Genomic DNA, 57,671 nt, shown 5'->3' on the forward strand with positions numbered 1-57,671 from the left:
TTGTAATACGGGGGCACTTGCCACAGCCGGTCATGGAACCGCCCTTGGTGTGATTCGAAGTTTGCGTGACGCTGGAAAAAAGGTAGTGGTTTATGCAGATGAAACTAGGCCTTTTCTGCAAGGTTCTCGGCTCACTGCATTCGAAATGATGGAAGAAGGAATCGAATGTTATATCATCACCGATGGAATGTCTGGATGGCTAATGAACCATCGTAAGATTGATGCCGTCCTTGTTGGTTGCGATCGAGTTGCGGCCAACGGAGACACCGCGAACAAAATCGGAACTTACAATTTAGGGATAGTCGCAAAAGAACATGGTGTACCTTTCTACGTATGTGCCACAAAAGATAGTTTTGATTTAAATTTAAAAACGGGAGAAGAAATCCCTATTGAGATGCGTAAAGAATCAGAAGTGACTCAGTTTGATTTTTTAAAAGGATCGGACGGAAAGTATTTATTTCCTGAAGGAAAGACGTCTCCTGTGGGTGCAAGAGCTCTCAACCCCTCCTTTGATGTAACAAAAGCTCACTTAATCAAAAACTTTATCACAGAATTTGGATGTTTCGTACCAGCGGAGATTTCCCTTCGTCTAAAGAATGTATGACGGAAAAAGCAATTTTAGGTAGCGGGTGTTTTTGGTGTACGGAGGCCGTATATCTTAGGATTCCTGGAATTCTATCTGTGAAGTCTGGATACGCAGGTGGATCTACTTCCCATCCAACTTACAAAGAAATTTGTACAGGAACCACTGGTCATGCAGAGGTAATCGAAATTGAATTTGATCCCGAGGTCATTACCTACTCAAAAATTTTAGAAATCTTTTGGGCGTCTCATGATCCCACCACACTCAATAAACAGGGCAATGATGTGGGAACACAGTATCGTTCTGTTATCTTTTATCTGAATGAAAAACAAAAAGATTTAGCAGTGGAATCGAAAAGAAAACATGCTTATCTTTTTCCCGATCCCATTGTAACAGAAATTTCACCGGCTCCAGAGTTTTATCCAGCGGAAGATTACCACCAGAATTATTTTACTCTCAACCCACAAAATCCCTATTGCCATTATGTGATTTTTCCCAAACTAAAAAAAATGGGACTTAAGCTGTAATCGTTGTAAGGTTATTTTCCCTTAAAAGCAGTTAACATTGCTTTTTCTTGGTTAGGAAAGAAGTTCATCACAAATGCAGTTTGGGCTTTGGTAATTTTTTCCACTTGCCTTCTGTATTTTATCACCGCACCGGGATGGGCTGTGTTACGCACTACCACCTTAACATTGTCTTGGTTGTAACGAGCGCCTTTGAGTTCTTCTATTTTAGATTTGAGTAGTTCAACAGTTTTACTTTTTTTCTGGTAAGCATCAAAAATTTCTTTGAACTTTTCTTTTCTCGCATCATCCAATTTACCACGAGACCTTTGCACGACTTCTTTGATTTTTTGAATTTCTGGAACCAGGGCCTCTAGTTCGCGTTCAAACTCGGCAAGTCTAGAACTACCTTCTGTTAAGAGCCTATCATTTCTAAAATGAAATCCTACTTCTACAACAGTGTCCATTTGAGCAGTAGAACCTAGAGAAGATACAGTGATTCCTTGGTAAGAAACAATATCAGATCCAATGATGGAGGAAGATTCCCCCGTTAGGATTACGTTTCCTAAACAAAGAATTTTACTTCCTAAAATAAAATTTTCAACAATACAATCGCCATCGATTTCAAGGTTTCCATTTTCAATGAATTTTGCGCGAAGGTCTCCTTTGATGCGAATGACACCTTTCCCTTTGGCTTTGACTCCACCTTTGACTTCTAAGTCTTCGCCCACAATTACATCGGAAGATTCCACGTTACCATCTAAATATAAAGAACCTTGGCAGTTGACAATTGCACCTTCCTCAATGGTTCCTTTGACTCGAATGGTACCTTCAAAGTTGATGTTTCCCGTTCCAAGTCCAATGTTACTTTCAATATTTAATTCTGGAGATACAGTAAGAGAAGTGTCTGTTGAAAAAACAACTCCGCTAAGGGATGCAAAATATTCTTTGAGTTGTCGCCCAGGTTTTTCTGGATCCTCAACAGTTTTGGGAAGGATGTTTTTACCTAGAGTGAGCCTTGGTCTATCGATCGGATTGGGGTAAATGGGATTTCCTAAAACATCAACACCCTGTTCCCCCGCAATTCCTTCAAAAAGTGTAGCGAGTCTTTCGCCTTCTTTTACGTGAACGTATTTATTTATGTTTCTGTAATCTGCTGATCCGTCATCTTTTAGAACAACACGTTGCGCTCTTGGGAAATAAAATTTAATCCAACCACTTTCCCCTTGTTTGGCGGGATTCCCTTGAGCCACTATAAAATTAAAATCATCTCTTACTTTTGTGGGATCTTTTAATATTTTATCGATTTCGATGGCAGCCTTATCCACCTCTTTCATCAAAATCCGATCCCGATGAATGGTTGCATTGTCTAGAGCTTCATAAATTAGAATATTGCTCATAGAACCACCTAACAACCAAATTGGTTTTGTCACCAAAGTTGCAGTCAGTCGATCCTCGGAGATTTGGATTTTCAGTCCCCGTTCCGGATTGAAGTCCGGTGCATTTTTAACGTCCATTCTGTTAAAAGTATCGGCAGGTTTCTTAGGAGAAACGAGAATTTCTATCGGCGGAGCCAATATAGAAAACTTCCGAAGGTTTGGAGGAGGGCCGGAACTCCAAAGATTTGGGAATGCAGAGGGAGGCTATCCCCATGGGTTAGGGCAGTGGAGGTACGGTGGACATAGGAAATTTCTTTTGTTTGGAAGAGGCGGGCCAGTTTTTCCGATTCTTCCGGCGAAATTACGGAGTCTGTTTTTCCATGGAGTAAGGCCACGGGACCAGCGAGTGTTTCCATTTGATAAAAAGGGGAAAGATTTTCGGGGAGGTTTGGGGGAACAGTATCAAGAACGCGGTTCGCTATTTCCATTCGTAAATTTTCATCAGTTCCCACTTGAAAAAAGAATTCCTTGGCTCTACTTGAGGTCTTCGCAAGTAATGATTCCGCACGGATATCGTTTCCAATCCGTTTCAGTCCATTGTCTAATGCGGCCTCGAAGTATACGGGTTCTAATTCTTCTGCAAGGGTCGGTTCAAAACGATGGAGAAAATTGAAAAGAATGACGTACACTGCGTACGGATCGATAGTATAGTTAGAAAAGACAAAGGGCACTGTGTCTAAAAAATCACAATAGGCACCAATGACCATGGATGATTTGATTTTGTTTTTTGTATTGGATTTGGAAGCGGCAATAAGTCCCATTCCACCTGAAAAGCTGGCAGATAAATATCCTAAATCATATCCATTAAACAGTTGTTTTGCGGAGTAAATTTCCATCATTAAATCCTGGATGTTGGAAATGGTCTTTTCTTCGATTTTTAATCCCTTCACTTCGGGAAGTTCAGGAAGAATGACACTATGGTTGGAGCTGGCAATGTTTTCTGCAAGTTCCAAAATCCGTGGGTCGTCAATCCCCATGGCACTCATTCCATGTTGGATATAAACACCTGGTAATGATTCTGGATTTTTTCCTGTCGGATAAAAATGAAACACTCGCCTTCCTGTCTCGGGCAATCTGAGTTCTTTACGTTCTAAAGATTTTTTTTGTTTAAGTCCTGCATAACCCAAGATGAGTGGAATTGCCAAAACATAAGGTTTCATTGGGATTTAGTTTTTTGGGGTAGGAAATTTTTCCAACAATAAAATCAAATAGAGTCTGCCCATATAGTCTTCTCCTCTTCTGTCTTTGAGATTGAAGATAAGAATGTACTGGCGAAAGTGTTCTAAGGATATGGGAACCAGTTTATGATTTAAATTTTCTGGTGGCAAAATATCAATTTCGTAACGTCCCAGTCTCATCTCTGTAATTAATTTTCCTGCGATCTGGTTTGCAAATTCCATCATGATGGAAGCTGAATGAGAACGGGAAGTGGGATCAATTTGAAATGCCTTTGCAATTTTGGGAAGGAGTTTGAGTTTTGTGTAACCGTCTAAGGCTAGATATACTTTTCCATTGATATCACCAACAAATTCGACAAGTGTACAATTCTCAAAACAAAGTCCTTCATTTTTAGAAGGACCGTAAGCTTCTCGTTCCGCATAAACAAGTAAAGATTTTTGAAAATGCTCTGGTAATACTTGCGAAACAGTCAGGATAAATTTTTCATCAATTAACGGATCCATTTATGCTGCGTGGTAGAGGATACTCTCTTCCAAGGATTTGTATGCGGCTTTGATCCAAATATCAAATTTGATTTCAGGAACGGATTGGTTCGAAAAACCAAGTGCTACTTCCGAAGGATAACCGAGACTATCCAATTCCTCTATGAATTGTTTGAAAAATTCTGAAAAAATATCTAGCCTATCATTGGAAACTAGGGCTGCGTACAGGTTCTCTTCTAGTTGATACAAACCTAAACCAATACTTGCGTTTTGTTTTCCAAGTAGGTTGAGTCCTATTGCAATTTCTGATTGGAAGTTGGTATCAATGAATTTGAATAGAATTAGTGTTACTTTTTCTTTGGATTCAAAAACTGATTTTGCCATTTGATAAAAGTGAGACACATTGAAGAGTTTGGAAATGGGATGTTTTGTTACCTTTGCATATTCTCTTTTTAGCATAATTTTTTCTGAGATGATGGTAGACTTCTCCCAGAAAGATTGGATTTCGGATTCATTCCAAACCTCTTTGGTTGAAAAACATAAAAAACCAAATAAATGTGCATTCATGGTAAGTGGAATGTATAACTTGCGTTTATCGATGGAAATGGCAGGGAGAAGTTCTTTTACTCTTCCTTCTTCATATTCGTCCCATTCTACAGGATTGTCATCGGTTTCCACCATCATCCCGGCTTTTTGCCAATAACATTCCTTAAATTCTTTTCCATCAAAATAGAAATATTGGATGGAAGTGAGTTTCTCAGTTAAAAAAGGAAAGGGGAATTCCTTTACCGTTTCGCAAAACAACGATCGTCCTTCGGCATGGATCTGTTCTCTGGCAAGTAAGATAGGATCTTTTTTCCAGAGGATATCTTTGGGTTTTGGCTCCGCATTGGAAGGTACTGTAGGCAGAGATGTTTCTGTATCAAAGACTACATCTGTATGCAGATCCATTTTTGGTAAACCTTCATTATTTAGATTATGATCCGTTTGATTTTGGGACTCCGGCTTCTGAAAATCCAAACTGTATAAAAACAAAGCGAGTAACAAACAGGAAACGGCGAGGAGAGTAAAACTCACCCAGGAAAAATAGAGTATATACTGAAGGATGACTCCGATGATGAAAAAAAATGTGGGAATTGTATATCGTTTCATAATGACTTAGCCGTTACTCAATATAACGGGTAAAATGGGGATTCGCTGAACTGATTTTCCCTGTCCGCTAGGGGCAAATGAAACTCTATTCCGAATTGGCCGAATACTATTTTACCATCGAAGAAGCAAGCCGCAAGTTTTCGGAAGAAATCCTCTTCCTTCGGGATACATTTAAGCGACATAAAATACATACAGTATTGGACATTGGCTGCGGGACCGGGGAACATATAAAGGAATTACAAGGAATGGGTTTCAAACCCTTGGGTGTAGACGGATCTCCTAGAATGTTGGAGATTGCCAAGGCACGATTTCCTCATTGCCAGTTTGAACTTGGGAAAATGGAGGTTTACGTCGCCAAACAACAGGTAGACTCTGTAATTTGTTTGTACGGAACCTTTAATTATCTCATTAATGATGACTTAGTTCAGAATTTCCTTCGCAATTGTTATAAAAATTTAAAACAAGCTGGGCTTTTGATTTTGGAAATCTGGAACGCAGACCCTATTCACAGAATCAAACGAAAACCCATCACTACCGTGAGTAACGTGAGGCAAGGTGACACTTCCATTCGAAGGAATCGTGGATTTCGTCTAACAAGAGCAGATGATGTCGCCATTGTGGAAGTAAATTATGTTTATAATTTGAATCAAAAAGATTTAAAAGACAAACATACCATGCGTGTGTTTCATTTCCCACAAGTTCAGAATTTCTTAGACGATAATAAATTTGACGTCCTTCATGTTTATAGCAATTACGACGGCGAAAAATATATAAAAACCGGCGCAAGGATGCTTATTGTAGCCAAAAAGAGGTCTTGACTTTCTTTTTTTCGTACGGTATCCCAATCTATCGGGAGTTCGTATGTCCAATCCAAACCATTTCCAAGTCATCGTTATTGGAGGAGGGCCTGGCGGTTATGTCGCAGCCATCCGTGCAGCACAATTAGGTTTGCAAACATGCATAGTTGAGCGTGAAAAACTCGGGGGTGTATGTTTGAACTGGGGTTGTATCCCCACCAAAGCACTGTTAGAAAGTGCACATGTATTGGAACATTTAAAACACGCAGCCTCCTTCGGACTTTCTTGTGATAATATCAAAGCCGACTTCGATGCTGTGATCAAACGCTCTCGCTCTGTTGCCGACCAAATGGCCAAGGGTGTTGAATTTCTGATGAAGAAAAACAAAATCACCGTAGTAAATGGAGAGGCTAGTTTCCAAAATTCCAAAACCATCCAAGTCAAACCGAGTTCCGGGGAATCAAACATATATACTGCCGATTTTTTTATTTTAGCTGTGGGTGCTAAAACCAAAGCGCTCCCTTTTTTGCCATTTGACGGGAAACGTGTGTTATCTGCTAGAGATGCGATGATAGAACCCAAGGTGATCCCCAATCTTGCCATTATTGGGGCAGGTGCCATCGGTGTAGAGTTTGCCGATTTTTATGCGAGTATGGGTTCTAAGGTTTCTATCATTGAATTCCAAGACCATCTTCTTCCCAATGAAGATGTAGAAATTTCAGGAGTATTAGAAAGAAGTTTTAAAAAACGAGGGATAGAACAATATTTGAGTTTTGGTGTAGAGACAGCTACGGTCTCAGATTCAGGAGTGGAGCTTACTTTACAAGATCGTAAATCTGCTAAAAAAGAAAAGTTAAACTTTGATAAGGTGATTGTTGGGGTGGGAATCACACCAAATACTAGTTCCATAGGTCTGGATGAAATCGGTATCAAACTAAAAAACGGATTTGTTGACTTTGTTGGGAACTATCGTTCTACAGTGGATCATATTTATGCCATTGGGGATTGTATTCCCACACCAGCTCTTGCCCATGTAGCCAGTGCCGAAGGAATCCGTGCTGCGGAAGATATTTCTTTTCGATTGGGTAACCCTCATCACCTACAAATTGTTAGATTAAACTATTCCTATATCCCAGGTTGTACGTATTGCCATCCAGAGGTCGCGAGTGTAGGCCTTACAGAAGAAAAAGCAAAAGCTCAAGGGTATGAAGTTTCCATTGGAAAATTTCCATTCACTGCCAGCGGAAGAGCCCAGGCCCAAGGAGACACTACCGGTATGATTAAAATCGTTTCTGATAAAAAACATGGTGAAATCTTAGGAGCACATATCATTGGGAGTGGGGCGACAGAACTGATCGCCGAGCTAACATTAGGTGCCAATATGGAAATTACTGTTCGGGAGCTTGCAAACACCATTCATGCCCATCCTACTTTGTCAGAAGGAATTATGGAAAGTGCAGCGGCGGTTCTTGGGGAAGCGATCAATATATAGAAAGTTATGCGGGGATTGGGTTGTGCAGTGAGCATAAGGTTGAGTAGTCTACCTGTCATATCTTTTAAGTTAATGAGAAAGATAATCCTAAATTCTATTTCGATTTTTACTCTAATTTGGATTTTGAATTGTTCCGAGGAAAGGCTGACTCAAAATCCAAGGATTGGTCCCAGCCAAGAATGTATTGTTTTGGTTCATGGATATCTAAGATCTTCTAATCATTTACGTCATCTTCGGGACTTTCTGATTCAGAAAGGATTTTATGTTGTATCTATTGATTATCCTTCTACAACGCTAAGTATTCAAGAAATTGCTGATTCTTATCTTTCTTCACAGATTTCGGATCATTGCCAGGATAAAAAAATTCATTTTGTTACTCATTCACTTGGAGGGGTGATTGTTAGATATTATCTAAAGACAAATCAGATCAAAAATCTAGGGAGAGTTATAATGTTAGCTCCTCCCAATCAAGGAAGTGAGATTGCAGATCTTCTTTCTCAATTCAAATTTTTGAATTCTTTTTTCGGTCCTATCTTAGCCCAAATCAAAACGGATCCTTCAAGTTTTGTTCATTCCTTAGGGTTACCTAATTTTGAATTTGCAATCATTACTGGAGATTTCACTTTAGATCCTATCTCTTCCTTTATCATTCCAGGAATTGATGATGGCAGAGTTTCTGTTTCTAATACGATATTGGAGAACAGGAAAGATTTCCTTATAGTGGAAAGATCTCACAATTATATTATGGATGCGCCCGAGGTTCAGGACGCAATATTAACATACATACAAATCGGTAGATTCAGGTAGGATAGTTACTCCCTTACCCTTCTTTTATTTCCAAACACTTCCTCATCCAATCCCATGTTTCTTTCGGTCTTTCAAAGGGAAAAAAATGAGTGAACCCAGGGAAGATGGTGACATCAGACTTAGGATTTACTTTTGCCAGAAGGTTCGCATACTTAGGGCTACAAACTTCAAATTTTTCTGGTATGGCAATGTGGTTTTCCGTTTCTATTCCGTAAAAGTTTTTGAAAACATGGAAGTGGGCATGGCCAAAGATCCTTGCTTCTACTCGTGGGTCACAACAAAGTTTGACTTCTAATTCGTGGCCTGTACTTACAAAACAAGAGTTTAAATAGTCTTCAAAGATAGAAGGCTCAAAGTTTGCAAAAGCAGGAAATTTTCGAAATGACCGCCTAACAAGTTCTATAGATTTGAAATGGGTTCTTCTTTTTTTGGCACCTTTTGCGAGTGGGTTTTCTAAAAATTTAGAAAGAAGGATCATCTTCCAACCAAGGATCACTGGATCCATGACTAGAACCTTTTCAAAACGAGAAGGTTCTTTAGCGGCAGCGAGGAGAGAAGAGGCACCTCCCAGTGAATGACCAATGATATTTGTTTTTAGAATGGATTCATGATCGAGGAGTGCTAAGATCTGGTCTCGAAAGACATTCCAGTTATGAAATTGTAAGCTGAACTCAGAACGACCATGTCCTAAAAAATCGGGAGCAATCACTCGGAAGTGTTTTGATAACAATGGAAAATAATAATTGTAACAGCCGGCACTATAGCCATTGGCATGACAGAAAATGAGAACAGGACCCGGAGTTTCCGAATCTAAATATGCACATTCCCAGTTTCTGAACCGAAAGGATTTTTGTTTCATTTTTCTATTTGACCCTTCCCGATTGAGATCGGATTTTGTCTCTATCCCATGCAATTCCAGGTCATCCTCTTCTTCTGTATAGCCGTATTCTTCAATGCATTAGCTAATATTTTAATCAAATCCTCTTCCTTACAAGACCAAACAAAAACTTTGTCAGGTGGTCTTTGGGATACAATCTTTACTGTGTTCAATCCTTACTTCATCGGTGGGCTTGTTAGTTTTGGATTGGCACTGCTTGGATATAGATATGTTTTGGGGAAAGGTTTGAAGCTCTCTCTCGCCTATCCCGTGTTTACTTCTAGCGGATTTATCATAGTCCTGATTGCGTCTTCACTTTTTTTTAAAGAAAGATTAAATTTAACTCAATGGTTAGGGATTGCCTTTATTTTGGTGGGTGTTTGGCTTACCGCCTTGCAAATGTTTGATGTTAAATCGTAAATCTTGAAACCTAAATCTGTTACTATAAAACAAAAAACACTACTTTTTCTATTTACTTTACTTTTCTTTTTTCTTTGTAAAAAAACAGATTCCGTATTAGACAAGGAGTCTGTTTCGCCAGCCATACAGAAACGCCCCAATGTCCTTTGGATTGTCATTGATTCCCTAAGAGGCGATATCATTGGTCGTTATGGTGTGACTCCTAACTTGGAGTTGTTTCAAAAAACGGGGATTAACTTCCAATACCATTTGGTCAATGCAGCATGGACGAGGCCATCCACTCTGGTATTTTTTACAGGGAAATATGCTTCAGCAAATCCAGTTAATTTTTGGGATTATCCTACAACTAAATCAGAAGTGGAAGCATTTTATCGAAGTGAAAAACATCCTCTTCCTAAGTTATTAAAAGACAACTCGTTTGTTACTTATATGGTAGGGAACAATCCATTTTTGACAGATAAGTTTGGACTTGGGGTGAATGTCGGCTTTGATTCGTTATACGACTTTTCTAGTTATAACGAAGATACAAGAAGAATTACTAAAAAAACATTTGAAGTATTGGATGAAATTTCTTCGCAGGAAAAACCTTTTTTTCTTTTTTTAAATTATAACGATCCACACAAACCCTATACTCCACCACCAGGATTTACCAATCGGATTCAAACAAAAGAAATTTTAGATGAAAAGAAAATGAATTATCTCGGGGAAGTGGCCTTTGTGGATGAAGAGTTGGGAAAAGTTTTTGAAGAACTCAAAACCAAAAATCTTTGGGACAATACACTCGTCCTTATCACAGCAGATCATGGGGAAGTGATGCATAGTGCTCATGCGATCTCTCCGTTTACTGGAACAAATACTTATTATGGACATGGTCAGGATTTGTTTTTAGAAAATATCCATGTACCACTCCTGATTAAATTGCCTGGTTCAACTTTAAAACAATCGATATCTTCTATGACAAGGTCTATTGATTTATTTCCAACAGTTCTTGATTATTGTGAACTTCCGATTCCTAAGTCCATTCAGGGAAAATCACTCAAACCTTTAATTGGAAACTTAGAAACCACCAAACGAACATATTACGGTGAAACTAGGTTTACACAAGGGTATGGAGAAGGATCGGAGTTTCTTTTACAAAGGTCTTATCGTTTTCATGAATTAGGAAAATTTTGGCAGGGTTCTGTCGGAAGTGAGTTCTATTTGTATTCTGATTCCAAAAAAGATCCTAACCAAGAAAATCCATTACGTATTTCGAATATTACATCGATTAAGAACATGAAATTAAATCCATCGTTGGAAAAGAAAATCATTAGGTTTTGGAAACAAATTCGTTCTATGGAGCCAAAACTTCCTTTGTATCATCTTTCCATCCAACCAGAATCTAAAGATACAGAAATACAAATTCGAGTACCACAAGGTACCATTCGTATGGCAAATGTTCCCGATGGCCTAGTTTTGGAAGAGAAGGGAAAATTAGTGCAGATTCATACAAAACGAACTGAAGCATTTGAAATTAGTTTTGAAGTGTATCCCGATGTGAGTTTTCCCGAATTCACTGTATTGTTTTCTAAAAAACAAATTCCGAAAACAGAAATCTTTACTGGATATTTTGGTGTGAGTATGGCTTCTTGCAGTTCCAACTGTGATTTGTTATACGAATCTGGACCTCAAAGGCCAATGATCATACCTAAGGCAAAAGTTTATTTTTGGAAAGAAGGTGGGCAAAAAAAATCCTATTCTTCTAAACAAGAGTTGGGAACTGATGCTTTAGAAATTCTAAAGAAACAAGGATATGTGCAATAGTTTCAATCATTGTCTTGGTTTGTGACTGATACAGACGGCAATGTCTCTCCATGAACCCCACTCCCTCCGCCACTAAGAGAACCAAATAAAACCGAATACGCCATATTTCCATCAACAAGGAAATCATCAACTCCCGTAAGGACTACGTTTTGGAAGGTATTCCAATCGCTGGAAGTAAACACCAAACTAGAAACTGAAGATGTTCCTTCGGCAACATTAGAACTAGTAATAGGAATGGTAACATTAGATGCTGGTCGTGCCCGTAACCGAACTTGGAATCTGGACTGACCACCAATTTCCGTAGTCATTAAGTTAGGTGAAGTGACAAGCCCTCCTGAGCTATTGGGAGATGTCCCGCAAGCATTCACAGGATTGGGATCAGTGCAAGGGACGATATCATATATATAATTGATATGATTCCCTGAGATGGATAAAGGAGTGAGTGCGCTGTAAATAGCGGAGGGTGCGAAGCCCGTACCCGTTTCTCCCGATGTGACAACAGAAGATATAGTATAACTCACATCCCCTAGGCTTGCTGTATCAAGTCCTGTTACGGTGACAAGTTGGGCTGATCCAAAATTACTCGGTGTGAAGGTGAGAGGTGCTGTGGGAAAACTCACAATGCCCCCAGGGGATGTGCTGAAGTTCACAGTGACATTGGTTGTGGGTTGTGAATCCAAATGAATATAAAATTCGGAAGAAGCCCCCGATTGGGAAGTAATCACCGTGGCCGGAGTAAATCCTGAACTAGTGACCCCCGCACTATCATTATCATTCAATGTAAGCATTGGATAGTTAGAAGAAGGATAAGGGTTCACTGCATTATAAAATCCGTCAGTGGAAGAAAGGATTCCCACAACAATGGGGCAAGATACATTCCCATCATCGACAGCGTCATCATTCGGAGTCACAGTGATCGTGTTATGTGCTCCAATTGTATTCCAATTGGCACTGGTAATAGTCACAGAACTTGCGGATAGAGAAAATTGTGGAACAGAAGGGCTGGCAACGAGCTCACATGGGAAAGTTGTGGTTACGGAAATGGGAACAGTAACATCATCTGTGGGAGCTTGGCTAAGTAAAATATAGATAGGAAAAGCAGAAGAATTTTCTGCCCGTGTTAGGTTTGTAGGGGTGATTACCGTGACAGGGTTCTCAGAAATACTATAATTAAGAAGGGTGGCAGTATCTCCTGTACTTCCAACAAAGCTAACATACCAGGAAGGTGTGGACCCGGTTTCCGTCCCATTCACTGTCACCGTATAACTTACGTTCCCATCAGTTAATACATCGGAAACTCCTTGGATTTCCACGGGGATGGAAGTGCTCCAGTTCGCATCAGTAAAAAGATATTGTTTTGAGCTGACAGGGGATCCTCCATCATTGATCATCCCTTCCGTGGCATCAGAAGTGGCAACGGTCACTGTGACTTGGTTTCCAGGAAGAGGGCGGCTTCCCAGTCGTAGGCTGTACATTGCGGATTGTCCTGCTTCTGTTGTGAAGTAGGGTTGTCCTGAGTCCAAAGTAAATAAAATACTGGGAGATGGATTATCATCATCAGTGATATTGATTGTGATGTCTGAAGGATTCAAACCTTCATAATCGGTTCCCGATCCTGTAATGGCACCTAACGTTAGCGTATGGGTTCTTGTGTTGATTTCGTTGATAGAATCATTGGTGACCATAACTGTCACTGTTTGTGCTGTAGAGAAGTTGGCGTGAGTGAAGGTAAGACTTGCCGGTGAGAAAGTATATTGAGTGGAATCGGGTAAGTTAAAGGTTTCCCCTGTAATCGGAATGGTGGCAGAACCAGAAGCACAAGCCGCTAAATTACCAGGAGTGTCACACGGAGCCGAATTTAAACGGACAGTGAAGGTTCCGTCACTTCCTCCTTCTGTAAGATTTAACGTAGTCGATGAAATGGTGAAACCAACTGTATCGTTGTCTGTGACTGTCACCACCAAATTCCCGCTAGCTTCTGTGTATCCAGGAAGAGTTCCTGTGGGATAAAGGCCCGCGAAATAAGATCCACTGGCTTGTGGGATATGGATGGTCACTGGAAGATTCCCATCATCAAAGGAATCGGAGACAGAACGAATGCTAACAACTTGCACCACATCCCAACCACTCTCGCTGGTATTGCCAGTATAGTTTGCAGCCTGCCCGTTCGTTGGTGTAAAGGTAAGTGTTCGTGAGGCCGCAACTCCTGCAGTACTATTGAGTAATACCGCTTCTGTTCCATCCGAAGAAGTAATCGGACCAATCGTTACATTGGAGCTCGGTTTTAATGAAAGTCTAATTTCGAAAGTAATGGTAGAACTACCGTTTTCCACCATAGAAGATGCAGATAGGTTTTGGATGCGAACCAAGGGTTCATTACTATCGGTATTGATGGCAGTTACCGCCGCAATGGAGATAGCATTGTATTTGGGATCTGTAGAGGATGAATTTCCAAAAGAAATATTTACATTTTGGTCCCCATCGTCTGATCCATCTAACACGGATGTAATGGTAACGGTTTGAGGTGTGTTCCAGTTCCCTGTAGTAAAGTTTAAAGATGCAGGTGATACGGTTATTTCTGAGGTATTACTGGATGTGATACTTGGAATACTCACCGAGTTTGTCGGCTCCGAATTCAAAACTACGGTAAAGGTTTCTGTGGAAGGGGTTCCGTTTTCATGAACCACAAGGCCACCCACTGGTGTGACAGTAAATCCTGCCGTATCATCATCTGTGACAAGGATCGTTACTTGTGCAGGTGGTGTTACCGAATTGTATATTGGATCTGCGGAGCCACCAGTATTTACGTTTCCAAATTGTAAGGTGACAGTCCTTGTATCTTCATCAATCGAATTGTTGTTCGTTGTGATATTGACAAATTGATCTACGTTCCAATTGGCATTGGTAAATACTAGACTTGTTGTGCTGGCATTAGTGATGGAATGGTTTTCAGTTATGCCTGTGAGTGTCACTGTAAATCCATGAGGCGGTTGGGAAGAAAGATGGATGGCAAAAGAAAGATTACCTCCATTTTCTGATATGGTCAAACTCCCAGGAGTTGTAAGGACAAATCCTGGAACATCATCATCCGTATTGGTAACAGAAGGAAAGACTGGTCCCGCCAAACCATTGTAATCGGTATCGGAAGAGGTCGCCGCACCAGTTACAATTGAGACTGTACTTGACCCATCTACAATATAATCATCTACACCCGTAACAGTAACAATTTTTGGAGTGAACCATTCTCCTGGAGCAAAGGTAAGCGATGCCGGACTTGCCGTACCTTCTGAACTCGGTGTAGCTACAATGGAAGGAATAGTTACCGAATTAGTTGGTAAAGTGTTTAGCACTACGGCAAAGCTAACAGCCCCACCGGCCTCTGTTGTGGTGAGTCCTGATAGATTGACTACAGTAAACCCAGCCACATCATCATCCACATTGGTTCCCGTAATGATAGGAACTGGTTTTCCTAAGTAAGCAGGATCATTGGATACAGTTACATCGGCAGAAATTTGGAATGTACTATCATCCACACTAAAGTCGTCAATACCGGTGACTGTGACAGTTTGGGGCACATCCCAGTTGTTAGGTGTAAATACAAGTTCTACTGTTGCCACAGTGGCTTCGGTGGTATCATTTGAAACAAAGTTTCGAATATAGACATCTTGCATTGGTCTTGTTTGTAAAACATAAGCAATGTTTCCTGTGGCTCCCGTTTCGGAAGTGATTAGGCCAAATGTGGGGCTTGCTGCCACTCCAGAGGATTCATTATCTGTATTGACCACAAGTAATACAGGAAGTCCTTGAGAGGAAAATCGAATGTCGGAAGAGGAGGTGGTACCCAATTGGACTCTGTAGTTTTGATTACCATCGGAGAGTAAATCATCCACTCCCGCCAAACGTACGCTTTGTGGAGCATCCCAATTATCTTCAGTAAACTCAAGATAGGTTGCTGATAGTAAAACACCTTCTGTGGAATCAGAGACAGAAATGGGACCAATTCTCACTGAACTGTTTGGCTCTATGTTCAAACGAACTGTGAATTCTGCTTGTCTTCCATTTTCACTCGTAAATAAAAAATTCGGAGCATCGTAAATGACAGAACCTTGCCCTATTGTCGAAGCAAAGAAAGAACCGAATAACATCTGTAAATTAATTGGTGTTATGGATTGGCAGGATACAGAGAGAATGGAGAAAAAAAGAAAGACGATGGAAATACAAACTCTGAACATGATTTCCTATTGTCCTCTTAAGGCTCCCAGTTAGGGATCTCCCTGTATATATTACGAGAAAAATTACCCTAAATCAGAAAAAAATTTCCAGGAAATGCAATAAAACCAAATGAACAATAACATAAATGAAACTTCCCAAGGACCACTTGCTGGTGTGAAAGTAGTCGACTTATCTTTACTCCTACCAGGCCCACTTTGTTCGCAGCACTTAGCGGACATGGGAGCCGAAGTCATTAAAATTGAAAACCCAAGAGCTTATGATGGTTCTCGCGCGATGTTCAAAGGAAAAACAGGATATCCTGCATTGTTTATGATGTTGAATCGAAACAAAAAAGCGATCACACTGAACTTAAAAAGAGAATCTGCAAAAGAAATTCTCTTTAAACTTCTGGAAGATGCTGACATTTTACTCGAAGGTTTTCGGCCCGATGGAATGGATAAGATGGGAATTGGATATGATGTCTTAAAAGAAAAATTCCCTCGTTTGATTTACTGTGGAATTTCTGGGTATGGAACTTCGGGTAAGTACGTAGACTTCGCGGGACATGATTTAAACTACCTTGCGATCTCGGGAGTTCTGGATCAAACAGGAAAGCCTCCAAGGCCAGCTGGTTTCCAATTGGCCGATGTAGGTGGAGGAACACTTACGGCCCTTTCTGCCATCCTTGCGGCCCTTTACTATCGAGAAAAAACAGGCAAAGGGCAACGGATAGATATCTCTATGACAGATGCTTCTCTCCAATTTCTTTCGTTATACGGTGGAATTTTGTCAGCCTCTGAAACTTCTCCAGAAGCTGGGAATGATATTCTCTCTGGTAAATTACCAAATTATAATGTATATGAAACCAAAGAAGGAAGGTATGTGGCTCTCGGGGCTTTGGAAGATATGTTCTTTCAAACTTTTTTACGAGCTGCAGGAATGGAGAACCTTACCAAAGACCATCCGATGAACGAAGAAAATATTCCTGTCATTAAACAAAAGTTAACTGATTATTTTAAATCCAAAACGTATGCCGATTTACAACCCATCTTTGATAATACAGATGCTTGTCTTTCCCCTATCTTGAATATGAAAGAAGTAGCGCAAGACCCACATATGAAAGATAGAGGGATGGTAATCGAAAGAAACCATCCCAAATACGGCCCTATCCTCCAGTTTGGTTCTCCTTTCCATTTTTCTGAAACTCCTTTTGCCTACAGAAATGATCCGCCGGAACACGGGGAACATACTGAGGAGATTTTGGGCGGTTTGGGCTATCCAAAAGAAAAAATTGCGGAGTTTAAAAAAGACCGGGTGATTTAACCGCTCCTTGCTTTTTTTTCGTAATTTCTTTAATTTGTCCCAGGGGGGAGGTAAACTCTCCCCTAATCATACAATATGAAGTTATTACAAGTTTCTGACCTCCACCTTTCCCAAAGTTCCAAAGATGAAAAAAACTATTCCTTAGCTGTTCTCAGCGAAATTTTTGAAACAGCAGAACAATCAAAATGCGATCGTATTCTATTTTGTGGGGATCTTTTTAATACCTTCCCTGATCTGGAGGGGCTTCGGTCGGAGTTCTTAAAAGTAGTTTCTTCCTATTCAGGTCTTGTGTATTTCCTTCCAGGAAACCATGAAATTCTAGAGAAAAAAGGAAATAGCAACCGTTATGTGGATTATGATTGGTCCTCAAAGGTAAAGGTTCTCGACGAAATACCTTATTCTTTATTTGAGGATAAAGGAATCGAATTTTTATCCATCCCTCACCAAGAAAACTATTCTGGTTTGTTGTTATCTCCTCCACCTCCCAAACAAACCAAACTTCGGATTGGCCTTGCTCATGGAACTGTTCCCGGAATGAGTTTTACAGGTCTTAGTGAGGAAGAAGAGGAAGGCGGGTCGTATCTTGATCCCCACCTCATCCAAAACTTAGGTTTAGATTATCTTGCGATTGGACACCTCCACCGAGCTCGTATGGGAACTGTTGGGAACTGTAGCGTTGGTTATGCGGGTTCCTCTCGTGTTTGGAGAAAAGGAGAGTCCGGGCCCAGGGGTGGAATTTTTATCCATATCGATGGATCTAAAGTTCGGACAGAACCTGTATATTGGAAAGAGGCTGGTGAGTACAGAGAGATTTTAGTTTCTTTGGATACCGAAGGGAAACCAGAAGAGAGTGTCGAAACTTATTTACGAGGAACCAGTCCCAAGGATTGGATTGTGTTTCGTTTTGTGGGATATGTGGACTCGATGACAGAAAAACAAAAATTTCAAGAATCTGTTCTTCGGGATTGGAAATCGAAGTTTCGTATTTTGGAATTTGATCCAGATGAATCCCAAATCGCTGTGATTCAACATTTGTCTGAGAATGAATTTGTGAAACAATTCCTAGACAAAATGAATGAAAGAAAAGCACAAATGGATCCTTCACTTTGGAGACACACAAGGGTCACTGGCATTCGATTGATTTTAGAAGGAAAGAAAAACCGATGAAATTAAAATTAGAAAACTTCGGTATCTTTTCCAAAAAAGAATTTTCTATCGGAAAAGTGACTGTATTTACAGGTCCCAATGAATCAGGAAAAACAACCATCCTGGATGCTTTTGTATCGGCTCTTGTGAAAGTAGTGGGAAGTACAAAGTATGGAGCTTTGCTTAACGCCCGTTATAAGCCAGAACGAATTTCTGATTTAGGAATTACTAAACTTTCGATTTCTCAAAATTTATATTTAAATTCTCTTGTGATCCGCGAAGGGAATATGGATGTGGGTTCCGAAAAGGAACTCGTATCTACCATCGAACAGACAATATTCGATAGTGGATACAATCCTTCTCAGCTGAAAGAACAAGTAGAACAGCTTTCTGCCAAATCGGGAACAAGAAAATCTGCCAAAGAATGGATTTTGGCTTTGTCTGAGTTGGAGTCCGCTAAACAAAGGTTTGACGCCTCGGAATTGTCCTTAAATAAGATTTCTTCTCAATTTGCTGACCTTCCCGTTTGGGAAACCGAACGCCAAAAATTAAAAGAAACTTTGGAATCTACCCTACTAGAGAAATCCAATCAACAAATGGCATTTGGCGAATACAAAGAAACCGAAGAACATAGTGAAGTGGATCGTGTCTACGGCCAATTATTACAATGGGAAACACTGGAAACACAATCGAAACAAGAGGAAAAGATTTTAAAATCTGACTGGGATAAAAAAGGAAAAACCCTCGATGGAGAAATTAAATCTTTAGAACAAAAACTTTCTCTTTCTAAAGAAAGAATACAAACTTTAGATTCAAAATGGGAATTGTCAAAAGGACAAAAGTCGGTTGTGGAACAAAAATCCAAAAAACTAGAATCGTATTTTGATTTTTTTGAAACTTGGAAACAAACGATACGCAGATTCCAAGAAGAATCTCCTGTAATTCAAAAAACAGTTTGGAATCCATTATACAGAAATTTGGCGGGAGGCTCCGGGCTTTTAGGAATTTTTTCTCTTATTTTTTCTTTATTCTCTGACTTTGGTGTATGGGTTTATTTATTACCCGCGATACTTTTTGGTTCATTATTCTATTTTGTTTTTCGTGCCAAGGAGATCCAACTCGAAAGAGATGAACCGAAATGGAATGAAATAATTCGCCGAATCACTTCTGAGATGGAAACCAAAACATTAGGGGAGTGGAAACCGGATTCTCCCAGTATGGAGTCATTATCTCTTACCTTCCAAAGATTTGATAGAGAATACACAAAACAAAAACTTGAATCAGAAAGTATCCTGACAGCGATGGCGAGCCTAGAAGAAGAGGTCACGCGGCTTCGAGCAGAAGATAAAAAAACGAATGAAGTTCTTTCTGAAAAAGAAAAGGAGCTAACGACTATTTGGCGAGAAGCGGGAGTCCATTCTCTTTCAGAACTTTCGGAGTTTTTTGTTCAAATTCGATTGAAACAAGAAAAATTACATACCTTGGTCGAATCTTTAAAATTAGAATCAAAAAAATGGGGAACTAGTGATTTAGGAGAGTTGAAACTCAAACTAAAAGACAAACTTATTGACTTAGAAAAAAAAGGTGTTCCTAAAACCTTTTCCTCTGAAGACAGAGCCACCAAACAAAGATTAGAGAACAATATCCAAGTCCTTTCCGATAAAATTCGCGATTTAGAACGTAACTTAATGGAGTTAGAAAAGAAATTAGATACAGGAAAGGCCGTTCTGGAATCGCAAATGGTTCCTGCACAAAAAAACTGGGAACTAACCAAACGTGATTTGGAAACAAAAGAAAAATGGAAAAACGATTTGGAAAGAAACTTCCAGGCCTTGGAAGTATTGGGGGAAATCTTTTCTGAGATGCAAGTGGAAAGTTCGGACAAAATGTCCTCTCTTGTTAAGTCCTTACAAATACGAATGGATGCGCTTAGAGGTTCTCTTCCCGCAAAACAAATCCAGTGGAATGGGTTTTCGGATAAAATTCAGGTCACAACTGATTCTTCTAAAGAAAGTTTGGTTTTTGACAATCTATCCACAGGAACCAAAGAACAAATTTCTTTTGTATTGCGTTTGGAATATGCGTTTCGGATTGGCAAACAATTTAGCTTACCCTACCTTTTGTTAGATGAACCATTCCGTCATATGGATGTAAGTCGACGAGATTCTGCTTTGGCCTATACATTGCAATGTGTTGCCAGTGCAGAAGAAGATTGGAGAGTTGTGTTTTTTAGTTTTGATGGGGAACTTGTTTCCAAAATCAAAGAATTGGCAGCGGGACTCAACCTCCCCTGCCAAATCCATGAATTGACTAAACCAGTTTCTTAGCTTCCGCAAGAACTGTATCATAATTAGGTTCACTTCCTATTTCTGGTACTAGTTCTGTATAACGAATGATATCGTCTTTATCAACAACGAAAACTGCTCTAGCGGAAAGCCCAGCCAGTGGACCGGCAGCGATATGAGTTCCGTAATTTTTGGAAAAAGAAAAATCTTTGAACTGAGATCCCGTAATCAAATTTTCGGAATCGATTCCTTCTGTAGAACAAAATCGTTTCATCGCAAAAGGTAAGTCACCAGAGATAATGAGAGTAGTGATTCCATTTTCTTTGGCGGCCCTTTCATTAAACTTTTTAGTTTCCAAGGCACAAACGGCTGTATCCAAACTGGGAACGGCTACTAGAATTTTTACTTTACCCGCTAGGTCTTTTAGTGTAAGATCACCTAAATCTTGTTTTGCGACGCGGAAGTCGGGGGCTTTGTCCCCTGGTTTGGGAAGGTTTCCTTCGAGTGGAACGGGATTTCCTTTGAGTGTGACTTGTGCCATTGTTATCTCCTTTGTATTTAGACTAATTCTAGCCTTTCATTGATTGGATTCTTCGGGAAGGATTTTTTCCATCCATTGTAAGGATTCTGCAAGTTCCCCTTTCCCTATGGTTCCGCTTAAAATCTTCACTCGGTCAAGAAGCCAGGTCGGTGAGAGATCCGTGATGTCTCGAAACGCCTCCAATTCTTCTTTGTTTAAAGTTCCATCGAAGGAGGAACAAAGGGCAAAGATAGCAATGGGCCATTTACGTTCCTCTACTTTGAGATTTTGGAAGGAATGGACAAACTCGGCCCAATCATCTAGGTTTTTGAGTTTGTCTCTTTCGGGCAAAAGTCCAATGAGTCCAAAAAGCAAATATTCAAAGTTAGGGTGAAATGTTTTTGTAAAAACAATAGAGAGTGCCACTGCTCTTACAGAAGATTCTATAAATGTATTACTTCTCCCTTTGGATTTGATTTTCAATAACATAGCGTCGGACAACTTTCTTGTAATGATTCGTTTGCGTAGTTCATACAAAATCATATAGGTGGTGACACTGTCCCAAATTCCCGTAACGGGTCCGGAAATGTATTCAATTAAAAACCGAAGTCCCGTCCTACCTAGAAAAACCTTTAACAAAAGTTTTGCGAAAATATTAGAAAGAAAAACTTTGCTTTTATACAAAGTAGTGCGAAAGAATAAAGCCCTTTCATTTAGGTGTTTGTAAGGATCTATTCCATACAAACGGATCCTTGGGTCAGGAATTTCTAAAACCAAACGTGCCATCATTCCCGGAATGGGAGTGATAAGTTCTGGTTCTTCGGCAAGTTCAATGTCTGCATACTTTGCCATCCGAAAGGACAGATAAAATCCCAATCGAAAGAGGAGATAAAATTCAAGGATAGTCGCAAGAGCCAAAAGGAAAACAAATCCTAAAACTGCCGAATAGGAGAGGGAGTCTAGGGGCCAAAACGAAAGCGGGGGAAGGTAAGTGCAAAGATAAACAAAGGTTATGGACGGTAAAAACCCAATCCAAAAAGACCAAAAAAAACCCGAAAGGAGGAGCTTTCTTGAATGGTAGGCGAAACTTTTCCCAGAATCCTCGAGTTTCCCCGAATGGGAGTTGATAGAGATAAGAACGCGGCGACCCCACTGTTCTAGAAAACCTGGTTTGTAACGTTCTGTACTCAATTTTTTTGCAACCGATATCCTGGTTTGGGACTCTCACTCCATGAAACAGGAATTCTCTATGACGACACAAGCTGAAATCAAAACGAAAGCACCTATCGATTGGGTGACTACGATATTTTTACTCACTTCTCCCCTAGTAGGGATTTTCGGAACTCTCTACTTCTATCTTTATGATACCATCCATTTAGGCACTTGGGCCTTATTTGTGTTTTATTTTTTTGCAACGGGAATGGGAATCACTGTTGGGTATCACAGACTTTTCTCTCATAAGGCTTATGAAGCAAAAGCTCCCATCAAACTTTGGTTACTTCTTTTTGGAGCTGCCGCTTTTCAGTCGACTGCTCTTGAATGGAGTGAAGACCACCGTCTTCATCACAGATTTGTAGATACAGATAAAGATCCTTATTCTATCAAAAAAGGATTTTGGTTTGCTCATATTGGTTGGTTGTTTCAAAAAAGAAAGTATGTCCAACAAGGTGTACAAGATTTAGTAAACGATCCTTTGGTACTTTGGCAACATAAACATTTTTATTCCATTTCTATCTTTATGTGTTTTATCCTTCCGGGCCTTATCACTATGTTATGGGGTTCTTTTTTAGAAGGTTTTTTTGTAGCAGGGTTTCTTCGGCTTTTTGTGGTCCACCAGTTCACATTTTTTATCAACAGTGCTTGCCATGTTTGGGGAGAAAGAACTTTTTCCAAAGAACAAACAGCTCGCGACAATTGGATCATCGCCTTTTTTACGTTTGGTGAAGGTTTTCACAACTTCCACCATGAATTTCAGTCCGACTACCGCAATGGAATTCGTTGGTTTGATTATGATCCATCCAAATGGATGATCAGAGGTCTTTCTTTTTTGGGACTTACGTATAACTTAAAAAAAGTTTCTGAGGAAAAAATCTTACAAAAAACTATGTTTTTGAAAGAAAAAGAAACCCTTCATAAGTATGCAAATGTAGGGGAAGAAAAACTCCGTCCTTGGGAAGAACAACTTGCAAGTTTGCGTGAGTCTGCCTTACAAGAATTCCAAAAATGGAAACAAGCAAAACAATCTTCTAGCGAAAGAGAAGCGGGAGTTTTACGAAAGAACTTTGAACAAACCAAAGCCAGTTGGGAAAAACTTCTCGGTAGACCGCTTTTTTCTTAACCTCGAATTTCCCGGAAGATTTCTTTCGGGATACTAGGAACGTCTCCCGGGCCAACTAACGGTAGATATACCATAAATAAAGTTCGCCCAGGGGCAGATTCCACTTCAATCCTTCCTTTGTGTTTTTCGATAATCCCTTTTACAATCCCAAGACCAAGTCCTGTTCCTTCCCCTTGGTCTTTTGTGGTAAAGAAGGGATCCCAAATTTTATCTTTGATTTCTGTTGGAATCCCCGATCCATTGTCTTCAAAACTAATGAGTACATAATCTTCTCCGACTCTTCTGGAGGAGATGGTAAGTTTTGGATGTTCTATTTTTTTCATCGCATGAATGGCATTGGTGATAAGGTTTGTCCACACTTGGTTTAGTTCATCAATATTGCAACGAACCGGTGGAATGGTTCCGTACAGCCTTTCAATTTCCACTCCATGTTTGATTTGGTTTTGCATAATCACAAGAGTGTTTTCTAACCCTTCATGTAAGTCACATACAGCATAAGAAGCCTGCCCCAAATGGGAATAATATTTCAATGCTTTGACAATGCGAACAATATTACGAATGGCATATTTGATGTTCTTGATATTTCTTTGAAGGCTTAAAGTGTTCTTTAACATCTCAAAGGTTTCTTTCCCACCCGATTTCCAAATTCGAATCAGTTCCTCTTGCATATGCAATAGATGGTGATCAATTAAAAACGTGGATAAATCAGAGGCATCGTTTTCTGGAATTCCATCTTGGATGAAACGATATTTGGTTTCTTTTTTTAGTTTGAATTTGTCTTTGGGATCAATTTTTGCCGCCGGATCTTCTTTCACAAAACTAAATAAAATGTCTAGGTAGATCGAACGAAAGTCTGGATTTTGGATGAGGTAGGTGATATCACCCAAGTGAGACAAAACAAAAACTAAGTTTGCATCCAAGTTGTCCGCGGCTCCATTGATGACTGCTGCCGGAGTATTGATTTCATGAGCAATGCCTGCAACCATCACACCAAGCGATGCCATTTTTTCAGACTGCACAAGATGGGCTTGGGTTTCTTCCAATTCTTTGGTTCGTTCTCTTACTTTGGCTTCCAAAGTCTCGGTTAGATTTAACAACTGTTGGTAAATCATAGAATTGGAAAGAGACATGAGAGATACTGATAGAATCTCTAAAATGATTTCAATTTCTTCTATATCGTAAATTTTTCCTTCTTTGTGTTTCCCAAGAAGGATAAAGCCAACAAGGCTTGACTTGATGGAAAGTGTGGCAACTAACTCTGATTTGGTTTCTTTGAAAAAGTCTAATGCTTGTTTGGCTATTTTTTCGTGGCTGGGAGAGGCGAACTGAAGGAAGTTTTCTTTGATATGGATGCCTTCTCGTTCTGACAACCATAACAAAAAAGGATTGAACACCGGAAGGGAGGGTAGTTCAGAAAATTTCTGCTCTCGAGATTCTAGAAACGGTCTAGGACGAAATTGTCCCTCTCTTTCGTCCCAAGTGTAGACTTGTACAAACTCTGCTGGGATCTTTGAGGCGAGAAATTGGCTAATGGTTTCGCTGATTTGGTCGGGGTCATTGAAAGAAATGAGTTCTTCTTTGAATTTTTCTAAGGCAAAAAGGTTTTGAACCAATTCATCTCTTTTTTTAGGTTTTTCTCCGCTTTGAGGTTTCGGTTTTCGGCGTAAAAAGTACAAAAGCGAAATAGTCAAAAGTCCTAAGGCATATCCAAAAAAGGAGAAGGTTTTTGTGGAATCCGCACTGCTTAAGGTATAAGCAAAAACAAACCAGCCAAAAGAGGAAAGGATTATGATTCCAAAAGGAAAGAAAACTTGTGTTTGCATGTCATCTATATAGAATGTAAGAACTAGATTATTTTAATGAAGAATCCACTTGGGTAAAGAACTATTTACAATCGCTCGTATCTTCGGAGCCTATTACGAAATTTATTCAGAAGGAACAAGTTATGCCCGAGCTGTTCTTAAGGGCAAACTCAGGTTAAAGGACTCTGGGGAGCGCCATCCCTTTGTTGTCGGAGACATGGTCTTGGCTGAAAAATCTTCAGGCGAAGAGTGGATTATTTCAGAACGAATGGAACGAAAGAATTACCTAACACGAAAAAGTGACCGCGGCGACAGTCATGTGTTATGTGCTAATTTAGACCAATTGGCCATCCTAGCTTCTTGTAAAGATCCTGAAACAAAACCTGGATTCATCGATCGGTTACTTGCCGCCGCTTACCATACCCAAATTCCCCCTCTTATTATTTTTACAAAAAAAGATCTTATCACCGAAGAAGAAATCGAAGAACGAGAAGTTTATTACCGTGAGTTAGGTTATGAGGTTATGACTGTCTCACTTCTATCAGAAGAATCTATCCGACCTTTATGGGAAAGGATTCGTGGAAAACGAACCTTCCTCTGTGGAAATTCGGGAGTGGGCAAGTCTACACTCATGAATCATCTTCATAAGAAGACAGTGCAACGAACAAACTTGGTGAGTGGATCCACCAAAAAAGGAAAACACACAACCACTAATTCTTTTGCCTTGTTTTTAGAAGAAAATACGGTTCTTATCGATTCCCCAGGAGTCAAAGAGTGGGGCATCTTACATCTGACACCTGTTGAGCTTTGGGAAAGTTTTCCCGAATTAAGAAAGATTAAAGAAACATGTAAGGAAATTTATTGCTGTGAACTGGGTTCTGAATGTTCCATGCGTAAATACCTAAACGAGTCCATGGATGAAACCAGAAAAAAGAGTCTAGAATCCATGATCGAGAGTCTAGAAAACCCTCATAGGGTGACCAGACGAGACCATTGGGCAAAAGCTGTCACAAAAAGACGCTAGGGAAAAGAGTTGCCAAGCCCTCAGTTGTTATCTATGATTAGAATGTTATTTCCGGAGGAAGGAATATGAAACGTGCAATGATCAATCGGTTATCGGCATTGGGATTTGTGGCAATTTTTGCCATATTTTTCGCTGCGTGCCAAAAAGATTCCAAAGAGACTGTAACAAATGTTACAGATAAGTCTCAACAAGAAAGTAACGTCGTTGTTGCCTTTGTAAAAGGTGATGTCGTTGTGATTCGCGAAAGTGGACAAGTGAAGCCTAATTTGGGCGATGTTTTAACTTCCAAAGATACTATCGTTACTGGCCAAAACGGTTCTGTAGAAATTCTTGTTGGTGAAGACGGAGTTCTCAAGTTGAACAAAAATACTTCTCTTAGTGTAAGCCAAGCGTTTGCTGCAAACGACGGTTCTCGTGCAACAGAAGTGAATATGCAATACGGAAAACTGGTGACTGTTCTTCGCAAAGAAAGAAAAACAGAATCTTTCAGTGTAGTCACACCGACTTCCATTGCGGGGGTTCGTGGAACGATCTTCTTAACCAATGTGGAAAATCCATCGGCTAAAGGTGGAAACGTAGCTTGTGGTTCTGGAAACTGCGTAGTAAAATACACGGTCCTTGATGGTGCGGTTGCCATTCGCAAAGCAAACTCAGAAAACGAAATCGTTGTCGACAAACAGAAAACAGCTGAAGTCGGAAATGATACTAAAATTTCTGATAAAATGATCAAACCAATGGACAAACAATCTTTATCAGAGATGAAAGAAATGTTGGCTTTTGAAAATACTAAGATGTTACAGTTTGAGTCTCTTGCAAACGAACTCCGAACTAACAACGAAGAACTTCAAAAATTAAACATTGGATCTTCTGTAGAAGAATTGGAAAAAGCAGCAAAAAATCGTGAGATCACCAAATCGAAATCAGACGAAGTGATTACAACGGCTAAGTCCATCGAAGATTCTAAATACATCAAAAAAGATGTTCAGAAAGATTCCCTAAAATTAGCACCGAAAGAGAGTTTTGATAAGACGAAATGAGATATGTTTATTTACCGGTCCTTTGTTTTTTAGTCGGTTATTGTTCTTCGGTCACAAAGATCGAGACTTTAAATCGAAGTTTTACAAAACCTAAGTTCATCACTCCAGAACCGGGTGAGTCGGAACCCCTTCCTTCGGGCAGAGATTACAAAGAACGACTGGTAAATAAATCCACTCCTCATTTTTCACTCCTCTGGAAACAGGTTCCAGAGGGGTTTTCTAAATCTGATTTATTGTTACTCGAAGAGAAAGTCCTCTTCCCTCACAACAAACTTGGGTTATTTAAAAAAGCTCCAAAAGACCCAGATCCTAAATTTGCTGAAAGCGCCGACTTAGACTTGTTATTGGAACTCTCTCTCACTCGCACTGCCGAAAGACATTCAATTGAAGTACAATACAAAGATCCTGTTTTGTCACAAAACTTTGGAAAGGCGATCTTCGTTTACCAAGAGGAAAAAGAACCTGTTGTTAAATCTTTAAAATCATTTGATGTTTTCCATGGCAAAAGACAACTCCAACCGTTGACTGGAAGTGTTCCTGCTTACTTTGCAGAAATTTCTTCCCCATCGGATGATGAATTGCGTAATTATTTTACCTCCTCTTTACGAGGAAATGCTTCTGTGTTTTCGACTTCACCGGGAACCACCATTTACCTGGACGGTGTGGAAGTGGGCAAAGCTCCCTTACTTTCCTATCCCCTCATCAATGGAAAACATACTCTTTCCTTTGCAAAACCTGGCAAAGATCCCGTAAAACGAAATATCTTAATTCGTGCAGGGAAAACCACTCGTGTGTTCCAGGAATGGAATGACGATATTTCACAAGGAACCATTGTCATCTCTAGTTTTCCTGCAGGTCTTGATATCGTTGTGGATGGTCAGAAAAAAGGAAAAACACAATATGCGGAATCGGGTGTTCCTTACGGAAGTTATCCGATCCAATTCATTCGTACTCAAAAAGATTCGCACTTTGAATATGCAAAAGCCGGAATCAAAATACGACCAAAACAAATCACGTCCATTGCTTTACCTATCTCGCTGGAAGACGGGGTTGGTTGGGAGGCAGAGGAATTTTGGAACCTAACTTCTGCTTCACCGAATTTTTCTGCCACATTCCCTGGCAAACTTACCTTTGCGAAAAATAAAGACCTTCCTTCCGGCTGGTATGGAGTGTATTCCGAAGACCTCATTCCAGATTATATGGAAGCCGAACTAGTGTTAGATCTTGTGAAGGATTTGAATGGGGCCGTTGGTCTTTCTTTTACTGATCACAACCAAAATGCCATTCTCATCTATGTCGACAAAACAGACTTCCATATCATCAAGTTTTCTTCTGAAGAGAAAGAAGCCCCTGTTCGTTCTTCATTTCGTTGGAACAAAGAAGATGAACTTAAAGGAAGAAGTATCAAACTTTCCACTGATATAGAAAAAAAGATGATCCGGTTGTCTTTGGGAAATAAAACTGTGGAAGAAATTCCATGGAACTTCGAAACTTTTTGGAATTTAGGAGTTTTGACTCCGCATAACGCACCGGTTACGGGCACACCTCTTCGAGGTTTAAAAATTCGATATCCTGATATGGTTAAGTTTGAGGAAAGGCTCCAAAAATGAGACAACTTAGTTTTTTAATCTTTACTGTCGTTCTTTTTATCGGCTGCCAATCTCGTGACTTCAAACCCGTTTCCGTAAAGGATTCCGTGGTGGAGAAATCCGATGTGTCGGATCGCCAAAAAATTGAAGAGGCAAGAGAACTTGTCGCAGAAGGAAGTAACGAATTCCAGAAAGGGAACATGGATGTTGCTTTAGAAAAAGCAAAGACTTCCATTAAAACTTTTGAGCTGATTGATGGTTACTCTCTCCTTGGTTCTTCCTATTACCAGTTAGGTGATTATGAGAATGCAAAACTTGCTTATGAAAAAGGCAAAAACCTAGAACCAAAAAATGAAAAACTACTCATTGGGCTTGGAACGGTTCAATCCACACTGGGTGAAAATGAAGAAGCACTTTCTACATACCAAACTCTTAGTCAATTAAAACCGGAAGAGACGATTTATACTTACAAAACAGGATTACTTTTAAAGAACTTGGGTCGTTACCAAGAAAGTCTTGTGGTTCTAAAACCTTTGGAAACAAAACCTGAGTTTCCTTATCCTATTGAATTGTTAAACCAATTAGGGGACCTCTGTTTAGAACTAAAAAGATATGAGGAAGCTGAAGCTTATTTTGCAAAAGCGGAGAAACTCAATCCTGAATTAAAAACAGCCAAAGACGCCAAACTTTCTACAAAAATCGCATCTCTTATCCAACGCGGGAATGATTTTCTCGCCAAAAAGAATTATACAGAAGCAACTTCGGAATTCAAAAAAGCCACTGAGTTACAACCACAAAATGGTTCCGTATGGTCTTTTCTTGGGAATGCTCAGTTACTAAATGGCAAACTGAAAGAAAGTGAAGAGAGTTTTAAAAAATCTATTTCTCTTTCTGACACAAATCCCAATGCCTATGTGGGCTTGTGCAATGTTTACATTCAAACTCACAATTATTCTGATTGTTTAAAAACTTCCAAACAAGCTGGCGGGAAAATTCCAAAAAATGCAGAGATCCGCAACAAACAAGGGATATGTGAATGGAAATGGGGCGAAACCAAAAAGGCAACCCTTAGTTTCCAAGATGCATCTTCTTGGGATCCTAACTTCTTTGAACCAAAACTCAACTTAGCCTATGTGCTGATTGATTCGGGTCGTTTTGATGAAGCGCTGGATGTATTAAAAAAAGCAGAGTCGCATCCTAAGGCAAAAAAAGAAGAGATTCGCAAAGCAAAGATACTCGCAGAATCACAAAAGTTCATTGCTGATGGTGATTCTTTTCTCCGCCAAGGAAAACGCAAACAAGCTTTTGATGAATATGGCAAAGCCATGGGTGTGAACCCAGAAAACCCGGCAGCACAAAACGCCTTTGGTCGTGCTTACTTTGCTTTTGGGGAATACAAAAAAGCAGAATCCTCTTACTTGGAAGCCTACCGGATGGATGCCACAAACCCTGGTGCCTTACAAGGCCTTGCTCGTGTGTATGCCAAAACGGGTGAATCCAAAAAGGAAAAGGAATACATCAAAAAACTAGAAATTCTTTCTGCTACAGATCCTTTCAGTGCTATCACCTTGGGTCGGATTGCGGAAGATGCTAGCAAATGGGATGAAGCAGAATCCGTATACATGGGACTAAAGAAAAAATTCCCGAACAATGATGCTGTGGATTACCGATTGGGAAGTTTGTATTACAAACGAGCTGTTGAGGAAAATTCTAAAGAAAACTATACTCGTGCCAATGAATTCATTCAAAAGTCCAAAAAGTATACGAAAGACATTCCAGAGCTGATTGAAACAGAAAAGACTGTAGCAGAGAACTCTCGTTTTGCGGAGATTTTGCCTTTTGTCAAAGAAGGAAACTCTTTATTCAATCGCAAAAAATACATTGAAGCGGTGACTCCTTACCAAAAGGCCTATGACCGAGTTCCCAAAGCTTCTCTTCTTGTAAAAATTGCAGAATGTTATATCGAAAAGGGTGAAGAAGAAAAAGGCCTTTCCATTTTGGAAAATGCCGTCCGCACCAACAAAGAAAATGCAATATCATTTAAGGAAGGGATTTACTCTTTTTATTATAAAAAAGGCGAACTAAAAAGAGCCGAAGACGGATTCTACGATATCTTAAGAGAAAAACCAGATTCTTATTACGCCTACTATATGTTAGGCCTTGTGACCATGAAACGTAAAAACTACGAAGCGTCCATTAATGAATTTGATCGTTCTATTTTGGTAAATCCGAATTTTGCTCCGAGTAACGTAGCCAAAGGTTTGGCATTTTATAAACTGGGCCAAATGGATAATGCCAAACGTGAGTTTGAAAAAGCGCGTGTGAAGGATTCAGAATTTGGACTTTCTTCTTACAACTTAGCCATTGCTTATTTCAATGAAGATTTGACCAAGGAATCAAAAACCATTTTGGAATCCATCCGCAAATCAGATCCTGATTTTATGGATGGTGAGATCCAATTAGCTTACATTTATTTCAAAGAAAACAAATTGGAAGAAGCAGAGAAGATCATTGATCGTGTTCTGAAAGAAGAACCTTCTGCGGAAGCAATGTTTGCACAGTTTCGAATTTTAGATGCAAAACAAAAACAATCTCCTTCCGATAAAGTAAAAACCAAACGAAACCAAGTAAAAGAAAGAATTTTGCGTGAATATGGGGAGACCAAATATGCTAGGCTCCTTCCTTCCGACGCATTAGATGATGAACCACTTCATGTGACGGATCTCAATCTTTCGGGAACTCCAGTTTCTACACCAATTGTCTATCCCAACCGAATCATAGTCAATTATGGAACAGCTCTTGTTGGCTATGACAGAATCACCAAGGAACTTGTTTGGAAACAATACACTTCCACTCCTTATCAACTGTTAGTTGCCGGCAAAGAACTTGTGGGAATTTCCAATGATTCGGCGACAAAGATTTATCCTGAATCGGGAAAAACGAGTTTCAAAAAACAAATTCTTGTTGGCTGGAAAGTCAAGCAAGGTTCGGCCGAAGGGAATGGATTTTTACTTCTTTTGGAAAAAGAAAAAGGAAATGATCGGAAGATCGTTCGCACAAACCCCAATTTAGAAATTGAGGAAGAGTGGAATGGAAATGATTTTTTAAGTTTTTCTCATTCTGCCGAGGGAAAACTTTTTGTCCTTCGTGATTTAAAGAAAGAATTCCAAATCCAAGTTTTTGCCATAGGTTCTGGTTCCAATTCCGATAAAGACAAAAAGGTATCGAATCCCGTTGTCAAAAAAGATACAAAGGAATCGGCTCAAATCCTAGGATGTTTGGAAGATTCTTGTTTGATTCAATTGGGAAATCAAATCTACCAAGGAACCGAAAAAGCAAAATTATATTCTTTGGGCAATACTGATACCATTCGCTCTGTTGTTAAAAATCCAGAGTCTTTACTTATCAATACGGAAGACACCGCCTATCTTTGGAAAGGTGGCTCTAAGTGGAAAGATTCCTATTCCATAGAAGGAGATTTTTATTATCCTTTAGATGGACTCGTGGTAGAAGGTAGAGCAAAAGAATTACTCTTAATCAAAGGCAGGGAGAAAACTCCTGTTCCGTGGAAAGGCGATCGAGATGGCCTCAGGATCAGTACCGTGACCGTTGATTAGCTAAAAAGACGTTAGTGATCTTACTTTGTTTCTAAACTAAAGAACAAACTTTCTGATTTAGATTTTCTTACTTAGATTTGGTTCGGTTTAGATAATAAATTCGTTTCCCTTCATTTCTTTTTTCGGTCTCGAAAAAGGAAATAGGGAAACCCGGCCTTTCAAACTCGTATTCTTTCTCTTCCCAAACAAACTTTGGAAATTTTCGGAATAGGGAAATGGTTCGTCTTGCATAAGGGCCGTAGTCGGTTGCAAATAATAACTTCCCACCTGGTTTTAACAAATCATAAATTTGTTCGAGCATATCGGCTTGCATAAGCCTGTTTTTTCGGTGTTTTTTCTTTGGCCAAGGATCAGGGAAGTTGATGATAATTCTGTCAAAAATTTCTTTCTCGAGTAACTCATTAAAGAACCACTGGAAGTTAACGGTCATATAGCGGATATTTTCTAAACCCAGCATTTTTCGTTGTTTTTCGGTGTGGACAATTCGGTTCACCTTCTTTTCCATCAGTAGGTAACCTGTTTGGCGGTCTCTCGTAGCTAATTCGATGGCAACTTCACCCCAACCAGATCCAAGTTCTAAAACAAGGTTTTGGATCTCTTCCGGGAAAGATTTTTTTAGATCGATTTTTTTTCCCCGATCTTTAGGTTGCAGGAGGTAGTCTGATTGATAGGAAGTCTTGGTAGTAAACTTCCAAAGTTTTTCTTGGATTTCCGGGTTAACTAACAATTGCATTCCTTCCGATGATGTATTGTCAGGATTTTTAAAAGGAACTAGATGAAAATAACTCTTTTTGGTGTTCGAGGTTCTCTTCCCACACCGATTTCTAAACAGGAACAACGGGAGAAAACTTTAAAGATTCTCCAAATGGCCAAAGAAGAGTGGCGAAAGGATCCCGCCGGATTCTCAGAAGAGGAATTTCTAAATCATTTGCCCATCCCCCTTTCTCAAGATTTGGGTGGAAACACCACTTGTGTGTTCATTGAAGGAGACGGGGGAGAAAAAGTCATTTTAGATATGGGGACGGGGCTTCGTGTCCTTGGCAACCAAATGGCCCCGCAAGCATTTAGCGGAGAAGATATGGACATCCATATCCTTGTTTCCCATACTCATTGGGATCATATCCAAGGTTGGCCATTTTTTAAACCAGGTTATTCTCCATCTTGCAATATTCACTTTTACTCATGTATTGAAAATTTAGAAGAAAGGCTAATCCGCCAACAACATCCTGAAAATTTTCCAGTTTCTTTCCAACAAATGGCATCCAAGAAACAATTTCATCTTTGGAAAGAGTTCGAATCTTATATGTTAGGTGGACTAAAAATAATTCCTTTTGGCCTTCGCCATCCTGGGTCTTGTACGGGATACAGAATTCGAGAAGGAAATAAAATTTTCCTTTTTTGTACGGATGTGGAATATCGGGAAGAAGACCGCGAACATCTGATCAAAATGAAACCTCAAATTGCGGGAGCCGATCTTATCATCATAGATGCACAGTATAGCACTGCTGAGGCGGAAAAAAAAATAGGTTGGGGTCATACTGCTGTAAGTAAAGCAGTAGAGTTTGCGGAAATGATGGAGATTCGTTCTGTTGTCCTTACTCACCATGAGCCGGACCATACAGATCATGAAGTGGCGCGTATTATTCTAGATGAAGCCAGGTTGATGAAACCGGGTGGAATGCAGATACATATTGCTCACGAAGGACAAAAGTTTATTCTTTAGAAAATCAAAACCTTCTTGTATAGAACTAGAATCTAGATGGTTTGAATCCGATGATCTTTGTTTCAATCATTCGTTGATTAGGTAATTGGAGTGGTATCCTTTTGCCTCACCTGACCATTCCGGACAATCTAGTTTTAGATCCGCATACCAATGGATTTGGTAAGGTTTGGCAAAGAATAGTTGGATAAAAAATCGTAAAAACGAGGAAATATTTTCTAGTGCACTCATTGCAGCAATCGGCCGCACTCGTTTGACATATAGGGAACATTTTCCTTCGTTAAAATATAAAACTTCTGTTTTAGGAATCGTATAACCAGAAGTAGGTTCTTTTTCCCAATCCAAAACTTCTGCTCGTTCTACGGTTCCTTCTAAAACCAAGTGTCCCGTTGGATCAAGGACTGCTACTCGACGAAAAAAAGCACCAGGGAAATCTGAATTTCCTACGAACCCACCTGTAAAAATTCTATGTCCATCTTTTGTAATCGACCTTACCAATTCCCATTTTTTGGAATATTGGTACACTGCTTCGTTTGAGAGGATATGTTCCAATCCACCAACACCTTTGATCTCTTCTGTAATTTCTTTGTATCGAATGGTTCCTGTTACTTGGGAGAAGGAAAAGGGAATGTCGGCTTGGACAAATTTCCCTTCTTCTTTCAATGGATACCTTCCTTTGGAGATAGGAACAGAACCTCTCCTTGGTTTGTAGTCCAATTTTATTTCCCAGTCCCCATAGTTCATATAGAAGGAATAAATTCCGTTTTTATATTCCATCCAGTTCTCCCCACTTTTTTGGTAGAACTGGCCTTTTTTGGATTCATATTCATCAGCATCGAATTCGCGAGTGGAATAAAACACAGGTTGGTCTTTAGGTTTTAAGAGTAAAGATATACCATTGTTATGCGATCCTGGTCCAAAATTGCTAACAAGGAACGTGGCAAACAAATTGTATTTTTCATTACGGAAGGTAAAGTTCCAAGCTTGGAGATAACCTTCTTCGGGGAAATGTTGGGTTTTGAAATCTTGGGCGAGGAGGTTTTCTGTTGTTAGTAATGAAAAAAAAAGAAATAACCAAACGAATCGAAAGAATTGCCGAAACACCGGCAAATCCTAACGGGTGCTCGAAAAAGAATCAAGATTTTTCTTCGGGATTTCCTTTAAATGGAAACGTTGCTGGGAAGTGCTAAAGCAAATAAATCTCCGAGACAAACGAGCGAAAAGACAGGGTGTTCCGTATTGCCAATTTGTCCGAGCCTTTCCCTCTCCTCTGCGATCCCATCGATATGGATCCAGGATTCTATCTGCTCTTCTGGTAGAATGCGACAGGCCACCTGGTATTCAAAGGTTCCGATTTGTGAGAAAAAAATTTGAACCGATTCCGGGGAAGAATCGGCTAAAGCACGACGGAAGGCAAACTGTTTGGACTTGGTTTCGCCTCGCATTTCGTAGTAGTGGTTCAGAATTCGTAAGATATGTAAGAATTCTTCTTTTTTTGTCATAAGCTCGCGCCAGGAAACTTCGGTTTCTTTCATACTTGTGGGGGTCGAAGAGATTGGACTTTGGTTCTTAAAAAAGGATTCTCACTTGAAAAATACTTTCCCCTATCCAGGATGAACGAAACGGATATGGTAACGGAGATTTTAGAAATATTCTGGAAAGAGAAACTCCGGTTTGCTCAATACTGTTTTGATGAATTGGCTCCTTTGGATACAAAGTCCTTTTCTGGAAAAAGACCAAATGGGAAATCACCCCAATGGACTCTCCAACAGATGGTCTCTTATGATCGCACTTTTAGTTTTTACTTACCAATTTCATTACGAATCAGCGGATTCTTCTTTTTTAACACATTCAAAGACCAAGACATCGAAAAAGATTTGGAAGCCATTCGGGACAGATACAGACCACCAGCTTTTCCCTCCCATTTTTGGGAAATCCAGATCACGAAAGCCGAAGACCTTCGGATCAATGCCAAAGATCCTTTGGTGAAGGAACAGTGCGAATCTTGGAAAGAAGTGCTTGTTCGATTGGAATCCAAACTTTCTGAAATTTCAGATCGTGATGCCTATAGAAAAAGATATACATCCCTTACAGGAATTCATACCATTTCAGGAGCGATCAATAATTCTACGGAGTTTTGTCACTATCTATGGAATTTGTACATGGCAAATCCAACATAACTGTATTTTAAACGAATCAAAAATGTACCGAGTTTAGGAGAAATCAATGGGAAAAATTAAAGTAAAAACACCGCTTGTTGAGTTAGACGGCGATGAAATGACAAGAATTATCTGGAAAGAAATTAAAGATCGTTTCATCTACCCTTATTTAGACATCACTTTGGAATATTATGACTTAGGTGTTGAATACCGTGATAAAACGGATGACCAAGTAACTGTAGATTCTGCGAATGCGATCAAAAAACATGGCGTAGGTGTTAAATGTGCAACCATTACTCCAAACGCAGACCGCGTAAAAGAATACAACCTAAAACAAGAATGGAAATCACCTAACGGAACCATCCGTGCCATCTTAGATGGAACTGTTTTCCGTAAACCTATCATCATCAAAAATATTCCAGCAGCTGTGAACTCTTGGAAAAAACCAATTGCGATTGGACGACATGCTTACGGTGATATTTACCGTGACGTGGAAATCTTAGTTGATGGCCCAGGAAAAGTAGAACTCGTTTATACAGATGCTTCTGGTAAAGAAAAACAAAGATTGCTTGTGAATGAATTCAAAGGTGCTGGCGTTGCGCTTGCAATGCACAACTTAGATGAGTCCATCAAATCTTTTGCTAAGGCATGTTTTACTTATGCTTTATCTGAAAAAATTAGTATCTGGTTTGCAACGAAAGATACGATCTCTAAAAAATACCATGCTCGTTTCCGTGATATCTTTGATAACATGGCAAAAGAACAAGATGCTGCTATGAAAGCTGCGGGTATTACTTATAGTTATTACCTCATCGATGATGCTGTAGCACAGATCATGAAAAACGAAGGCGGACAACTTTGGGCTCTTATGAACTACGACGGAGACGTTATGAGTGATATGGTGGCTTCTGGTTTTGGTTCCCTTGGTCTTATGACTTCAGTTCTCGTATCTCCTGATGGAAAGTATGAGTATGAAGCGGCACACGGAACTGTGACTCGCCACTACCGTAAATACCAAAAAGGTGAAACTACTTCGACAAACTCTGTAGCGTCTATCTTTGCATGGACTGGAGCTCTTGCGAAACGTGGGGAACTCGACGGAACTCCCGATGTAGTAAACTTTGCTTTGAAACTGGAAGAAGCGATCATTGAAACCATCGAAGGTGGTGAAATGACAAAAGACTTACTTTCTCTTTCCACAGCAGCGAAAAAAACAGAATTGGATACTTTCCAATTTATGGAAGCTGTACAAAAACGATTGGATTCTAAACTCAAATAAGTTTGTATCCCTCGCACCCTGTCGTTTGGCAGGGTGCAATGTTTCCTTTTTAATCAATCCTTCTCCTTCCTAACATATAAAATATTTCCTTGCAATTGCCATTGGATACCATACATTCGATTTTCGTAATAAAGGAAGTCAAATAGGATAATGATCGCTGATTTTATAGAATGGTATGTGCATGAACTTTCAGAAGTAAAATCTTCCGCCGAACTATTTGATAAAAGTATTGGTTATTTACAAAAACTAAACTTTCAGATCGTGCGGGTCAGCATGGGGACTCGTACTTTGCACCCGCAAGTAGAGTCTTTAGCTTACACTTGGGTTCCCAAAGGGAAATTAGAATATTTTGATGACACTACAAATCAACTTCAACATTCGAAATCAATCATAGAATCGGAAAATGGATTTTTAAGAGAGGTTCGTTTTCGATTAGGTTCCTTGCAAACTTCTCAGTTTGTGGTAAGTCCTGTCCAACATGTAATGTCGACCAAAAAGCCGTATTATTTTAGTTATGCGGATCATAAAGAAGAAACATATCCTTATCCCATTTTGGACGATTTGGCTCCTTTAGGGGCCACTGGTTATTTTGCAGTACCAATTTTTCAGAAAGGAGCAGGTTTTGCTTTCCTCAGTTTGGTTACAGAAAAACCAAATGGTTGGTCTCCTGAAGAACTTAATTTTTTGAACCAAGTTCTAAAAATGATTTCTTTGCAGTGGATCAACTTCATTCAAAATGAATTAACAGAATCTCTTCTGAGTGTTTATCTGGGAAAAAGAACCGGATCTACAGTATATTCGGGAAAAATATTTTTGGGAGAACTGGATAAAATCCAATCGGTAATATGGTTTTCTGACATTCGAAATTATTCTGGGATGAGTGAAAAATTGTCACCTCCAGAAGTTATACAGTTGTTAAATGATTATTTTGGTTTGGCAATCCCACTCATTGAAGCACATGGTGGCGAAGTTTTGAAACTATTGGGAGATGGAATTTTAGCAGTATTTCCATACACAGAATCTAATAAAACATTTGTTGGAAAAAAAGTCCTTCTCGCCGTAAGAAAGTTAGGTGGGGATTTATTTCGCCACAACCAATCGAGAGAAAATGAGGCAAAACTCCCAATTCATCATGGGGTGGGTTTACACTCCGGCGAAATCCTTTATGGAAATATTGGTTCGAAGGAGAGATTGGATTTTACTGTAATTGGAGAAGCCGTCAACCTAACTAGTCGGATTGCAGGTATGTGTGGGGAGTTAGAAAAAGCTGTGTTGGCCTCCGAAAATTTAGCCAACCAAATCCCTGTTCGTTGGGAAGAGCTCGGAGAACACAAACTGAAAGGGATTGGCTCTCCACAGAAAATTTTTGCAATTTCGGAACGAGTGAAGAAGAAGTATTGAGATGGGAAATCGTTTCCAAATCTAGATTTTTTCTATATAGTTTAGCGAACAATCACCCACTGGCCACCTATCCAGCTTAAATAAAGTGGAATAGCAGCTCCTTTTTTAGATGTAAGAATAGGCTCACCTTTCTGATTTGTCACACTTACAATCTGGTTGTTACAAACTAAGGTAAACTTTAGATTCTTTGTATCTAGTTTCCAGCTGGACCCAATGGCCTTTGTCATACCAGCTATGGACTTGAGTTCGTCTGCTTCTATATAGGGATAATAACGAACTTCGGATGTGTCCTTTGCTCGGAATTGAATCCAAGAAAGGATCTTCTTTGCCTCTTTTGTGTTGAGAATTTTTGTGAATTCTTTTGCAAACTCAAGAATAGAGGTTTCCTTTTCTTTCGTAAGAGTAATGGCTTCTGCTTGCTTCCACAATTGGCTTGGCGGAATAAAAGGTGGATTCAATTCTATTTCGGTCCATTCACCTAAACTAGATTTGGTGGAAGTCGGCCATTGGAAGTGTTCTAATAAAATTCCTTCGTCTGGAAATTGCCCTTTTTGACCTATGTACAATTTGACTTCTGCTTCTTTGGAAAGTCCGGTATTTTCTTTTTGTTTACTCTTTCGTTCTGTTAGTCGGATCTTGATTTTGTTTTTATCGGGTTGGATCCAGTAGTTGATATCCGCTTGTCCAGAGGAGTCTTCATTAGAAGATCCATCTCGTACATCATAGCCATTCACATTGATTTCTAAATTTACCCCATAGTTTTTGTAAGTGAGTATATAGTAACCTTCTTTGGGAGGGCCGGGAGGACTTGGTTTTTCTTCCGCGAAGATTGGGGAAAAGGAAATCATGATCACTAGAAAAAGGAACGAGATTCTTTGCATCGATAGTTCTCCAATAGCAAGGTAACGGAGGATATTAAATGCTAAAAATATATTGTCGATGATAAATTAAACGATTCTATACTTTTATTTTGCGAAACTAGTTCAAATGCAATCCTTAAAAGTTCTATTACCTTCCTTATGAACGCTATTTAGCCTTGCATTTATAAAGTTCCCACTCAAATCAAACAGAGAAGAGTCGCATTTGATGAGAATTGAATTTTGTAATACAGTAGGAAAAGAACATAAAAATATGTTTGAATTTTTGTTATCATTCACAATAGGCCTGGAATCGCTGGGTATCCATTGGTTATGATTTGTAGATGGACTCCTCTGCAAATAAATGCTGTAGCTACTGTTTGCTGTATAAAAGTCAAAGATATATTCAGAAATAATTTCATTTAGAAGTTCATTTGGAAAAGCCGGTAATCCCAGTAATGGAATTTCGCGTAAGGTGATATCCAATTGAATTTCTGTCATTTTTGAAAACGAATAGTTTGATATATCCTTATAACCATTACTTTGCGTTAAGTTTTCCTGGAAACCCAGGGTTTCCACATCATTGAGATTATCTTCCATTACAGTTCCGTTGCGAATGGATGTAAATCCACAGTTATCTGCATTTGCAGAGTATAAAATCCCTAAGATAGTGAGTAAGTATAATTTTTCAGAAGGACCATTATTCTTACCGTAACAATTGGAGAATATTGGGCATAGAAGTAGAATGAATATCAATTTAAATTTAGAAAACAGTTTAGTATTGGATCCCATATTTGAGTTTCTCCGTGATTACATTTTGAAAAAAAAGCATTTCCGTAGAAGTTAGACTTAGTGAGTTTAAACAACTTTCATTTGGATTTCCGTGAATAGCTAATAACATCTTCCAATTCATTGCAAATGAACGATCATTATTATTCATTATACTTTTATAATCTTTAGTTTGATTTCGAATACTAGAGCAATCTTTCCAAAAAGAAATTGTCCCTGGAACCAAATTAAAGTCTGAAAATTTATTCTTTATCTGAAAGGAATCAGCAGGAATTGTTTGGAGAATTCGATCCCGTACAGAATCAATGGCGGTTAAACAAGTTGGATTACTTAAATCATGAATATCTAAGTTCGTTATTATAGAATTTTTGAAATTTTCGGTAGGAATATCAAGAAATGTTTCTTTGCTACAGTTTTGGAAATTTTCTTGTACGCAGAAGTATCCGAGGATTTGGTCATTTTTTAAAACACTGGTCATGCAACCTGACCATTTTTGTATATCAGGAGTTTGAAAGATTGGTGCTGGATTGTTGATTAAAGCAAAGATTAAATTACGATTTGGTGACTTCTCTGTTATACAGCCATTGAGTAGGATTAAGAATAACAAATACTTGAAAATAAATTCAAAATCGCATTTCATATTTTAAATCAATCCGTTTCCCAACATTGTCATTTTGAATTCTGTTTTGGAGTTCATCTATTGAGATTTCTGCTCTCTCGGGAATCCGCAAATCATTCCAGCTAGAGTCTTTTCCGAACCTAATATAAGCTATAATGGAACTTCCAAGGAAAATGCTGGTTGTTAGAAATGCAGAAATTACGAATTCGCGATTCCTCTGCTGAAATGTATCCTGCTTGTCTGATGAGTTGAGGCCATAGATCGAGTCACCGAGTTTTTGGTTTGCTTGTAAGGCTGAAGAATAAGTATAAGCAGTCAAAAGGAGAAGGCCTATTTTTAGTGGTCTTATGAATTCATCATTAAGAAAATAATTGCCTTTATTGTTGTATTCGTATTGATAATGGCTTCCTGCTTCGAAGCGGTAGAAGGATTCCAAAGAGGCATTCCACTTTGATTTTGATTTTACGGTATCGTAAAAATTCTTATCCACAATATTAACTACTTTGCTTTTCGGAATAGGATAACCAACATTTGCATCACGAATGAATATCGAACCATCGCCTAAATCTAGATATTCAGCATCGACTACAAATTTGTTCTCATAAAGAATTTTGCCTTCAGTAAATTTTTTTTCGTTAGCATAGATCGTCCCTAAGTTAAAAAAAAATATAAACAGCAATAAGAAAAATTTTATTTTTACCATACAATTGAGTTTGTGTCTATGATCCATTCTTTTACCTTTCCATTCTCATCGATTTCTTCAAGCTTCCAATACTCTCTATTCTCTAAGAAATATTTATTGAACCTTTGAATTTTCATTTTTCTGCCTTTCAGAAAATCTGGAGGGTGAGGTTTTATGTATACCTCTGATGTTTTTTGTCCTAGAGTTTTTTCTTTAGAAATATTTGCTTTTTTGTGACAGTTTTTTTATCGCAATTGGATAGAATAATTGCATCGGTATCTAATTTTTGGTCATCTAACTCAAACTGAAAATAAAACAGTGATAGATTTATTATAAAAGAAATAACAAATAATAAGAACCAGGGGGATTTCATTTATTTTGTATTAACTTTCTTCGATGATAGAAATAAAAATCTGGTCTTTTGTGAGTCTAGTAACCTTTCCTCTAAGCTTTTTTTTAGATTTTTTTAACTCGCTAAACAATGTTAATTCTTGAGATAGTTGGATCTTTGAATCCCCTGGGTTTTGGAATAAGATTCCCTTGATGCTGCGGTTGATAGATTTTAATCGAATACCTAACTCAGATACATAATCTTTATTCCATGGAATACGTAAGTTTCTTCTCCATCCTCTCTTATTGTCTTTTGAGAAATACGGAGAACTAATATCTTTATTCAATATCCATGGAACCAAGGAAATTAGTATAAAACTCTGAGCTAAAATGGAAAAGTTAATTCCTGTGGGATGGTAGAAGGTGATGTAACTATTATAAATAAAGAGACTTATGGAATACACCATCCAACCAATGAATGCCCAGCGAAATTTATAAATTAACCCCACCGAGACACAAATTGGTAAAAAAAGAAAAAACATTTTCCAGGGAGTAAAAACTAACGGAATCCAGTTCATTTGGAACCGACTCCAACCATAAGGAAAAAAAATATGCAATATATTAAATATAGGTGAAATAACCAAAGCTCCTGCGATTCCTAGAATTCTTTTGGGAATCTGCGTATGTTTTGGCCAAAATTGCTTTATCAATGGGGGCATGATAAAAATTCTCCTAAGATTCTAATGTTTCCTCTACTGATCTCGTCGGTGTTATTGGGTGTTTTGTCAATAATATCTATAACGTAATCATTGCTATAACCTTCTGGAAATTGAAGATTTTCGTTATGAATTAGTTTTAGATACGCAGAGTTCAATCCATTTAGAATTACTCGCCGCGAAGAGTAAGACTGATTTTGGAAAACAAAATTGAGGATCTCATTAGTTTCAATAAAAGAGTTTGAATTTTCTGGATTTCTTGAATCATAAATAATTTCTGATTCATTTTCAAGTATAATATGAAACTTTGCACTTGCAGATAGAGCATGGTCTAATCCGAATTTTTGGTTTTTAAAAAATATTCGATAATAATCCGTGTCATTACGAGGAAAAATAACGCTCATCATTTCGAATTGAAATGCATTAAATGCGCTTACATAATTTCTAGCAGGTACATCAATGCAGAATGCACTTTCTTTTGTGTCATTTGGCTCGAATGAATACCGGCGGTTTTCGGTAGTTAGTAATAATACCGTCAATAGCTCAGGACTTAACTCAGCCTTCTCCGGTTGGCATGAAGGAAAACAATTTAATTGTAGGAAGACAATTGTAAGTATATAGATATTACTTATTTTCCACATAGTATTCAAAGTATCCTTTTTCCTTTTGAGTAGACAAATGCGCATAGTTTAGCCCACTTCTTGTGATAAAGTCGTTGATGGAATGAGGGTTACTAAAGCGGATATGACCGTCTTTTTGGTCATATAAGTGCTTCCAAATATCGTTATAATATCTTGGGGGAAAAATATAAGAACTCCGATCATCAAATTCAAAAAGTCCACTAGAGGTTTTTGAGTGGTGATCGCAGCTCAGTTGCCCAGTGCGAAGATCATAATAATGGACGAAATGGATATTAATTGAAATGGGAGACTTAACTACTGTATGTCTATCATCGTAATCAATAAGACCTGAGCAGTAGTCTTCTGTATAAGGTATCCCTGCCCAGACCCCCACGCCAGTCCAACATTCCGTACCCATAGATCTATTGGGTTTTCCAATGGGTGACCAGGTTGTTCCTTGGCAACCCTCCGGAGTGATCCGACTAATAAAATCCCCAAAGCTTTCGTTCTGAGATGTATATTCCGGTAGATTTTCGGTAAACCAATAGTATTCGATTGCAGGCGAAGTAAAATAGTCTATACGCGAATATTCGATGACTCCCATATCTTTGATTTCTTTACCGAGAGGATACCAGTTAATTGCTGTCGAATACAAAGGTGTTGCTTCTTGTAAGAATTCGGGCCAGTCGATCCCATAATTGCTTGTCCATGAGAGTTTACTTGTTTGGTAAATGCCATCTTCAACTTTTATATAGTCCAGATTTGGAGAATTTGCCGCCTGATTCTCTTTTTTCCAAGTTATGGCAAACGCATTACTTGGAACGTGCTGTGACTTTAAGCTTTCGATAGAAATCGATTTGTCTAACTCTAAGATAGGTGTCTGTTCCTTTCGGTAGTTTGGCTGTTGATTCATCCCGATGATATTGGACGCTAAATCAATATCATACTGAATTATCGACGGTGCTTTTGCCAAACAATTATTGCTTACTTTTTCATTTGCTTTGTCTATCGTGAACGTGCCAAATGAGATACTGTCGAAAGGGTTAATGATGGGTAACCCTTTCGTCAAGCCATTCAATCCATGTAAGTCTACCAATTCCCAATAGTCATCAGGAGTGACACCCATGGCAAAGACCATTGGGCTTAGATTTTGAAGTTTAGCTGGGTAAGGTAGATGTCGAATCATACTCACGACATTCGATCTACCCATATGTACTCTATCATAAAATCTCTCATTTGAAACATTGCCCGCGTTAGTATTGGATATAATTTTTCGAAAATTATCTTCACAGCTATCTTCTAAATCATAGAGAAAACTAGATATCGCCATGATTTGATTGTTATCGAAGTAGTTTTCTTTGATAAATGGAAGACTTGAATTGCGGTATTCTTTGCTATCCGCCCCATTGAAGATATCAAAATCAGTATATGGCCTATCTGTTCCTAATAATAACCCTAGCAAAAGAGTATTTGAGGAGAAATCCAAGTACCCCGAATGATGGTTTTCTTCAATATTTTTACATCCGTAGGTAGGACAATAACTCATGTTTGCATTAAGCAGAAATTCTATATAATTAGCAATTCCTTCATGCAATTTCCCATATTCTGATTTTCTTGGCTCAAATCCTTGGATCACATCTTCTGCATATTTGGCAATTTGTTCTCGGTATTTGGATTCTCCAATGAGGGAGCAGTGTACGATATGAGAGTATTCGTGAACCACGGTAAGGAAGTTTTCATACCTCTCCAAGTAAATATCAAAACTTAAAAAATGCGAGGAGATCGATAGGATTCCAGGATCATAAAGCGCCACTTTTTGAGTATCCACCAAGTTAATAATTTGTCCGCAAGGAGCAAAGGCCCCAATACTATCATCTCCACCACCTTTCCATGTAGCTGGGTTCATCCCTCCACCCTGGAATACATTGGCCCTTTTTGTTAGCACACCTAGCTTCTGTAAAGCTTCCGCATGGGCAAACTGAATCATTGCGGCAGTTTGAGAAAATGAATTTTTGATTTGGATATAATATGGAAATTCCCTCGGTTTAAATTGGCCTGCACATATTGTTAGAGGAAAGATACCGTTGTTTGTTATCCTCGAATATCCATTATCTAAATTGTAACATATATTATACGAAATTGGAGTTCCCAGAATGGGAACAGTCGCTTGTAAATTCTTATTAAAAATTCCATTCATTAATGTAGTGCTTTTTTCTGTCAGGAGATCGAAAGGATTGAAGTCTTGGAGTTCTCCGGGTAATTGTGGTCCTACACGAAACTCAATAGGTGTCCAATCAAGAGTCATTTTTCGATCCTGGCGTTTGAATTGAAAAACCTTTCCATTGGCATCCAGAACTTCAATGATACCCCGCAGGGGTTTGTAACTTGAAAGTTTCAATTTATCCCTAAGCCATTTGGGAAGTTTTAGCCTATCGCGAATCCATTTTGGGGGAGTAAATGCATTGTTAAAAAACTCAGATGGCTTAATCTTCATCCGATTTCTTAACTCATCTGGTATTGTAAGTCTATTTAAATCAAATTTTAACCGGTTTGTTAGTTGAACGTTTGCTTTGATAATTCCTATTCTAACATGGTTCCAAACATTTGAAAATATTCTTGATAATCCTCCCCTTAAGAACCCAAAAATTGCAAATTGATAATTCTCGGCAGGATCTCTGAGTTTTTGTAATTTTAAGTAGGCTTGGTTGTCTCGTATCTTCCATTCATTTGCTTCCAGTTGCAATTGGTCTGAATACACCTGGAATTGCTCAGGTGACATTGACAAGTCAAAGTCCAGGAGTGCCAGTTCTTCGTAATCTATTGGTTTTAAAATTTCGATTGCCTGGAAAAGATCATTCATTAATAAAAAATTGTAATGATATCCGCTAAGGATAACGTAAACAAAACCACCATCTTTATACGCTGACCAATCTATGTAGCCCACTAATTCTTGATTGGAAGGTTTATAATTCATTCCTTCTACTTCGAAATAAGGAAACGCTGAATAGGGGATAATTAGTTCTTTTAGATATTGGAGTTCAATGCTCGACGAAATAAAAATTCTAGCATGATACACGCCCGGTTGCTCAATTTTTTGAGTCAGTAGTTCTTTGGTTTTATTTACTTCATGGATTCGGTTACGAAGTTCTAAAGTTTCCGATGGAGAATGAGGCAAAGGGATAGGATTTGAAGCATCTATTGGTAAAGGTTCTGCAGTCTTTAGATCGGCCAAGGTTAATTCTTGGGAATAATCTTCATCTTCACCTGGTGTAAATAATAGCCAGTTGATTAAATATCCTTTTGCAACAGGATTTTCGGTATTCCAAACATCGATATCTTCTTTTGTTTGAATCCCGAATACGCTACCAAAATCTGTTGTACCGGTTGCAGAGACAGAAATATTGTCTCCATATTCCCAGGGCATCAACAACATCAGAGAATGGTCAGGCTTCTCCTGTGCGATACATGAAAACAAGGTTAATAAAAAAACGGGGAAAATATGTATTCAGAATTTAGAGTTTTTAACTTGTTTCATTTTCCCTCGTTAGGTTTCATTATTATTCTAATGGTACAGACTAACATAAATTCGATTATTATGGAGTGCAAGAATAATTTATGCTAGACTTAGTAGTTCAGAATATAATAACTTGGCTTTTTTCCTTAGTTACTTTCGGGTCGTATGGTATATTCTTCATATTAGAACTATTCTATAAGAATGGGTTCCATTTTGTCTTTGATAGAATTCACTATATTCTCGAACTAGTTTCAATTGCGTTACAAATAATCATCTTGCCTATTATGGTTTTTTTTACTTTGAAAGATAAGGCTATACATTCGTCTGTCTGGTTTTTGCTTATGTTCTCATTGGTATTAGTATTAGTTTCTTCGATCGTTGAATCACTTTCAGTATAAGTGCAAGGAGTTTCATTCCATGTTACTTGGGGAATTAAGCGCTTGTTGAACGGAAGTTACAAAACGTTATACCTTTTGAGGAATACCATGGTTTTGTCCCTACTTTAAATGTGTTAGCAATCATAATAATGGTTTTCTATTTTAGAAGCAGCTCGTGGTAAGGAAGTGGCCTAATTGTTAATTAAGATATTAACGTTAGGTGTTTCTGGATATAGGGGAGTAGAAATATATAATGAAAGAAATAAAATATATACAAAAACTGGAAGACCAGTCTATTTTTTCCTTACACCATCATCATTTTTATGGTAGTAAATACCAGAAATATTATCCGGAAATTCTTTTGTTCATTACTACGATTATTTCTGTTGTGATATTCCTTACAACATACCCTAAAGAAATTAATATTTTCGCAATCTTATATTTGTTGATAAACATTCTTTATTATGTTTATCTGCGATTGACTAGAAAACGAAGACTCATTAAATACTTTAATAAATTTTATACTGCAGGAAAAGAGTTTATCGAATCCGAGTTAACCATTCGCTTTGAAGATTCATATATCTTCACCCAATACAAAAATGTGGAGTCAAAGATTCCCTATGAAAATGTCGAAAGATTGTCTATAGGAACGGAGGCTCTTTATGTATACATCTCTAATATCCAAGCGTTGATTTTACCAAATCGAATTTTTACTTCGCCAACGGAAAGTAAGGCGATTATTGACTTTCTAATAGAGAAAAATAGAAATTTAAAAAACACTTCCAAATGATCCATTTAGCTGGGCCCAAAAGATGGGATTTTCTTGGTAAGCGATTGCACCAATTGGAAAAGATATTGGCCGCTATATTGAATTATTATCTTATATAGCAGATTAAACTTCTAGGCGATCCCGGCTTCCTTGGTGGGATGGAGAGGAGAGGTGGCTTGTTATGCTTTCTGAATTGGCTCCCAACCAATATTTCTCCGGGGTTTCTCTTGCTGCAGATCTTGCAGATGATTTACATTCCTTTGGTTCGGCTCGGCCATCGGAGCAGGTTTGGGAACAAACAGTGCAAACCATTGCACGTATTCCAGAAATCATTTCTACATGGATTTTTGAATATTTACCTGAATCACAAAACTTTCGTTTGTTGGCGCTTCATAGCCGTTCTGAATTTCAAATCGCACCTGTTGTGTCCAAATATTCAGTACCTTGTCATCATGTTGTAGACTCCAATATGATTTTTGAATTGAATTTGGTAGACGAGGAATCCTTTTTTCAACCTCTCACAGAAACCCTTCCAGAGAAAACATCTGCTATGTATTTGGGTTACCCCATTCGTTCCGATATTGGGACTGTGATCGGAGTGATTGGAATGGTCGTTGAAGATAAGTTCAAACATAAATTCAAAAACTTAAAACTCATCGATGTAATTGCTGATCAATTGAGTAGGGAATTGATTCAATTTAAAAATGAGCAAATAATCGCGGAAACTTTAAATACCGCATCCTTTGTGAAACATTCTTTGGCGGAATTGTTTCGTCTTCTATCTGTTAAGTCTGCTGACCTAACAACGACTTGCCGAAATTATTTACAAACAGGAACAAAACTCTTTGGATTGCCATTGGGTTTGATTGCTTCCAAAATTGGTAATGATTGGGAATACAGTTTAGTCGAAGGGAATGTACATGGAATCTATGAAGGAAAAAAGTTTTCCAAAGAAGAATCCAAGTTCACATCGGCTCATTTTTCTAATTCAGCCATTATCCGAAAGCAACTTTTGTCGACTTCCGTTGAGGAAGTCAGAGATCACATACTGGAAGCGGGAATCTCTTGTTTGATGGAATATCCATTGAAGGTTCATAACCAAACCATTGCTATTTTAGGTTTTTATGGACGGAACGATCAGAAAATTGAATCTGCTGAATTGTTCCAAAGGGTATTCGAACTTATGGGGATTGGATTAGCTAATGCAATCGAAAAACATAATATTGGTTTGTTATCAAAAATTGTGTTTTTGGAAAAAGAATCACCAAATTGGTAGGCAAGCTATGTTATTAGTTTTCTATTATGGTAATTAATTCATCTGAATTGAACATATCCACTGGTGAAATGACTGGTTCAGAGTAAGGAATTTCATTACCGTATCTTTTCTTCATCAAAGTTTGAACCTGTTTTGATGAAGTATCAAAATCTTTTAGAGTTTTCAATTTCCCAATTTTAATTCCTGTAATTTTATCGTAAATTTTCCAAATGAGTTCTGTGCAATAAATTCGATCTTCAGACCACTCGAAGTAAAGGTCATAATGTTTGCCGAGTAATGAGTCACCATAAGTTTTCATCTGTGAGATTATTTCCGGTGTAAGGATTTCCTTTGTATTGGTTAATATTTTCCTTTAGGGTTTCGTTTATTTTCTCTGAATCTTTATTCTGTAGACAAATGTGAAATTCCTGGATTTTTGCGGGGTAGCTTAAGTCCCCAACCAACCATAAATTCCAACCATTTTTGCCAAAAAACGATTGACTTTGGTATATTACATATCCAGTCTTTTATATAACCAATTAGTTATGCAAACACTTGATTCCACATTCGCAGCTCTCGCCGACCCCACTCGCAGGGAGATCCTCATGCGCCTTGCGAAAGGCGAGTCGACGGTCATGGAATTGGCGAAACCTTTTCGAATGAGCCAACCTGCCATTTCGCGCCATCTTAGAGTTTTGGAAAAAGCTGGTCTGATTTCAACATCCGTCCGAGCCCAAGAACGACCCCGCCGATTGGAAACGGCACCCCTCAAAGTTGCTATCGATTGGATCGAAAAATACCGCCAGATGTGGGAGAAACGATATCAGGCGTTAGATGGACTATTAGAAGAATTACAAACAATACAAACCAAGGGAGATAAGCAAAATGAAATCAGAAAAAGAAGAAGCTAAGATGGAACTTCGAGGTGAGACGGAAGTTGTGTTTACACGCTATTTCGCGGCACCACGTGAATTGGTGTTCGATTGTCACACCAAACCCGATCTGATGCGCCGATGGTTGATTGGTCCCGAAGGTATGGTATTAGATACTTGCGAACAAGATCTTAGGGTTGGTGGCAAATACCTATATCTTTATGCGGATGCAAATGGAAACAAAGGTGGTGTTTATGGAACATTTCGAGAGGTCCTTGCACCTGAAAAATTTTCCAATACCGAGAATTACGTGATGGATATGTCGACTTTCGATCCGAATGCTCCCGAAGACCCGAATGCCACTATCGAATCTCGTACCTTCACAACCGAAGGCAAACAGACTCTAATGACACATGTATATAGATTTTCTTCTGCTGAAGTGCGCACAACGATGATCGAATGTGGTGCGGTTGATGGTATGTCGGAATGTTATTTGGAATTAGATAAAATATTGTCAACGATGGTTTAGAGATTGTATCCATGCCTTGTGCGATTTTGCTCGGGCATGGGCATTACCTTTATATAGTAAACCACTAAACGCTACTTAGATGGTTGATTGCTTCCTCTTCCGAATTCAGAAAAAAAACATCCTTCCCAGAATTCATTTCATAAATAAAATCATTTAGACTTTTGCTGGAATAAACAGAAAAATCCCCAACAATAGCCAGTTTCATTCGGTAGTTCACAATCTTTTGTAATACATCCCCTGCAAGACCAGTTTTTAAATCGAAGAAACTTTCGGGGATTTGATATTGTTTTAATACAAAGCGCTCAGTTCCTGATTCATATTGTGTTGTTGCAAAGAAGTCAAGGGCTGAGGAACCATCGGTGAAAACGATTTCCGTTGTATCGACCACTGCGATATCAATATTGTTTTTTTGTATTTTGCGAATGTTCATTAAATCAAATTCCTATTGGAAAGGCTATTTGTGAATTCCGATTCTACCTTCAAAGGTGATCTCAGTCAAACTTTGAGAAGCCCTTATCGATGCAAATATGAAGGGCGCTGAGAGTTCGTAAAACTTAAGACAGCCGAATGCTTTTTTTGGCGATGTTGATAACCTGTTGCATTTAGGTAATAAATTTTCTTGTAAATCTAGTTAAGTTTTGGAAAGTTAGATTGTCTCCTTGTATGATGTTGGCTTAAAAGAATGTTAAGAAAAATATTCACATCTATATTGTTATTCGGAATATCTATCTCTGTATTCTGTAAATTCCTTGAGACATTTGATTTTCAGTGCTTAAATGATGAGTTTATTTCCAAAGTAATTGATCAGGAACATCAAAATTCGGAAGTTCCCTGTGATGGAAAAACCCATAGCTTCGAAGATTGTTTTTGTCAGAAAGATTATTCTATCTTCGAATCGACGAAGTATTTCAAACCTGTTTTTATCGTTTTTTCCGTATCCTTTATTTCTGATATTTCAATCTCTCTAATTGACCATCTTGAATACCAAAATCCTGAGCTGGTATTTTCAGATCTCTATTTTTCCCAACAACTAACTCACACTAAACTTCAAATCTGATATAAAGCCTACTTCTTCTTTAGCTTTATATTGTATTGGAGTAAAATATGTTATTATTAAGGAATGCGTTTGCGTTCAGCTTCGTCTTGGCGTTGCCGCTATATTCTCAGTCTTTTTCTCTTGATCAGATACTGAGTATTGCCGAATCCAAAGCGGATTTAATCCTCTCTGGACAGGCGAAAGTAGAAGAAGCTGAAAATTTAAAACAAAAAGCGGGAAAATACAAGAACCCGAACATTTCTTTGGATTACGGTAGAAGACGGGCAAGTAATGAATCTGGTCCCGAATACGCATTGGGATTAAGCCAAGACTTCTACTATCCAGGAAAGAGAGACTTACGAATCAAAATTGCCGAAGCAAGTGAAAAGTCACTTTTGGCAGAGTTAGAACAAAGTAAGTTAGAGTATAGGTTCAGTGTGATTAAGTTGGTATACTCTTACTTAATCGCTTCAGAAAAGGCTTCTCACATTAAGGATAGGATCAAGCGAGTCTCTCAAATTGAATCCTATATCGAGAAGAAAGTTTTCGTTTCTCCTGAAACAAAAGTTGAGTTGTATCTTGTGCAAAATCGTTTGTTAACCCTTCAAAAGCACCTGATTGTTCTTGAGAAAAATAGATCGGTAGAATGGGAGAAACTGAATTTTTTCTTAGGTTTGGAAAAGGAAATTTCAATTCGATCTCCTTGGCTTCAGAAAGGAAAACCTCTACCTAAAAGTGATCTTTTGTCAGCAATGATTAGTAAGAATCCTGTATTAAAACAATCTCAGAGTAGAATTCAACAAGCAAAGGAAGAAGTAGAACTTGCAAGATTAGATAAGTATTCGGATATAAAATTGCAAGGTTCGATTGGAGAAGATAAGTCGGGGGTTGCCAATAGATTCTTTGACTTAGGTGTCTCGTTTGCTGTACCTTCGTTGGACACTAACGAGGATGTTGTGAAGAGTATGCAAGCTAGAACCGTATCAGAGAATTATCTTCTCAATCATCAAATAAGAATCTTAACGACCAGGCTAAACTCCAGCTTAATAGAATACGATTCCATTAACAAATCCTTAGATAAATTTTCCATTTCTCTAGTTTCTTCCATAGAACAAAAACTTAGTTATGCGGATAATGAATTTATCAAAGGTCGCATCAGCCTAATTAATTATTTGGAACTTGAAACACAACTTCATGAAACTCATGAAGCTATATACGACTATCAAATGCAGTTTGTGGACAACATTACCGAGATTTTGTTTTTAACTAATAATCCTGATTTTGAAGGAGCCATCGATGTTAAGTAGAATATTAGAGTATTCGCTCAAGAATAGAAGTTTTGTAATCATTTTCTCGTTTCTGTTGATCTCTTTAGGATTGTATTCTCTGTCCAGGGTTTCTCTTGATGCATTACCAGACATTTCTAATGTAATCGTCGAAGTGAATACAAAATCAGGTTCTTTAGATCCAGAACTGGTAGAGAAAACAATAACTTTCTTTATCGAAACGGAGTTATCGGGAATTCCAGGTGTGGTAGATATTAGGTCATTGTCCAAGTTCGGATTGTCTAATGTGGTTTTGACTTTTGAAGATGGCACTGATGTTTATCGTGCTAGGCAAATCGTAATGGAACGACTTCAGAATGTAAAAGATAGAATCCCACCTTGGGCTATGCCTGAATTAACGCCTATTACTACAGGGCTTGGCGAGATATTGATGTATTCTGTTACTGCAAAATCTGGCTCTAAGTTAGATATGTTAGATGAATCAGAAAAACTGACGTATCTGCGAACGATACAGGATTTAAGTATAAGAAATCAAATCAGATCTAATGTGAAAAATATTGCTGAAGTGGATACGATAGGAGGATATGCACAAGAAATACATATTGACTTAATTCCAAATAAGTTAAAAGCACAAAGCATTAGTATTAATGAGATCATTAATGCTCTTGATTCCGTTGGAGATAACTTTGGCGGAGGTTATATAGAGAAAAACGATGAAATGATCATTGCAAGATCTTTCGGAAGTGGATTGAAATTGGAAGAATTGAAAAAAATTCCAATCCGTCAGAATGGTTTAGGTAATTTAGTTCGAGTAGGTGATGTCGCCGTCGTAAGAGTTCATGGAATGCAGAGGTTAGGATCAGCAACGCATAACGGAAAAGAAATCGTTCTTGGGACAGTGATGATGTTGATGGGATCGAATAGCAGGGAAACTGTAAGTGAATTGAAAGACTTCTTGGACAAGATCCAATTGCCCGAAGATGTAGAGATCAACATATTAAGCGAAAGAAGTTTTCTTGTGAATGCTACGATTGCAACGATATTTAAAAATTTAACGGAAGGTGCACTACTTGTTGTATTGATTCTTTTTCTGGCTCTGGGAAATTTCAGGGCATCCATTTTTGTAGCAATCATCATTCCTCTTTCTATGTTGTTCACCGCAATAGGGATGTATTATTTTAACATATCTGCAAATTTAATGAGCCTAGGTGCAATTGATTTTGGGTTACTCGTTGATGCCGCGATCGTTATGGTCGAGAACGTGCTTGCGAAGAGAGAAGAGTTAGGTGATAGTCCCGTTTCTGATCCAATAACATTTGTATTGGAAGCTTCTCGGGAAATTTTGGCACCTGTCACGTCCGGTATCATTATAGTCGCAACTGTGTATGTCCCGATTCTAACTTTGGATGGAGTGGAAGGGAAGATGTTTCGTCCTATGGCAGAGGCAGTATTGTTAGCACTTGGCGGTAGTTATTTAATCACATTACTCGTTATTCCAACGTTATGTTTGTTCATAGTAAAGGGATATATCCAAAAATCTAAAAAGAACGGCAGGTTCGATAAAATTAAGAATTTATATGTTCCTATCCTACTTTTCGGATTTAAACAGAGGCGATTTGCTTTATTAACTGCAGTTTCTTTGTTCTGTGTTTCTTGCTTAATATTCTTTAGATTAGGTGGCGATTTTATTCCTCAATTGAAAGAGGGAGATATGATGATTACTGTTGTTCGGGATAGTAATATCAGTTTATCCAAATCCACCGAAATGCAGAAGAAAATGGAGACTTTTTTGCGTGGATTTAAAGAAGTTGAGTATGTGTTTTCAAGAACTGGGACTACCGAAGTTGCTAATGATCCAATGGGAATTTATATGTCGGATACTTTTGTTATCCTTAAAAAGGACTCAATCGATTCTTTGATTCGAGAAAAGAACTGGAATGAATTTATAGAAAGGTTAAGGGTTCGCTTAAATGATGAATTTCCTGAGGATGAAATATCCATTGGACAACCTGTAGAAGCAAGATTCAACGAGTTATTGGAAGGTAGTCGTGCTGATATTACTTTTCGTATTTTAGGAAACGATTTAGAGACATTAATTTTACTTCAAAACGCTGCTGAAGAGAATTTGAAATCAATCGATGGAGTAGGTGATGTTGAACTTGATCCTATCTTAGCACTAAGGCATGGCAAAGTTTTGGATTTTAAACCTGATTATGATCGTATCCTTCGGTATGGTATCACCATTCAAGATTTCAACAATACATATAATGCATACCTAAGTGGTAGAAGTGTTGGCAACTACTATGAAAACGATAAAAAATTTCCTATTGTTGTGAAGCTTGCGGAAGAATATCGTGAGTCTCTTTCCGATTTAAGCCAATTGCCGATAGGAACGCTGGATTTGGGTGCTGTTTCTATGCGTGAGGTTTCTAATTTTACTTTGGAAAAAAAAGTAATGACTATTTCTCGGAGTAACGGTAGGCGTTATGCTGCGATTTCTATTAATTTGGAAAACCGTGATATGGAGAGTTTTGTTAAAGAAGCAAAGGAGAAAATTAATTCAAACCTTAGTATTCCAAATAATTATCAGGTTTTTTGGGGAGGGCAATTTAAAAACTTAGAGAAGGCAAAGTCAAAACTTGCGATCGTTGTTCCCGTTACTTTGTTCGCTATATTTTTTCTTTTACTCAAAAGTTTAAATAGTTATAAACAAGCGATTTTGGTTTATTTAAGTATACCCTTTGCAACGACAGGAGGTATCTTCGCTCTTTATTTAAGAGGAATGAACTTTAGCATTTCAGCAGCCATTGGATTTATCGCCTTATCTGGCATTGCCATACTCAATGGAGTTGTAAAAATACATAATATAAATCAGTTACGTAAGAGCGGAATGTCTCTTAAAGAAGCTGTCCAAGAAGCTGCTGTATCCAGACTAAGACCTGTATTAATGACAGCCTTGGTTGCATCTTTAGGATTTATTCCTATGGCAATCGGTGAAGGATTAGGTGCGGAAGTGCAAATGCCGTTGGCAACTGTAGTCATAGGTGGGCTTGTTTCCTCCACCTTGTTAACGTTATTCCTACTTCCCGTGTTTTACGAATGGCTTGAGGAAGATTAAACAGAATACGGATTATTTTGCGATTATAGGTGAGGAAATTGATCATGAAAGATAAATATATTCAGAAAGCTCCGGTTAAGTCTCTTTGTTGCGCAGAAGACGAAAACGAATACTCTAAAGTAGATACAAAAAGATTGAAAAATGAATCGGATAATCATGAACATGGCGAGGATAATGAGCATGATCACAGTCATCCGATAAAAATATTTTTGCCGAGTATCATCTCTCTAGTGTTATTACTCGGTGCTATTTTTTTCGATAATGTATTAAAACCAGAATGGTTTAAAGGTTGGGTTAGGATTCTTTGGTATCTACTTTCTTATACTCCTGTGGGCTTGCCTGTACTGAAAGAAGCTGGCATTAATATTGGAAAAGGAGAAATTTTTTCTGAGTTCTTCTTAATGAGTATTGCTACGATCGGAGCATTTGCCATTGGCGAATATCCAGAAGGTGTTGCAGTCATGTTATTTTATGCCATTGGGGAGGTTTTTCAAAACATAGCGGTAAAAAGGGCGAAGTCTAGTATCAAGTCTTTACTTGATCAAAGACCTGATGAAGTTACGGTGTTAAGAAATAATCTACAACAAACAGTAAAGGCAGAAAGCGTTACTATTGATGAGATTATACAACTTAAACCAGGAGAAAAGCTTGGTCTCGATGGAATATTATTATCTGATATAGCATCATTTAACACAGCGGCTTTAACTGGTGAAAGTAAACCAGATACGAAAGCAATAGGCGATACCGTATTGGCTGGTATGATTAATCTTAATACTGTTTCCCAGGTAAAAGTAACAGCAATATACGCAGATAGTAAACTAAGTAAAATCTTGGAATTAGTTCAAAACGCGACTTCTAGGAAAGCACCTACAGAATTACTTATTCGGAAATTCGCAAAAATTTATACACCTATTGTTGTTCTGTTAGCTATAGCAACATGTTTACTTCCTTATTTTTTTATATCAGACTATCAATTTAGTGATTGGTTGTATCGGTCTTTGGTGTTTCTAGTTATTTCTTGCCCTTGTGCATTAGTGATAAGCATTCCTTTGGGTTACTTCGGTGGTATTGGTGCAGCTAGTCGGAACGGTATCTTGTTCAAAGGCAGTAATTTTTTAGATGCTCTTGCTAGCATTCAAAATTTGGTAATGGATAAAACTGGGACAATGACAGAGGGAGTTTTTAAAGTTCAGGAAGTTGTTTTCAATCCAGGATTCAACCAAGCTGAAATTCTAAAAATGGTAAAAGCTCTGGAAAGTCATAGTAGTCATCCAGTAGCAACTGCTATCATCGGCTTTGTTGACTCAGTAAGTGAT

The 57,671-nt window shown here is 38.5% G+C and carries 46 protein-coding genes and 1 pseudogene (2 of these 47 running past the window's edge); 26 read left to right on the forward strand and 21 right to left on the reverse strand.

Annotated elements, in window-relative coordinates; translation table 11 throughout:
* Together mtnA and msrA are read left to right on the forward strand one after the other, a co-directional pair.
* A protein-coding gene (gene mtnA / locus LEP1GSC195_RS16870; RefSeq protein WP_015680575.1) for an S-methyl-5-thioribose-1-phosphate isomerase crosses the window boundary here: on the forward strand, positions 1-604 show its 3' portion. It extends 470 nt beyond the left edge of the window; 604 of the gene's 1,074 nt are visible here — the last part of the coding sequence; its start codon lies off the left edge, out of view; its stop codon occupies positions 602-604.
* The gene (gene msrA / locus LEP1GSC195_RS16875) at positions 601-1,110 is read left to right on the forward strand and encodes a peptide-methionine (S)-S-oxide reductase MsrA (protein WP_040506901.1); all 510 of its coding nucleotides are present in this window, start codon (positions 601-603) and stop codon (positions 1,108-1,110) included. The genes mtnA and msrA overlap by 4 nt, the downstream gene beginning before the upstream one ends.
* 11 nt (positions 1,111-1,121) lie before the next feature.
* On the opposite strand, the gene LEP1GSC195_RS16880 is transcribed toward msrA, so the two are convergent.
* Genes LEP1GSC195_RS16880 through LEP1GSC195_RS16895 form a run of 4 tightly spaced genes read right to left on the reverse strand, consistent with a single transcriptional unit; the run spans position 1,122 to position 5,338 of the window.
* Positions 1,122-2,603 (reverse strand): DUF342 domain-containing protein, encoded by a 1,482-nt coding sequence (locus LEP1GSC195_RS16880; protein ID WP_015680881.1) that lies wholly within the window; start codon positions 2,601-2,603, stop codon positions 1,122-1,124.
* Between the two features lie 44 nt (positions 2,604-2,647).
* On the reverse strand, positions 2,648-3,685 hold the full coding sequence (locus LEP1GSC195_RS16885; RefSeq protein ID WP_015680553.1) for an alpha/beta hydrolase: 1,038 nt from the start codon (positions 3,683-3,685) through the stop codon (positions 2,648-2,650).
* A gap of 6 nt (positions 3,686-3,691) precedes the next feature.
* Positions 3,692-4,207, reverse strand: coding sequence for a chemotaxis protein CheX (locus tag LEP1GSC195_RS16890; RefSeq protein ID WP_002986392.1), 516 nt, complete (start codon positions 4,205-4,207; stop codon positions 3,692-3,694).
* A complete protein-coding gene (locus LEP1GSC195_RS16895; RefSeq protein WP_015681566.1) occupies positions 4,208-5,338 on the reverse strand; it encodes a hypothetical protein in 1,131 nt (376 codons plus the stop codon).
* Between the two features lie 77 nt (positions 5,339-5,415).
* Between LEP1GSC195_RS16895 and LEP1GSC195_RS16900 the strand changes: the two genes are divergently transcribed.
* From LEP1GSC195_RS16900 to LEP1GSC195_RS16910, 3 genes are all read left to right on the forward strand, one after another.
* Positions 5,416-6,156 (forward strand): class I SAM-dependent DNA methyltransferase, encoded by a 741-nt coding sequence (locus tag LEP1GSC195_RS16900; RefSeq protein ID WP_015681147.1) that lies wholly within the window; start codon positions 5,416-5,418, stop codon positions 6,154-6,156.
* Between the two features lie 43 nt (positions 6,157-6,199).
* The gene (lpdA, locus tag LEP1GSC195_RS16905) at positions 6,200-7,627 is read left to right on the forward strand and encodes a dihydrolipoyl dehydrogenase (protein ID WP_015680783.1); all 1,428 of its coding nucleotides are present in this window, start codon (positions 6,200-6,202) and stop codon (positions 7,625-7,627) included.
* A gap of 72 nt (positions 7,628-7,699) precedes the next feature.
* The gene (locus LEP1GSC195_RS16910) at positions 7,700-8,434 is read left to right on the forward strand and encodes an alpha/beta fold hydrolase (RefSeq protein WP_040506903.1); all 735 of its coding nucleotides are present in this window, start codon (positions 7,700-7,702) and stop codon (positions 8,432-8,434) included.
* Positions 8,435-8,447: 13 nt separating this feature from the next.
* Here LEP1GSC195_RS16910 and LEP1GSC195_RS16915 read toward each other — a convergent pair whose 3' ends face one another.
* Complete coding sequence (locus tag LEP1GSC195_RS16915) at positions 8,448-9,347, reverse strand: alpha/beta fold hydrolase (protein WP_015681787.1); 900 nt, start codon at positions 9,345-9,347, stop codon at positions 8,448-8,450.
* Between LEP1GSC195_RS16915 and LEP1GSC195_RS16920 the strand changes: the two genes are divergently transcribed.
* Complete coding sequence (locus LEP1GSC195_RS16920; RefSeq protein WP_015681371.1) at positions 9,342-9,731, forward strand: DMT family transporter; 390 nt, start codon at positions 9,342-9,344, stop codon at positions 9,729-9,731. The two genes, LEP1GSC195_RS16915 and LEP1GSC195_RS16920, sit on opposite strands and share 6 nt — an antisense overlap.
* Positions 9,732-9,734: 3 nt before the next feature.
* Entirely contained in the window at positions 9,735-11,534 is a 1,800-nt protein-coding gene (locus tag LEP1GSC195_RS16925) for a sulfatase (protein WP_015681122.1), read from the forward strand.
* Positions 11,535-11,536: 2 nt separating this feature from the next.
* On the opposite strand, the gene LEP1GSC195_RS16930 is transcribed toward LEP1GSC195_RS16925, so the two are convergent.
* Positions 11,537-15,766: a beta strand repeat-containing protein gene (locus LEP1GSC195_RS16930; RefSeq protein WP_015681769.1), complete on the reverse strand. Its 4,230-nt coding sequence runs from the start codon at positions 15,764-15,766 to the stop codon at positions 11,537-11,539.
* Positions 15,767-15,875: 109 nt separating this feature from the next.
* Here LEP1GSC195_RS16930 and LEP1GSC195_RS16935 point away from each other — a divergent pair, with 109 nt between their 5' ends.
* From LEP1GSC195_RS16935 to LEP1GSC195_RS16945, 3 genes are all read left to right on the forward strand, one after another.
* A complete protein-coding gene (locus tag LEP1GSC195_RS16935) occupies positions 15,876-17,069 on the forward strand; it encodes a CaiB/BaiF CoA transferase family protein (RefSeq protein WP_015680519.1) in 1,194 nt (397 codons plus the stop codon).
* A 75-nt stretch (positions 17,070-17,144) separates the two neighbouring features.
* Positions 17,145-18,236, forward strand: a complete 1,092-nt coding sequence (locus LEP1GSC195_RS16940) for a metallophosphoesterase family protein (protein ID WP_015682791.1) — start codon at positions 17,145-17,147, stop codon at positions 18,234-18,236.
* Positions 18,233-20,542 carry an ATP-binding protein gene (locus LEP1GSC195_RS16945; RefSeq protein ID WP_015681455.1) on the forward strand — a complete coding sequence of 770 codons (2,310 nt, stop codon included), beginning with the start codon at positions 18,233-18,235 and terminating at the stop codon, positions 20,540-20,542. The genes LEP1GSC195_RS16940 and LEP1GSC195_RS16945 overlap by 4 nt, the downstream gene beginning before the upstream one ends.
* Here LEP1GSC195_RS16945 and tpx read toward each other — a convergent pair.
* Both tpx and LEP1GSC195_RS16955 read right to left on the reverse strand, forming a co-directional pair.
* Positions 20,526-21,041 carry a thiol peroxidase gene (gene tpx / locus LEP1GSC195_RS16950; RefSeq protein ID WP_015682126.1) on the reverse strand — a complete coding sequence of 172 codons (516 nt, stop codon included), beginning with the start codon at positions 21,039-21,041 and terminating at the stop codon, positions 20,526-20,528. The two genes, LEP1GSC195_RS16945 and tpx, sit on opposite strands and share 17 nt — an antisense overlap.
* Before the next feature lie 36 nt (positions 21,042-21,077).
* Complete coding sequence (locus LEP1GSC195_RS16955) at positions 21,078-22,211, reverse strand: LBF_2804 family protein (RefSeq protein WP_015680772.1); 1,134 nt, start codon at positions 22,209-22,211, stop codon at positions 21,078-21,080.
* Positions 22,212-22,269: 58 nt separating this feature from the next.
* Here LEP1GSC195_RS16955 and LEP1GSC195_RS16960 point away from each other — a divergent pair, with 58 nt between their 5' ends.
* Positions 22,270-23,358, forward strand: coding sequence for an acyl-CoA desaturase (locus LEP1GSC195_RS16960; RefSeq protein WP_015681721.1), 1,089 nt, complete (start codon positions 22,270-22,272; stop codon positions 23,356-23,358).
* Here the strand turns inward: LEP1GSC195_RS16960 and LEP1GSC195_RS16965 are convergent.
* Positions 23,355-25,181, reverse strand: a complete 1,827-nt coding sequence (locus LEP1GSC195_RS16965; RefSeq protein ID WP_015681982.1) for a sensor histidine kinase — start codon at positions 25,179-25,181, stop codon at positions 23,355-23,357. The genes LEP1GSC195_RS16960 and LEP1GSC195_RS16965 overlap by 4 nt on opposite strands.
* A 49-nt stretch (positions 25,182-25,230) precedes the next feature.
* Between LEP1GSC195_RS16965 and rsgA the strand changes: the two genes are divergently transcribed.
* From rsgA to LEP1GSC195_RS16985, 4 genes are all read left to right on the forward strand, one after another.
* The gene (gene rsgA, locus LEP1GSC195_RS16970) at positions 25,231-26,184 is read left to right on the forward strand and encodes a ribosome small subunit-dependent GTPase A (protein WP_015681225.1); all 954 of its coding nucleotides are present in this window, start codon (positions 25,231-25,233) and stop codon (positions 26,182-26,184) included.
* 65 nt (positions 26,185-26,249) lie between these two features.
* Complete coding sequence (locus tag LEP1GSC195_RS16975; protein ID WP_040506908.1) at positions 26,250-27,221, forward strand: FecR family protein; 972 nt, start codon at positions 26,250-26,252, stop codon at positions 27,219-27,221.
* Positions 27,218-28,831: an LIC10124 family lipoprotein gene (locus LEP1GSC195_RS16980; RefSeq protein WP_015680931.1), complete on the forward strand. Its 1,614-nt coding sequence runs from the start codon at positions 27,218-27,220 to the stop codon at positions 28,829-28,831. The genes LEP1GSC195_RS16975 and LEP1GSC195_RS16980 overlap by 4 nt, the downstream gene beginning before the upstream one ends.
* Positions 28,828-32,427, forward strand: a complete 3,600-nt coding sequence (locus LEP1GSC195_RS16985) for a tetratricopeptide repeat protein (RefSeq protein WP_015681057.1) — start codon at positions 28,828-28,830, stop codon at positions 32,425-32,427. The genes LEP1GSC195_RS16980 and LEP1GSC195_RS16985 overlap by 4 nt, the downstream gene beginning before the upstream one ends.
* 67 nt (positions 32,428-32,494) lie before the next feature.
* Here the strand turns inward: LEP1GSC195_RS16985 and trmB are convergent, their stop codons facing one another.
* Positions 32,495-33,154 carry a tRNA (guanine(46)-N(7))-methyltransferase TrmB gene (gene trmB, locus LEP1GSC195_RS16990; RefSeq protein ID WP_015681572.1) on the reverse strand — a complete coding sequence of 220 codons (660 nt, stop codon included), beginning with the start codon at positions 33,152-33,154 and terminating at the stop codon, positions 32,495-32,497.
* A 48-nt stretch (positions 33,155-33,202) separates the two neighbouring features.
* Here trmB and LEP1GSC195_RS16995 point away from each other — a divergent pair, with 48 nt between their 5' ends.
* Complete coding sequence (locus LEP1GSC195_RS16995) at positions 33,203-34,150, forward strand: MBL fold metallo-hydrolase (protein ID WP_015682225.1); 948 nt, start codon at positions 33,203-33,205, stop codon at positions 34,148-34,150.
* A gap of 66 nt (positions 34,151-34,216) precedes the next feature.
* Here LEP1GSC195_RS16995 and LEP1GSC195_RS17000 read toward each other — a convergent pair whose 3' ends face one another.
* A complete protein-coding gene (locus LEP1GSC195_RS17000) occupies positions 34,217-35,251 on the reverse strand; it encodes a hypothetical protein (protein ID WP_015680697.1) in 1,035 nt (344 codons plus the stop codon).
* 56 nt (positions 35,252-35,307) lie between these two features.
* The gene (locus LEP1GSC195_RS17005; protein WP_015681949.1) at positions 35,308-35,682 is read right to left on the reverse strand and encodes an LIC_13246 family protein; all 375 of its coding nucleotides are present in this window, start codon (positions 35,680-35,682) and stop codon (positions 35,308-35,310) included.
* Between the two features lie 78 nt (positions 35,683-35,760).
* On the opposite strand from LEP1GSC195_RS17005, the gene LEP1GSC195_RS17010 reads away from it, so the two are divergent.
* From LEP1GSC195_RS17010 to LEP1GSC195_RS17020, 3 genes are all read left to right on the forward strand, one after another.
* Positions 35,761-36,327 (forward strand): hypothetical protein, encoded by a 567-nt coding sequence (locus tag LEP1GSC195_RS17010; RefSeq protein WP_051122398.1) that lies wholly within the window; start codon positions 35,761-35,763, stop codon positions 36,325-36,327.
* 46 nt (positions 36,328-36,373) lie between these two features.
* A complete protein-coding gene (locus LEP1GSC195_RS17015) occupies positions 36,374-37,585 on the forward strand; it encodes an NADP-dependent isocitrate dehydrogenase (protein WP_015680565.1) in 1,212 nt (403 codons plus the stop codon).
* Between the two features lie 150 nt (positions 37,586-37,735).
* Positions 37,736-38,986 (forward strand): adenylate/guanylate cyclase domain-containing protein, encoded by a 1,251-nt coding sequence (locus LEP1GSC195_RS17020; RefSeq protein ID WP_015681067.1) that lies wholly within the window; start codon positions 37,736-37,738, stop codon positions 38,984-38,986.
* A gap of 41 nt (positions 38,987-39,027) precedes the next feature.
* On the opposite strand, the gene LEP1GSC195_RS17025 is transcribed toward LEP1GSC195_RS17020, so the two are convergent.
* The 7 genes from LEP1GSC195_RS17025 to LEP1GSC195_RS17055 all read right to left on the reverse strand — a co-directional run bounded on the left by LEP1GSC195_RS17025 (position 39,028) and on the right by LEP1GSC195_RS17055 (position 47,023).
* Positions 39,028-39,867: a hypothetical protein gene (locus LEP1GSC195_RS17025; RefSeq protein WP_015682216.1), complete on the reverse strand. Its 840-nt coding sequence runs from the start codon at positions 39,865-39,867 to the stop codon at positions 39,028-39,030.
* 102 nt (positions 39,868-39,969) lie between these two features.
* A complete protein-coding gene (locus LEP1GSC195_RS17030; protein ID WP_015681916.1) occupies positions 39,970-40,635 on the reverse strand; it encodes a hypothetical protein in 666 nt (221 codons plus the stop codon).
* Positions 40,619-41,272: a hypothetical protein gene (locus LEP1GSC195_RS17035; protein ID WP_015681203.1), complete on the reverse strand. Its 654-nt coding sequence runs from the start codon at positions 41,270-41,272 to the stop codon at positions 40,619-40,621. The genes LEP1GSC195_RS17030 and LEP1GSC195_RS17035 overlap by 17 nt, the downstream gene beginning before the upstream one ends.
* A complete protein-coding gene (locus tag LEP1GSC195_RS17040) occupies positions 41,256-41,981 on the reverse strand; it encodes a hypothetical protein (RefSeq protein ID WP_015680694.1) in 726 nt (241 codons plus the stop codon). The genes LEP1GSC195_RS17035 and LEP1GSC195_RS17040 overlap by 17 nt, the downstream gene beginning before the upstream one ends.
* 335 nt (positions 41,982-42,316) lie before the next feature.
* Entirely contained in the window at positions 42,317-42,841 is a 525-nt protein-coding gene (locus LEP1GSC195_RS17045) for a hypothetical protein (protein ID WP_156827663.1), read from the reverse strand.
* 128 nt (positions 42,842-42,969) lie between these two features.
* Complete coding sequence (locus LEP1GSC195_RS17050) at positions 42,970-43,620, reverse strand: hypothetical protein (protein ID WP_015681260.1); 651 nt, start codon at positions 43,618-43,620, stop codon at positions 42,970-42,972.
* The gene (locus LEP1GSC195_RS17055) at positions 43,604-47,023 is read right to left on the reverse strand and encodes a hypothetical protein (RefSeq protein ID WP_040506916.1); all 3,420 of its coding nucleotides are present in this window, start codon (positions 47,021-47,023) and stop codon (positions 43,604-43,606) included. Before LEP1GSC195_RS17055 ends, LEP1GSC195_RS17050 begins: the two co-directional genes overlap by 17 nt.
* Positions 47,024-47,743: 720 nt before the next feature.
* Here LEP1GSC195_RS17055 and LEP1GSC195_RS17065 point away from each other — a divergent pair.
* Both LEP1GSC195_RS17065 and LEP1GSC195_RS17070 read left to right on the forward strand, forming a co-directional pair.
* Positions 47,744-48,280 (forward strand): YcxB family protein, encoded by a 537-nt coding sequence (locus tag LEP1GSC195_RS17065; RefSeq protein ID WP_015682631.1) that lies wholly within the window; start codon positions 47,744-47,746, stop codon positions 48,278-48,280.
* Between the two features lie 160 nt (positions 48,281-48,440).
* Complete coding sequence (locus LEP1GSC195_RS17070) at positions 48,441-49,535, forward strand: GAF domain-containing protein (RefSeq protein WP_015682645.1); 1,095 nt, start codon at positions 48,441-48,443, stop codon at positions 49,533-49,535.
* A 13-nt stretch (positions 49,536-49,548) separates the two neighbouring features.
* Here the strand turns inward: LEP1GSC195_RS17070 and LEP1GSC195_RS17075 are convergent.
* Positions 49,549-49,857, reverse strand: a pseudogene (locus tag LEP1GSC195_RS17075) (YiiX/YebB-like N1pC/P60 family cysteine hydrolase); the annotation flags it as partial.
* Between the two features lie 202 nt (positions 49,858-50,059).
* On the opposite strand from LEP1GSC195_RS17075, the gene LEP1GSC195_RS17080 reads away from it, so the two are divergent.
* Both LEP1GSC195_RS17080 and LEP1GSC195_RS17085 read left to right on the forward strand, forming a co-directional pair.
* Complete coding sequence (locus LEP1GSC195_RS17080; RefSeq protein WP_040506920.1) at positions 50,060-50,425, forward strand: ArsR/SmtB family transcription factor; 366 nt, start codon at positions 50,060-50,062, stop codon at positions 50,423-50,425.
* Positions 50,400-50,915: an SRPBCC domain-containing protein gene (locus tag LEP1GSC195_RS17085; RefSeq protein WP_015681486.1), complete on the forward strand. Its 516-nt coding sequence runs from the start codon at positions 50,400-50,402 to the stop codon at positions 50,913-50,915. The genes LEP1GSC195_RS17080 and LEP1GSC195_RS17085 overlap by 26 nt, the downstream gene beginning before the upstream one ends.
* A gap of 64 nt (positions 50,916-50,979) precedes the next feature.
* Here LEP1GSC195_RS17085 and LEP1GSC195_RS17090 read toward each other — a convergent pair whose 3' ends face one another.
* A complete protein-coding gene (locus tag LEP1GSC195_RS17090) occupies positions 50,980-51,345 on the reverse strand; it encodes a DUF4180 domain-containing protein (RefSeq protein ID WP_015680597.1) in 366 nt (121 codons plus the stop codon).
* Between the two features lie 674 nt (positions 51,346-52,019).
* On the opposite strand from LEP1GSC195_RS17090, the gene LEP1GSC195_RS17100 reads away from it, so the two are divergent.
* The 3 genes in view from LEP1GSC195_RS17100 to LEP1GSC195_RS17110 are tightly spaced (at most 44 nt apart) and all read left to right on the forward strand, a layout consistent with a single transcriptional unit that may run on beyond the window.
* The gene (locus tag LEP1GSC195_RS17100; RefSeq protein ID WP_040506922.1) at positions 52,020-53,258 is read left to right on the forward strand and encodes a TolC family protein; all 1,239 of its coding nucleotides are present in this window, start codon (positions 52,020-52,022) and stop codon (positions 53,256-53,258) included.
* Positions 53,248-56,355, forward strand: a complete 3,108-nt coding sequence (locus LEP1GSC195_RS17105) for an efflux RND transporter permease subunit (RefSeq protein ID WP_015682702.1) — start codon at positions 53,248-53,250, stop codon at positions 56,353-56,355. The genes LEP1GSC195_RS17100 and LEP1GSC195_RS17105 overlap by 11 nt, the downstream gene beginning before the upstream one ends.
* Positions 56,356-56,399: 44 nt before the next feature.
* On the forward strand, positions 56,400-57,671 hold the 5' portion of the coding sequence (locus LEP1GSC195_RS17110; protein ID WP_015682176.1) for a heavy metal translocating P-type ATPase. The gene runs 744 nt beyond the window's last position; 1,272 of the gene's 2,016 nt are visible here — the first part of the coding sequence; its start codon is at positions 56,400-56,402; the stop codon falls past the right edge of the window.

Origin of the sequence: Leptospira wolbachii serovar Codice str. CDC (genome assembly GCF_000332515.2) — a bacterium.
Taxonomy (GTDB): Bacteria; Spirochaetota; Leptospiria; order Leptospirales; family Leptospiraceae; genus Leptospira_A; species Leptospira_A wolbachii.

What these genes read in the sequence shown, in the direction of transcription:
- msrA (WP_040506901.1), top strand. Translation starts at nt 601, where the DNA reads ATGACGGAAAAAGCAATTTTAGGTAGCGGGTGTTTTTGGTGTACGGAG.
- LEP1GSC195_RS16880 (WP_015680881.1), bottom strand. Translation starts at nt 2,603, where the DNA reads ATGGACGTTAAAAATGCACCGGACTTCAATCCGGAACGGGGACTGAAA.
- LEP1GSC195_RS16885 (WP_015680553.1), bottom strand. Translation starts at nt 3,685, where the DNA reads ATGAAACCTTATGTTTTGGCAATTCCACTCATCTTGGGTTATGCAGGA.
- LEP1GSC195_RS16890 (WP_002986392.1), bottom strand. Translation starts at nt 4,207, where the DNA reads ATGGATCCGTTAATTGATGAAAAATTTATCCTGACTGTTTCGCAAGTA.
- LEP1GSC195_RS16895 (WP_015681566.1), bottom strand. Translation starts at nt 5,338, where the DNA reads ATGAAACGATATACAATTCCCACATTTTTTTTCATCATCGGAGTCATC.
- LEP1GSC195_RS16900 (WP_015681147.1), top strand. Translation starts at nt 5,416, where the DNA reads ATGAAACTCTATTCCGAATTGGCCGAATACTATTTTACCATCGAAGAA.
- lpdA (WP_015680783.1), top strand. Translation starts at nt 6,200, where the DNA reads ATGTCCAATCCAAACCATTTCCAAGTCATCGTTATTGGAGGAGGGCCT.
- LEP1GSC195_RS16910 (WP_040506903.1), top strand. Translation starts at nt 7,700, where the DNA reads ATGAGAAAGATAATCCTAAATTCTATTTCGATTTTTACTCTAATTTGG.
- LEP1GSC195_RS16920 (WP_015681371.1), top strand. Translation starts at nt 9,342, where the DNA reads ATGCAATTCCAGGTCATCCTCTTCTTCTGTATAGCCGTATTCTTCAAT.
- LEP1GSC195_RS16930 (WP_015681769.1), bottom strand. Translation starts at nt 15,766, where the DNA reads ATGTTCAGAGTTTGTATTTCCATCGTCTTTCTTTTTTTCTCCATTCTC.
- LEP1GSC195_RS16935 (WP_015680519.1), top strand. Translation starts at nt 15,876, where the DNA reads ATGAACAATAACATAAATGAAACTTCCCAAGGACCACTTGCTGGTGTG.
- LEP1GSC195_RS16940 (WP_015682791.1), top strand. Translation starts at nt 17,145, where the DNA reads ATGAAGTTATTACAAGTTTCTGACCTCCACCTTTCCCAAAGTTCCAAA.
- LEP1GSC195_RS16945 (WP_015681455.1), top strand. Translation starts at nt 18,233, where the DNA reads ATGAAATTAAAATTAGAAAACTTCGGTATCTTTTCCAAAAAAGAATTT.
- tpx (WP_015682126.1), bottom strand. Translation starts at nt 21,041, where the DNA reads ATGGCACAAGTCACACTCAAAGGAAATCCCGTTCCACTCGAAGGAAAC.
- LEP1GSC195_RS16960 (WP_015681721.1), top strand. Translation starts at nt 22,270, where the DNA reads ATGACGACACAAGCTGAAATCAAAACGAAAGCACCTATCGATTGGGTG.
- LEP1GSC195_RS16965 (WP_015681982.1), bottom strand. Translation starts at nt 25,181, where the DNA reads ATGCAAACACAAGTTTTCTTTCCTTTTGGAATCATAATCCTTTCCTCT.
- LEP1GSC195_RS16975 (WP_040506908.1), top strand. Translation starts at nt 26,250, where the DNA reads ATGAAACGTGCAATGATCAATCGGTTATCGGCATTGGGATTTGTGGCA.
- LEP1GSC195_RS16980 (WP_015680931.1), top strand. Translation starts at nt 27,218, where the DNA reads ATGAGATATGTTTATTTACCGGTCCTTTGTTTTTTAGTCGGTTATTGT.
- LEP1GSC195_RS16985 (WP_015681057.1), top strand. Translation starts at nt 28,828, where the DNA reads ATGAGACAACTTAGTTTTTTAATCTTTACTGTCGTTCTTTTTATCGGC.
- LEP1GSC195_RS16995 (WP_015682225.1), top strand. Translation starts at nt 33,203, where the DNA reads ATGAAAATAACTCTTTTTGGTGTTCGAGGTTCTCTTCCCACACCGATT.
- LEP1GSC195_RS17005 (WP_015681949.1), bottom strand. Translation starts at nt 35,682, where the DNA reads ATGAAAGAAACCGAAGTTTCCTGGCGCGAGCTTATGACAAAAAAAGAA.
- LEP1GSC195_RS17010 (WP_051122398.1), top strand. Translation starts at nt 35,761, where the DNA reads ATGAACGAAACGGATATGGTAACGGAGATTTTAGAAATATTCTGGAAA.
- LEP1GSC195_RS17015 (WP_015680565.1), top strand. Translation starts at nt 36,374, where the DNA reads ATGGGAAAAATTAAAGTAAAAACACCGCTTGTTGAGTTAGACGGCGAT.
- LEP1GSC195_RS17020 (WP_015681067.1), top strand. Translation starts at nt 37,736, where the DNA reads ATGATCGCTGATTTTATAGAATGGTATGTGCATGAACTTTCAGAAGTA.
- LEP1GSC195_RS17025 (WP_015682216.1), bottom strand. Translation starts at nt 39,867, where the DNA reads ATGCAAAGAATCTCGTTCCTTTTTCTAGTGATCATGATTTCCTTTTCC.
- LEP1GSC195_RS17030 (WP_015681916.1), bottom strand. Translation starts at nt 40,635, where the DNA reads ATGGGATCCAATACTAAACTGTTTTCTAAATTTAAATTGATATTCATT.
- LEP1GSC195_RS17035 (WP_015681203.1), bottom strand. Translation starts at nt 41,272, where the DNA reads ATGAAATGCGATTTTGAATTTATTTTCAAGTATTTGTTATTCTTAATC.
- LEP1GSC195_RS17040 (WP_015680694.1), bottom strand. Translation starts at nt 41,981, where the DNA reads ATGGATCATAGACACAAACTCAATTGTATGGTAAAAATAAAATTTTTC.
- LEP1GSC195_RS17045 (WP_156827663.1), bottom strand. Translation starts at nt 42,841, where the DNA reads ATGAACTGGATTCCGTTAGTTTTTACTCCCTGGAAAATGTTTTTTCTT.
- LEP1GSC195_RS17050 (WP_015681260.1), bottom strand. Translation starts at nt 43,620, where the DNA reads ATGTGGAAAATAAGTAATATCTATATACTTACAATTGTCTTCCTACAA.
- LEP1GSC195_RS17055 (WP_040506916.1), bottom strand. Translation starts at nt 47,023, where the DNA reads ATGCCCTGGGAATATGGAGACAATATTTCTGTCTCTGCAACCGGTACA.
- LEP1GSC195_RS17065 (WP_015682631.1), top strand. Translation starts at nt 47,744, where the DNA reads ATGAAAGAAATAAAATATATACAAAAACTGGAAGACCAGTCTATTTTT.
- LEP1GSC195_RS17070 (WP_015682645.1), top strand. Translation starts at nt 48,441, where the DNA reads ATGCTTTCTGAATTGGCTCCCAACCAATATTTCTCCGGGGTTTCTCTT.
- LEP1GSC195_RS17080 (WP_040506920.1), top strand. Translation starts at nt 50,060, where the DNA reads ATGCAAACACTTGATTCCACATTCGCAGCTCTCGCCGACCCCACTCGC.
- LEP1GSC195_RS17085 (WP_015681486.1), top strand. Translation starts at nt 50,400, where the DNA reads ATGAAATCAGAAAAAGAAGAAGCTAAGATGGAACTTCGAGGTGAGACG.
- LEP1GSC195_RS17090 (WP_015680597.1), bottom strand. Translation starts at nt 51,345, where the DNA reads ATGAACATTCGCAAAATACAAAAAAACAATATTGATATCGCAGTGGTC.
- LEP1GSC195_RS17100 (WP_040506922.1), top strand. Translation starts at nt 52,020, where the DNA reads ATGTTATTATTAAGGAATGCGTTTGCGTTCAGCTTCGTCTTGGCGTTG.
- LEP1GSC195_RS17105 (WP_015682702.1), top strand. Translation starts at nt 53,248, where the DNA reads ATGTTAAGTAGAATATTAGAGTATTCGCTCAAGAATAGAAGTTTTGTA.